Annotated in this window: 51 protein-coding genes (1 of these 51 running past the window's edge); 37 read left to right on the forward strand and 14 right to left on the reverse strand. The window is 66.3% G+C overall.

What is annotated here, in order from left to right:
• Positions 1-130: 130 nt before the first annotated feature.
• A complete protein-coding gene (locus tag E3O23_RS14235) occupies positions 131-967 on the reverse strand; it encodes an RDD family protein (RefSeq protein WP_198415191.1) in 837 nt (278 codons plus the stop codon).
• A gap of 32 nt (positions 968-999) precedes the next feature.
• On the opposite strand from E3O23_RS14235, the gene E3O23_RS14240 reads away from it, so the two are divergent.
• From E3O23_RS14240 to E3O23_RS14255, 4 genes are all read left to right on the forward strand, one after another.
• Positions 1,000-1,995, forward strand: a complete 996-nt coding sequence (locus E3O23_RS14240; RefSeq protein ID WP_134492088.1) for a stage II sporulation protein M — start codon at positions 1,000-1,002, stop codon at positions 1,993-1,995.
• Positions 1,996-2,120: 125 nt separating this feature from the next.
• Entirely contained in the window at positions 2,121-4,595 is a 2,475-nt protein-coding gene (locus E3O23_RS14245) for a putative bifunctional diguanylate cyclase/phosphodiesterase (RefSeq protein ID WP_134492090.1), read from the forward strand.
• Positions 4,596-4,696: 101 nt separating this feature from the next.
• A complete protein-coding gene (locus tag E3O23_RS14250; RefSeq protein WP_255453307.1) occupies positions 4,697-6,175 on the forward strand; it encodes a malate:quinone oxidoreductase in 1,479 nt (492 codons plus the stop codon).
• 160 nt (positions 6,176-6,335) lie between these two features.
• A complete protein-coding gene (locus tag E3O23_RS14255; RefSeq protein WP_134492092.1) occupies positions 6,336-7,766 on the forward strand; it encodes an ATP-binding protein in 1,431 nt (476 codons plus the stop codon).
• Between the two features lie 49 nt (positions 7,767-7,815).
• On the opposite strand, the gene E3O23_RS14260 is transcribed toward E3O23_RS14255, so the two are convergent.
• Positions 7,816-9,186 (reverse strand): sensor histidine kinase, encoded by a 1,371-nt coding sequence (locus E3O23_RS14260; RefSeq protein WP_134492094.1) that lies wholly within the window; start codon positions 9,184-9,186, stop codon positions 7,816-7,818.
• The gene (locus E3O23_RS14265; protein WP_134492096.1) at positions 9,183-9,860 is read right to left on the reverse strand and encodes a response regulator transcription factor; all 678 of its coding nucleotides are present in this window, start codon (positions 9,858-9,860) and stop codon (positions 9,183-9,185) included. The genes E3O23_RS14260 and E3O23_RS14265 overlap by 4 nt, the downstream gene beginning before the upstream one ends.
• A gap of 124 nt (positions 9,861-9,984) precedes the next feature.
• Between E3O23_RS14265 and E3O23_RS14270 the strand changes: the two genes are divergently transcribed.
• The 8 genes from E3O23_RS14270 to E3O23_RS14305 all read left to right on the forward strand — a co-directional run bounded on the left by E3O23_RS14270 (position 9,985) and on the right by E3O23_RS14305 (position 19,185).
• Positions 9,985-11,502 (forward strand): glycosyltransferase family 39 protein, encoded by a 1,518-nt coding sequence (locus E3O23_RS14270; protein ID WP_134492098.1) that lies wholly within the window; start codon positions 9,985-9,987, stop codon positions 11,500-11,502.
• Positions 11,503-11,528: 26 nt separating this feature from the next.
• Positions 11,529-12,731 carry a glycosyltransferase gene (locus E3O23_RS14275; protein WP_241983489.1) on the forward strand — a complete coding sequence of 401 codons (1,203 nt, stop codon included), beginning with the start codon at positions 11,529-11,531 and terminating at the stop codon, positions 12,729-12,731.
• A gap of 73 nt (positions 12,732-12,804) precedes the next feature.
• The gene (locus E3O23_RS14280; protein WP_134492102.1) at positions 12,805-14,040 is read left to right on the forward strand and encodes a sensor histidine kinase; all 1,236 of its coding nucleotides are present in this window, start codon (positions 12,805-12,807) and stop codon (positions 14,038-14,040) included.
• On the forward strand, positions 14,037-15,356 hold the full coding sequence (locus tag E3O23_RS14285) for a hypothetical protein (RefSeq protein ID WP_134492104.1): 1,320 nt from the start codon (positions 14,037-14,039) through the stop codon (positions 15,354-15,356). The genes E3O23_RS14280 and E3O23_RS14285 overlap by 4 nt, the downstream gene beginning before the upstream one ends.
• Complete coding sequence (locus tag E3O23_RS14290) at positions 15,356-16,027, forward strand: thymidine kinase (protein WP_134492106.1); 672 nt, start codon at positions 15,356-15,358, stop codon at positions 16,025-16,027. The genes E3O23_RS14285 and E3O23_RS14290 overlap by 1 nt, the downstream gene beginning before the upstream one ends.
• 175 nt (positions 16,028-16,202) lie before the next feature.
• The gene (locus E3O23_RS14295) at positions 16,203-16,856 is read left to right on the forward strand and encodes a response regulator transcription factor (RefSeq protein ID WP_134492107.1); all 654 of its coding nucleotides are present in this window, start codon (positions 16,203-16,205) and stop codon (positions 16,854-16,856) included.
• 38 nt (positions 16,857-16,894) lie between these two features.
• A complete protein-coding gene (locus E3O23_RS14300; protein ID WP_134492109.1) occupies positions 16,895-18,166 on the forward strand; it encodes a sensor histidine kinase in 1,272 nt (423 codons plus the stop codon).
• Positions 18,154-19,185: a hypothetical protein gene (locus tag E3O23_RS14305; protein ID WP_134492111.1), complete on the forward strand. Its 1,032-nt coding sequence runs from the start codon at positions 18,154-18,156 to the stop codon at positions 19,183-19,185. The genes E3O23_RS14300 and E3O23_RS14305 overlap by 13 nt, the downstream gene beginning before the upstream one ends.
• Before the next feature lie 31 nt (positions 19,186-19,216).
• Here the strand turns inward: E3O23_RS14305 and E3O23_RS14310 are convergent, their stop codons facing one another.
• Positions 19,217-20,788, reverse strand: coding sequence for an HNH endonuclease signature motif containing protein (locus E3O23_RS14310; protein ID WP_134492113.1), 1,572 nt, complete (start codon positions 20,786-20,788; stop codon positions 19,217-19,219).
• 217 nt (positions 20,789-21,005) lie between these two features.
• On the opposite strand from E3O23_RS14310, the gene E3O23_RS14315 reads away from it, so the two are divergent.
• Positions 21,006-23,120 carry a S8 family peptidase gene (locus tag E3O23_RS14315; protein WP_166790515.1) on the forward strand — a complete coding sequence of 705 codons (2,115 nt, stop codon included), beginning with the start codon at positions 21,006-21,008 and terminating at the stop codon, positions 23,118-23,120.
• A gap of 79 nt (positions 23,121-23,199) precedes the next feature.
• Here E3O23_RS14315 and E3O23_RS18705 read toward each other — a convergent pair whose 3' ends face one another.
• The gene (locus E3O23_RS18705) at positions 23,200-23,334 is read right to left on the reverse strand and encodes a hypothetical protein (protein ID WP_255453308.1); all 135 of its coding nucleotides are present in this window, start codon (positions 23,332-23,334) and stop codon (positions 23,200-23,202) included.
• A 237-nt stretch (positions 23,335-23,571) separates the two neighbouring features.
• Between E3O23_RS18705 and E3O23_RS14320 the strand changes: the two genes are divergently transcribed.
• The 12 genes from E3O23_RS14320 (at position 23,572) to E3O23_RS14375 (ending at position 35,193) form a co-directional block, all read left to right on the forward strand.
• Positions 23,572-25,014, forward strand: a complete 1,443-nt coding sequence (locus E3O23_RS14320) for a tyrosine-protein kinase domain-containing protein (RefSeq protein WP_134492117.1) — start codon at positions 23,572-23,574, stop codon at positions 25,012-25,014.
• Positions 25,014-25,619 carry an arsenate reductase/protein-tyrosine-phosphatase family protein gene (locus E3O23_RS14325; protein WP_134492119.1) on the forward strand — a complete coding sequence of 202 codons (606 nt, stop codon included), beginning with the start codon at positions 25,014-25,016 and terminating at the stop codon, positions 25,617-25,619. The genes E3O23_RS14320 and E3O23_RS14325 overlap by 1 nt, the downstream gene beginning before the upstream one ends.
• A gap of 59 nt (positions 25,620-25,678) precedes the next feature.
• Positions 25,679-26,584, forward strand: coding sequence for a hypothetical protein (locus E3O23_RS14330; protein WP_134492121.1), 906 nt, complete (start codon positions 25,679-25,681; stop codon positions 26,582-26,584).
• The gene (locus tag E3O23_RS14335; RefSeq protein ID WP_134492123.1) at positions 26,575-28,023 is read left to right on the forward strand and encodes a sugar transferase; all 1,449 of its coding nucleotides are present in this window, start codon (positions 26,575-26,577) and stop codon (positions 28,021-28,023) included. The genes E3O23_RS14330 and E3O23_RS14335 overlap by 10 nt, the downstream gene beginning before the upstream one ends.
• Before the next feature lie 84 nt (positions 28,024-28,107).
• Entirely contained in the window at positions 28,108-28,902 is a 795-nt protein-coding gene (locus E3O23_RS14340; protein ID WP_134492125.1) for a WecB/TagA/CpsF family glycosyltransferase, read from the forward strand.
• A 99-nt stretch (positions 28,903-29,001) separates the two neighbouring features.
• The gene (locus E3O23_RS18745) at positions 29,002-29,538 is read left to right on the forward strand and encodes an acyltransferase (RefSeq protein WP_166790529.1); all 537 of its coding nucleotides are present in this window, start codon (positions 29,002-29,004) and stop codon (positions 29,536-29,538) included.
• Entirely contained in the window at positions 29,535-30,662 is a 1,128-nt protein-coding gene (locus E3O23_RS14350; protein WP_134492129.1) for a glycosyltransferase family 4 protein, read from the forward strand. Before E3O23_RS18745 ends, E3O23_RS14350 begins: the two co-directional genes overlap by 4 nt.
• Positions 30,659-31,513, forward strand: a complete 855-nt coding sequence (locus E3O23_RS14355; RefSeq protein ID WP_134492131.1) for a glycosyltransferase family 2 protein — start codon at positions 30,659-30,661, stop codon at positions 31,511-31,513. Before E3O23_RS14350 ends, E3O23_RS14355 begins: the two co-directional genes overlap by 4 nt.
• Complete coding sequence (locus E3O23_RS14360) at positions 31,510-32,865, forward strand: O-antigen ligase family protein (RefSeq protein ID WP_134492133.1); 1,356 nt, start codon at positions 31,510-31,512, stop codon at positions 32,863-32,865. The genes E3O23_RS14355 and E3O23_RS14360 overlap by 4 nt, the downstream gene beginning before the upstream one ends.
• Positions 32,862-33,455, forward strand: a complete 594-nt coding sequence (locus E3O23_RS18600) for an acyltransferase (protein WP_134492135.1) — start codon at positions 32,862-32,864, stop codon at positions 33,453-33,455. Before E3O23_RS14360 ends, E3O23_RS18600 begins: the two co-directional genes overlap by 4 nt.
• 38 nt (positions 33,456-33,493) lie before the next feature.
• On the forward strand, positions 33,494-34,045 hold the full coding sequence (locus E3O23_RS18750; protein WP_206750964.1) for an acyltransferase: 552 nt from the start codon (positions 33,494-33,496) through the stop codon (positions 34,043-34,045).
• Positions 34,046-34,104: 59 nt separating this feature from the next.
• Positions 34,105-35,193: a CgeB family protein gene (locus tag E3O23_RS14375; RefSeq protein WP_134492139.1), complete on the forward strand. Its 1,089-nt coding sequence runs from the start codon at positions 34,105-34,107 to the stop codon at positions 35,191-35,193.
• A 54-nt stretch (positions 35,194-35,247) separates the two neighbouring features.
• Here the strand turns inward: E3O23_RS14375 and E3O23_RS14380 are convergent, their stop codons facing one another.
• Together E3O23_RS14380 and E3O23_RS18890 are read right to left on the reverse strand one after the other, a co-directional pair.
• Positions 35,248-36,750: an oligosaccharide flippase family protein gene (locus tag E3O23_RS14380; RefSeq protein WP_134492141.1), complete on the reverse strand. Its 1,503-nt coding sequence runs from the start codon at positions 36,748-36,750 to the stop codon at positions 35,248-35,250.
• Positions 36,729-37,538 (reverse strand): alpha-1,2-fucosyltransferase, encoded by an 810-nt coding sequence (locus E3O23_RS18890; protein WP_134492143.1) that lies wholly within the window; start codon positions 37,536-37,538, stop codon positions 36,729-36,731. Before E3O23_RS18890 ends, E3O23_RS14380 begins: the two co-directional genes overlap by 22 nt.
• Before the next feature lie 148 nt (positions 37,539-37,686).
• On the opposite strand from E3O23_RS18890, the gene E3O23_RS14390 reads away from it, so the two are divergent.
• The 4 genes from E3O23_RS14390 (at position 37,687) to E3O23_RS14405 (ending at position 42,802) form a co-directional block, all read left to right on the forward strand.
• The gene (locus tag E3O23_RS14390) at positions 37,687-38,859 is read left to right on the forward strand and encodes an acyltransferase family protein (RefSeq protein ID WP_166790517.1); all 1,173 of its coding nucleotides are present in this window, start codon (positions 37,687-37,689) and stop codon (positions 38,857-38,859) included.
• A 67-nt stretch (positions 38,860-38,926) separates the two neighbouring features.
• On the forward strand, positions 38,927-39,958 hold the full coding sequence (gmd, locus tag E3O23_RS14395; protein WP_134492147.1) for a GDP-mannose 4,6-dehydratase: 1,032 nt from the start codon (positions 38,927-38,929) through the stop codon (positions 39,956-39,958).
• 2 nt (positions 39,959-39,960) lie between these two features.
• A complete protein-coding gene (locus E3O23_RS14400) occupies positions 39,961-40,965 on the forward strand; it encodes a GDP-L-fucose synthase family protein (protein WP_134492149.1) in 1,005 nt (334 codons plus the stop codon).
• Positions 40,966-41,056: 91 nt separating this feature from the next.
• On the forward strand, positions 41,057-42,802 hold the full coding sequence (locus E3O23_RS14405) for a DUF4012 domain-containing protein (protein WP_166790518.1): 1,746 nt from the start codon (positions 41,057-41,059) through the stop codon (positions 42,800-42,802).
• Between the two features lie 7 nt (positions 42,803-42,809).
• Here E3O23_RS14405 and E3O23_RS14410 read toward each other — a convergent pair whose 3' ends face one another.
• Positions 42,810-43,286, reverse strand: coding sequence for a GtrA family protein (locus tag E3O23_RS14410; RefSeq protein ID WP_134492153.1), 477 nt, complete (start codon positions 43,284-43,286; stop codon positions 42,810-42,812).
• Positions 43,287-43,351: 65 nt separating this feature from the next.
• Here E3O23_RS14410 and E3O23_RS14415 point away from each other — a divergent pair, with 65 nt between their 5' ends.
• Together E3O23_RS14415 and E3O23_RS14420 are read left to right on the forward strand one after the other, a co-directional pair.
• Positions 43,352-44,242, forward strand: a complete 891-nt coding sequence (locus E3O23_RS14415; RefSeq protein ID WP_134492155.1) for a glycosyltransferase family 2 protein — start codon at positions 43,352-43,354, stop codon at positions 44,240-44,242.
• Positions 44,239-45,744 carry a hypothetical protein gene (locus tag E3O23_RS14420; protein WP_134492157.1) on the forward strand — a complete coding sequence of 502 codons (1,506 nt, stop codon included), beginning with the start codon at positions 44,239-44,241 and terminating at the stop codon, positions 45,742-45,744. Before E3O23_RS14415 ends, E3O23_RS14420 begins: the two co-directional genes overlap by 4 nt.
• A gap of 21 nt (positions 45,745-45,765) precedes the next feature.
• Here E3O23_RS14420 and E3O23_RS14425 read toward each other — a convergent pair whose 3' ends face one another.
• Together E3O23_RS14425 and E3O23_RS18195 are read right to left on the reverse strand one after the other, a co-directional pair.
• On the reverse strand, positions 45,766-46,446 hold the full coding sequence (locus E3O23_RS14425; protein WP_134492159.1) for a hypothetical protein: 681 nt from the start codon (positions 46,444-46,446) through the stop codon (positions 45,766-45,768).
• A gap of 14 nt (positions 46,447-46,460) precedes the next feature.
• Entirely contained in the window at positions 46,461-46,607 is a 147-nt protein-coding gene (locus E3O23_RS18195) for a hypothetical protein (protein ID WP_166790519.1), read from the reverse strand.
• A 103-nt stretch (positions 46,608-46,710) separates the two neighbouring features.
• Between E3O23_RS18195 and E3O23_RS14430 the strand changes: the two genes are divergently transcribed.
• Both E3O23_RS14430 and E3O23_RS14435 read left to right on the forward strand, forming a co-directional pair.
• On the forward strand, positions 46,711-48,024 hold the full coding sequence (locus tag E3O23_RS14430) for a UDP-glucose dehydrogenase family protein (RefSeq protein WP_134492161.1): 1,314 nt from the start codon (positions 46,711-46,713) through the stop codon (positions 48,022-48,024).
• Entirely contained in the window at positions 48,024-49,082 is a 1,059-nt protein-coding gene (locus E3O23_RS14435; RefSeq protein ID WP_134492163.1) for an LCP family protein, read from the forward strand. The genes E3O23_RS14430 and E3O23_RS14435 overlap by 1 nt, the downstream gene beginning before the upstream one ends.
• Positions 49,083-49,111: 29 nt before the next feature.
• Here the strand turns inward: E3O23_RS14435 and E3O23_RS18200 are convergent, their stop codons facing one another.
• A complete protein-coding gene (locus tag E3O23_RS18200; protein ID WP_166790520.1) occupies positions 49,112-49,276 on the reverse strand; it encodes a hypothetical protein in 165 nt (54 codons plus the stop codon).
• A gap of 139 nt (positions 49,277-49,415) precedes the next feature.
• On the opposite strand from E3O23_RS18200, the gene E3O23_RS14440 reads away from it, so the two are divergent.
• Positions 49,416-50,444 carry an LCP family protein gene (locus tag E3O23_RS14440; RefSeq protein WP_166790521.1) on the forward strand — a complete coding sequence of 343 codons (1,029 nt, stop codon included), beginning with the start codon at positions 49,416-49,418 and terminating at the stop codon, positions 50,442-50,444.
• Between the two features lie 63 nt (positions 50,445-50,507).
• The gene (locus tag E3O23_RS14445; RefSeq protein ID WP_166790522.1) at positions 50,508-51,098 is read left to right on the forward strand and encodes a DUF2510 domain-containing protein; all 591 of its coding nucleotides are present in this window, start codon (positions 50,508-50,510) and stop codon (positions 51,096-51,098) included.
• 265 nt (positions 51,099-51,363) lie between these two features.
• Here the strand turns inward: E3O23_RS14445 and E3O23_RS14450 are convergent, their stop codons facing one another.
• Positions 51,364-52,395: a zinc-dependent alcohol dehydrogenase gene (locus E3O23_RS14450; RefSeq protein WP_134492169.1), complete on the reverse strand. Its 1,032-nt coding sequence runs from the start codon at positions 52,393-52,395 to the stop codon at positions 51,364-51,366.
• An 8-nt stretch (positions 52,396-52,403) separates the two neighbouring features.
• Positions 52,404-55,289: an FAD-binding and (Fe-S)-binding domain-containing protein gene (locus E3O23_RS14455; RefSeq protein ID WP_134492214.1), complete on the reverse strand. Its 2,886-nt coding sequence runs from the start codon at positions 55,287-55,289 to the stop codon at positions 52,404-52,406.
• A 136-nt stretch (positions 55,290-55,425) separates the two neighbouring features.
• Between E3O23_RS14455 and E3O23_RS14460 the strand changes: the two genes are divergently transcribed.
• Together E3O23_RS14460 and E3O23_RS14465 are read left to right on the forward strand one after the other, a co-directional pair.
• The gene (locus E3O23_RS14460) at positions 55,426-56,232 is read left to right on the forward strand and encodes an IclR family transcriptional regulator (RefSeq protein WP_134492171.1); all 807 of its coding nucleotides are present in this window, start codon (positions 55,426-55,428) and stop codon (positions 56,230-56,232) included.
• Between the two features lie 115 nt (positions 56,233-56,347).
• The gene (locus E3O23_RS14465; RefSeq protein ID WP_134492216.1) at positions 56,348-57,211 is read left to right on the forward strand and encodes a fumarylacetoacetate hydrolase family protein; all 864 of its coding nucleotides are present in this window, start codon (positions 56,348-56,350) and stop codon (positions 57,209-57,211) included.
• 207 nt (positions 57,212-57,418) lie between these two features.
• On the opposite strand, the gene E3O23_RS14470 is transcribed toward E3O23_RS14465, so the two are convergent.
• Positions 57,419-57,671 carry the 3' end of an SDR family NAD(P)-dependent oxidoreductase gene (locus tag E3O23_RS14470; RefSeq protein WP_134492173.1) on the reverse strand. 521 nt of this gene lie beyond the right edge of the window, so the window shows 253 of its 774 coding nt (coding positions 522-774); its start codon lies off the right edge, out of view; its stop codon occupies positions 57,419-57,421.

The following is a 57,671-nucleotide window of genomic DNA, read 5'->3' on the forward strand; positions in this document are numbered from 1 at the left end:
CCGCCGGACTTAACTTAGAAATACCAGGAAAGCCACCCTTCGGGGTGGCTTTCCTGCGTTAACGGCCACCCTCCCGGGGTGGCCGTTTTCTCGTTAACGCACCCCCGGCGGTCGAGCCCGTCGAGACCCGTTAGCGCTCCGGGAACCGGTGCGGGCGCCCGGTCAGCACCGGCTTCAGCCGCTCGAGCCGCGCCCGCTGCAGCATCAGGCCCGCGTACTCACGGTCCCGGCGCACCGCGGCGACCCCGGCCAGGAACACCTCCGCCGGCGCATCCGGCACCGGCGAAACGAACACGGCGGCCTCGGCGGCCAGCGTTGCCGCCAGCCTGGCCCGGGTGGCCGGCGTCATCTTCGATGCCTGGAGCAGGAACTGCGCGACCCGGCGGGCCAGCCGGTCGGGGAGCGGGGCCACGTCGACGGTCGCGGCCCAGGCCTCGAGCCCCACCGGCATGCCGGCGGATGCCGGGGGCAGCCGAGGCACACGCTCATGCTGGCTGTACGTGCCGGCCAGGATGTCGCCGAGTCGCTTGGACCGGCCGTTCAGCAGCGCAGTCATGGCCGCCAGGCCGCCGAAGGTCAGGTAGATCTCGATCACGCCGACGAGCGCGCGGATGAAGGCGTGCCTCAGCCGGATGGCCCCGCCGTCGTCCCGCACGATCCGGGCGCCGACGGCGAGCTTGCCGAGCGACCGCCCGCCGGTCGCGGTTTCCACGACCATCGGCACGATCAGGATGGAGAACACGAGCCCGGCGATCAGGAGCGCCCGTGCGAGCGCGCTGTCAATGGTGCCCACCAGCCAGCCGACGCCGAGGGCGAAGATCAGGAAGATCCCGAGATAGGCGATCCAGTCGATGATCGTGCCGGCCCCCCGAAGGATGACGCTCGCCGGGCGCACGTCGAGGGCGACGGCCTCCCCCGTCACGAGCTCATGGTCGCCCCGGGCATCATCACCGTGGGCTACCGACATCCGCGGCTCCGCCATGAATACTATTGAAGCAGATGGACCTCGATGCCTACTCAGCCGCGCACCGCGAAGAATGGGATCGCCTTGCCGAGTTGGCGAGGCGCCGCGTGCTCACCGGTGAGCAGGCGGACGAACTCATCGAGCGCTACCAGGCCGGCGCGACCCAGCTGTCGGCGATCAAGACGGCCGCCGGGTCGACGGTCCAGGGCGACCGGTTGTCGGTGGCGCTCTCGCGCGCCCGGCTGCGGTTTACCGGCGCGGGTGCCAGCGTGCTCTCGCAACTGCCCCGGTTCTTCGTGCTCCAGCTGCCGGCCGCGTTGTACCGCCTGCGCTGGATCACCCTCGGGGTGGCGTTCGTGACCTTCCTCGTCGCCGGGCTCTACGCGGCCTGGGCGTACTCCAACCCGCAGGTCCTCGCGAACTTCGGCTCGGATGCCCAGCTGCAGAAGCTGGCGAACGAGGACTTCGTCAATTACTACTCGGAGAACCCCGCCGCATCCTTCACCGGAATGGTCTGGACGAACAACGCCTGGATCGCCGCGCAGTGCATCGCTTTTGGCATCCTCGGCGTCTATGTGCCCTCCATCATCCTGCAGAACGCCCAGAACCTGGGAGTCAACGCCGCCGTCATGTTCGCGTATGACCAGGGGGACGTCTTCTTCCTCTACATCGCCCCGCACGGGATGCTCGAGCTGACCGCGATCTTCGTGGCGGCGGCCGGCGGCCTGCGGATCTTCTGGGCCTGGATCGCGCCCGGGGTGCGCACCCGCGGCCTGGCCCTCGCCCAGGACGGCCGCGCGCTGTTCACGGTGGCGATCGGCCTGGTCTTCGTGCTCTTCGTCTCCGGCGTGATCGAAGGCTTCGTGACGCCGGCCCCGTGGCCGTGGCCGGTGAAGATCGGTATCGGCGCGGTCGGGCTGCTCGCCTTCCTCGCCTACATGCTCGTCGTCGGGCGCCGGGCGTTCCGCGCGGGCGAAACCGGCGACCTCGACGAGTTCGAGGCGGGAACCTCAAGGATCTACGCCGGCTGACGGCCGCCGCACCGCGGCCGGTAACCCGGCGACCCCAACACGGGGCGGAAAGTGCGTGGGCGCCCGGCTGGGGCGGATGTCTCGGCTAGTGTCTGATCGTGGGTGAGAAACAAAGACCAACGGGCGTGCAACGCATTGCCTTCGCCGTGTTCGCGGTCCTGGCCCTCGTCCTGGTCATCCGCTCCATCACGCTTCTCCTCCTGGGCCCGACCGAGTTCTGGGTTATCGGCCTGCTCGGGGTGTTCTGCGCCGCGGCCCTCGAGCTGACCTGGGTCAGGGTGGGCACTGTGCCGCATCGTACGCCGGTGGTCAGCCTTCCAATCCTCGCGCTGCCGGCACTGGCCCCGGCCATCCCCGCGTCCGCCGGCGGCATGGGCCTCGTCGTGCTCGGCGTTGCGCTCGCCCTTCTCGTGGAGTCTCGTCGGGTCACGGTCGCCCTCTACAGCGCCGGGCTCGTGGCCGCCGGCTGCATTGCCACCGTCCTGTTCTCCGCCGGGATGCTCGCTGTGGGGCTCCCCAAGCTCCTGGCCATCGCGATCGGGGCCGGGGGCTACGTCGTCTTCGTCGTCGCCGTCGAATCCCTCCGCCAGCGCCTCACCCGGCCCCCGGTGGACCTCGGCGGCCGACGTGCCCTGGCTCCCGTGCGTTTCATGGTCGCCATCGTCGGCTGCGGGGCGCTTGCCTCCGGGCTGGCGTACTGGAGCGACAACCACGTGCCGATCATCAACTCGGCCTCCGAGGCCACCATCGTCGTGCTGCTCGGCCTGGCCGTCGCGGCCGTCGGGGTCAAGGCGGCCAACAGCCGGTCGGCGATGCGGCGCCGGCTCCGGGGACTCGTCGCCGGGGGCACGATGCTCATCGCGGGCAACCGTGCGGCCACGGCCGCCCTGGCGGCCGCTCGGCTGCCGGGCGCCGGAGAGACCGCGCCGGATGCCGTGGACATCCCCGACATCCTCTGCCGCGCGGTCGAGGAAACGGTCGGCGTCGAATCCGTCAGCGTGCGCACCAGGCCGCCGGAGCCGGGCGAGCTCGGCGTTGCCGTGAACCTGGTGGCCGGCCAGAGCCACTTCGTCGTCGCCGTGCGCGACCCGATGGACGGGGCGTTCACCGAGGACGACCGGGTCAGCCTCGAGACGCTTGCCTTCACCGCCGAGGCGGTCGACGAGACCCGCGTCAGCATCGGCGGGCTGACCGTGCGCGCGAATACCGACCCGCTCACCGGCCTGCCCAACTACGGTGCGTTCCAGGTCGCGCTGGCCAACATCAACGACAACCGCGACTACTCCGAGGCGATCGCGGTGCTCTTCATCGACCTCGACGACTTCAAACGGATGAACGACCGGTACGGCCACCAGGTGGGCGACAGCATCCTCCGGGAAATCGGCCACCGGCTGAGCATGGTTGTGCGACCGCACGACGTCGTCGCCCGCGTCGGCGGCGACGAGTTCGTGATCATCCTGACGCACCTCAAGTCGCTGGGCGAGGCGAACATCATCGCCGAGCGGATCATGACTGCCTCCGGCGAGCCGATGACCGTCGACGGGTCCGCGGTCATCCCGGTGGTCAGCATCGGCCTGGCCTACTCGGCGCACCGCGAGACGGATGTCAACGAGTTGCTCAAGGACGCCGACCGGAGCATGCTCGCGATCAAGAAGTCGCGGCGCCGCGGCGGGCCGTCCAAGGAGAGCAGCATCAACATCTCCGGCCACCGTTCCTCCGAGATGAACGACATCGTCGCCCGGGCGATCGACGAGGACCTGCTCCAGCTCGCCTACCAGCCGATCGTCAGCCTCGTCACCGGCCAGATCTGGGCCTTCGAGGCCCTCGTGCGCTACACCCACCCCGAACTCGGCCCGCTCTCGCCGTCGTCGCTGGTCGAGAAGGCCAAGGGTCTCGGTCGCCTCGACAAGCTGACCCGGCAGGTCGCCGTCAAGGCCATGATCGCGGCCAACGAGTTCCGCCTGATCGAACCCAGGATCGGCTGCATGACCATCAACGTCGAGGCCGGCCAGATCGTGCCCAAGCGGGTCGGCGATTTCGTCGAGGAACTGGCCGAACGCTACCCCGGCATCTCCCTCTGCCTGGAGCTCAACGAGCGCTCGATGGCCCGGGTCACCCCGGCCATTCGCGCCCAGGCCGACCACCTCCGCGACATCGGCCTGCTGATCGCCCTCGACGACTACGGCTCCCAGGACTCCTCGGTGGACGCCCTCGTGCGGATGCCGATGGACATCCTGAAGATCGACCGCAGCCTGGTCGACGACCTCGACGACGTGCGCCAGCGCGAGGTGCTCACCGCGCTGCAGGGCTTCGGCGACAAGCTCGAGTATTCGATGATCGTCGAGGGCGTGGAGAGCCAGGCGATGGCCGACCACCTCGGCGCGCTCGGCATCCGCAGCGCCCAGGGCTTCCACTACGGCACCCCGCAGAGCTTCGAGAACACCGTGGCCCGGCTCGAGGAGTTCGGCGCGAATGCGGTCGTCCCGCGAGCCCCGCGTGCGGGCAGCGCGGTCAGCGAGGTCGCCGCGGCGGCGAGCACCGCGCAGGCGCTCGAGCAGGCCGGCGACAACGACGTCCTGCCCGTTCCGGCGCCGGTGTAGCCACCCGCGAGGCGCTCCGCGACGCTGCCGCGGGCCGCGGCCGGCGGTCGTCCGGTGTCACCGTGCACGGGGCATCCGGTCGCCGCCGATAGAGTGGGAGGGTGAATGCACAGGCCCCCATCGACGTCGTGCTCATTGGTGGCGGCATCATGAGTGCCACCCTTGGCACCCTCCTCAAGCAGTTGCAGCCCGACTGGAACATCCAGGTTTACGAGCGCCTCGGCGCCGTCGCCGAGGAAAGTTCCAATCCCTGGAACAACGCCGGCACCGGCCACGCGGCCCTGTGCGAGCTGAACTATATGCCCGAGGCGCCCGACGGAACCGTCACCGCCGACAAGGCCGTGGCCATCAACGAGCAGTTCCAGATCAGCCGGCAGCTGTGGGCGCACCTCGTGCAGACGGGCGCCCTGCCCGAGCCCGAGAAGTTCATCAACTCCACCCCGCACATGACCTTCGTGCACGGCAAGGCCAGTGTGGCCTACCTGCGCAAGCGGTTCGCCGCGCTGCAGGGCCAGCCGTTGTTCGCCGGAATGGAGTACAGCGAAGACCGCGAGACCATCGGCCGGTGGACCCCGCTCCTCACGAAGAAGCGCCCGACCGGCCAGAAGATCGCCGCGACCCGCATCGAGTCGGGCACCGACGTGGACTTCGGCGCCCTCACCCGCTATCTGTTCGACGACCTGGCCAAACAGGGCGTCGGCATCCACGTGAACCGCCAGGTGACCAAGCTGAAGAAGCTGCCGGATGGCACGTGGCGGCTCAACCTGCTGCGCCTGGTCGGCCGCGACAAGAGCACCGTCAACGCCCGCTTCGTCTTCGTCGGCGCCGGCGGCGGGGCCCTCGCCCTGCTCCAGAACAGCGGCATCCCCGAGGCCAGGGGCTTCGGCGGTTTCCCGATCAGCGGGCAGTTCCTGCGCACCACCAACCCGAAGGTCGTCGCCCAGCACAAGGCGAAGGTCTACGGCAAGGCCGCCGTCGGCGCCCCGCCCATGTCGGTGCCGCACCTGGACACCCGCGTCGTCGAGGGGGAGTCCTCGCTGATGTTCGGCCCCTACGCCGGGTTCACCCCGAAGTTCCTCAAGTCGAGCACCTGGCTCGACCTCCCGTTCTCGATCCGCACGCACAACCTGGTGCCGATGCTCGCCGTTGGCTGGCACAACTTCAGCCTGGTGAGCTACCTCGTCGGCGAGGTGCTCGCGACGCGCAAGAAGAAGCTCGCCGCGCTGCAGGAGTTCATGCCCACCGCGAAGATGGAGGACTGGGAGCTGATCACGGCCGGCCAGCGCGTGCAGGTGATGAAGAAGGATGTCGAGAAGGGTGGCGTGCTCCAGTTCGGCACCGAGGTCATCACCTCGGCCGACGGCAGCATCGCGGGCCTCCTCGGCGCCTCGCCCGGAGCATCCACGGCCGCGCCGATCATGGTCGACCTGCTGGGGCGCTGCTTCCCCGACCGGATCGCCGCCTGGGAACCTCAGCTGCGCCGGATGATCCCCAGCTACGGCACGAAGCTCTCCGACGACCCGGTCGCCGCCGCGGCCTCGCTCGCCGAGACCGCCGCCGCCCTGCACCTCACCGCGTAGCGCGCCAGCGCGCACGGGTGCCCGGCGTGCGTGACCGGGCCTGGGGCGGTTTGAAAATGTATCCCTCTTAGGTTGTTGCACAACAGAAGACGTATACCTTGAATGTTGTTGCACAATAGAAAATGTATACCTAGGGGTCAAAGCCCCATAGACTCGGTGCATGGCAACATCGATCGGTCTACTCGCTCAGGAGCTCAGCAATGGGAATCCGTGGTGGCGTGGTGGAACCCAATGGGTTGCGCGGGATCCGGACCTCAGTGAAGTTGCGCAGGCGCCGTTGAGCTACGAGTCGGGCTGCCTCGACGATTTGGAACCCGGGAATCTCTACATCCTGCGCGGGCCGCGCAGAGTAGGGAAAACTGTGGCCGTGAAGCAGACCATTCGGCGACTGCTTGACGACGACGTTCGGCCGACCAGAATAATCCGTGTCGCGGTGGACGGATGGGACGCGAAAGCGCTGAGGACCCTGGTAGCGAACTCCACGCTCCCGGTTCTGCGCGAGGGCGAAACGCGGTTCTGGTTCCTCGACGAGGTTTCCGCAGTGTCGGGCGACTGGGCACAGCAGTTGAAGTGGCTGCGTGACAACGATGAGCAATTCCGGAGGGACACCGTGGTCCTCACCGGCTCGAACGCACGAGCACTGACAGTAGCCGGCGGTGTCCTCGCAGGACGACGCGGACGTGGGGCGCACCTCGACCGGATTCTGCTACCCATGGGTTTCAGAACCTTTGCGTCGACGATCCTGCGCGGCGATGTGCCGCCCGGAGGGCACCTTGCCGTGGCGGCGCTGCGCACCCACGAAGCGAAAGGGCGGTACGAAGACTCGATTCCGTGGCTGGACGGGCTCACAAGGGCCTGGGAACAGTACCTGCTCTACGGAGGTTTTCCTCGCTCGGTCTCGGCTCTTCTCGACGGCCAACCGGTCCCAGAGTCCTTTGTGGACGACCTATTCGACGTTGTCTCCGCGGACGTGTTCAAAAACAGCCAGCTTCCAGCAGTTACCGAGATGGCGCTTCTTGAAAGGCTGTGGAAAAGCACTGCAACTCCAGCCAACGTGACATCCATCGGCGAAGACGTTGGCATCAGCAATCAGGTCGTCACCCGACACATCGAATATCTGCGCGATGCGTTCCTGCTGTGGGCGTGCCCGCAACGCCAGGACACCAGATGGCTTCCGAAGCCGAAATCCCAGAGCAAACTCTATGCCGTCGATCCCCTTGTCGCGCGCCTGCCGCACCTGAGGAATTCTGCGCGGCCCGACCTCGACCCGACCGTGCTAACTGAGATGCAGATCGGAATGGCCATGCGGCGCAGGGTGCTCGTCGACCGGCCGACAGCGGGCAATGACGACTTCTTGTTCTACACCCGCACTCCTGCCCGAAAGGAGATCGACTTCGTTTCCACCGACCTCGGGGGCGTGGCGATCGAAGGCAAGTACACCGATCGGGGCTCGTGGAGAAGCGAAGCCGCCACGGTGAACGCGTCGGTATGGGACGGAATCCTCGTCACAAGAAACGTACTCGACATGGCCGACGCGGAGACCGCGTGGGCGGTACCGGCAGGAATTCTTGCCTACTTTCTGGACGTGTGACCGCCCCGGTCCCGATCCGGTGGGTCGCATTGTCCATGCTGCGGCCGATTCAGGGGTTCGGCGGAGAATGTGGGATCGTCACGGTCACCGCAAAGCCGCCCTCGGGTCGGTTCGCCAGCCGTACTGTGCCGAGCGCATGCGAAACGATGGCCGAGACGATTGACAGGCCCAGACCGCTTCCGCCGTCGCTTCCGCCTCTCTGCTCGTCCGGCCGCGTGAATCGGTCGAACGCGATGCCGATGAAACCTTCGGGCATCCCGGGCCCGGAGTCCTCGACGGTGAGTCGCAGTCCGGTCGGTTCCTGGAGCAGTCGCGCTCGCACTTCTCCTGATGGCGGAACCGCGCGCAGGGCGTTGCTGATCAGGTTGTCGATGACCTGGGCCAAATGCGTGGCTGAGATCGGGTAGTCGAGGTCGTCTGCCGTGTCGTCGACGTCAAATTCCACGTGAACGGACTTGTCGAGCGCCAGCACGCGTGCTCGGTCTGATGCCGCGACGAATTCCGCGACCAGCGCCTGCCAGGGGGCGCGCTGGATGTCGTGCGTCGCGTCGAGCGTGGACAGTGCGAGGAGGTTTGTTGCCAGGCGGGACAATCGGTCGACGGATGCTTCGGCTGATGCCAGGTCTGCGGCGAGGGCAGTCGCGTCGCCCGCGCTCAGATGGGCAAGTTCGAGCTGGACCTTGAGCAGGGCAATCGGCGTTCGAAGCTCATGACTCGCGTCGGACACCATTTGCTTCTCTCGGGCTGCGGTGTCCAGGACGCTGGCAATGAAGTCGTTCAAGGTCGTGGCGAGGGCCGACAGTTCGTCGCGCGCCGGGCCCACAGGCAACAACTCCGACGACCCGCTCTCTCGCAGCGCCTCGGCGCGGCGGCGCATTCGTGCGACGGGCCGAAGCGCCGCCGTGGTCAGGAGCCAGGACGCCAGCCCAAACCCGGCCAGGAGCATCACGGCACCGACGATCAAGACATTCGTCACCTTCGTGACGACGATCGCCGTCAGGCGTTGATCCCGCGTTGCCACGACATGCCAGTCACCGTCGGCTGTCGTGACCGTCCGAACGATCACCAGGTAACTACCCTGTGATTCCGTGATGAAATGTGATCCATCGTCCAGTCGCGTGAGGCTCCCGAGCCGGTGGGACAACGCGTCCGGAAGATTGCTGACCACCACGGCTCCGCCTGGGTCCACCACCGCGACGTGCTGTTCTCCGGCCGGAGGGTCGATTTGCGTCGGATGCGTCTTGATGGCCGTCAGGTAGGGCGTGCTCGCGTCGTAGAGGAGCTTCTTGTCCGAGTTGATTTGGACCTGTTCTATCTGCGACCGGAACAGGACGGCCGCCGCCGTCAGCAAGACGGCAGCGACCAGGACGCTCCCGATGGTGATTCGCCACCGGATGGAGAGCCGGCGAAACCAGTTCACTCGTCGACCTGGGCGAGGTAGCCCACGCCGCGCACGGTGACGATGGATACGTTGCTGTCTCGTGCCGACAGTTTCTTGCGAAGCGTGCTGACGTACTGTTCGACGATGTTCGCGTCGATGTGGGTGGCCGTCCCCCAGACCGATTCGAGGATCTCCTGCCGTGTCACCGGCTCTCCCAGCTGGGTGAGCAATCCCCGGAGCAGCATGAACTCATTGGGGCTGAGCGAGAGCGAGCGTCCGCCGACCTGTCCTTTGCGCGACTGCGAATCCAGGGTCAGGTCCCCGGCGGTGACCTTGATCCACTGCTCGGCCGGGTCACGTCGGATGAGCGCCCGCAGTCTCGCCGCGAGCTCGGCGAAGCTGAACGGCTTTGTGAGGTAATCGTCGGCGCCGGCATCCAACCCGGTCACCCGGTCGTCGACCGCATCACGCGCGGTGAGCAGAAGCATGGGCATGGCGCTGCCGGTTTCCCGCACGCGCCGGCAGATTTCGAACCCGGACATGTGCGGCAGCATCACGTCGATGATGGCCACGGCGAACTGCTCATTCGCCACATTGATCAGGGCGTCAACCCCGTTGGTGACGAGCACGGTCTCGTACCCCTCCGCCTGGATGCCGCGCTCGAGCGCGAGGCCCATCTGGGGATCATCTTCGACAATCAGGATTGATTTCATTTCCACCAAGTTACTTCACGGACTCCCGGGGCTTCAGGGACTTCACTGCATTCCTGTACAGAGTTACATCTCCGGAGGCCCGGTTTAACAGCTCGGCACAATCGGCGCCGCGGAGCATTGCCCTATGACCGCCACCCTCGCCCGGAGCTCCGCCGAGACCCGTCCGGCCGGGGACCGGAGAACCACCGGCTGGCGCCTGCCCATCGGCCTGGGGCTGCTCGGTTTCGTTGCCGCGTTTGCGGGCTCGTGGGTCCCGTCCTTCTGGGGCGACGAAGCCGCGAGCGTGATGTCGGCCGAGCGCACACTGCCGTCGCTGATCGGGATGCTGAAGAACGTCGATGCCGTGCACGGCGTCTATTACCTCCTCCTGCACTTCTGGATCCAGGCGTTCGGCGCGTCTGAGTTCTCGGTGCGCCTGCCCAGCGCGATTGCCGTCGGGGTCATCGTTGCCGGGACGTTCGTGCTCGGTCGGATGCTGCTGGGCAGGAACGCGGGCATCGTGGCCGCCGTCCTCTGCGCGGTGCTCCCGCGGACGAGTTTCATGGGGGCGGATGCTCGCTCCTACGCCCTCTCGACCGCGATCGCGCTCTGGATCACGATCTTGTTCCTCGTTCTCCTGCTGCACCGCTTCAGCACGAGCACTCGCCACCGGCTCGCGTGGCTCGGTTACGCGGCCGGTATCGCCATCGGAATCTACGTCTTCCTCTATCTGGGACTGCTCCTGCTCGTGCACGGGGCCTTCCTCTTCAGCTCGCGGGCGTACCGCCGAAACCGCACATCGTGGTTGGCGGCGGCCGCCCTGGCGGTGGCACTGGCGCTTCCGATCGTGGCCGCGGGATACGGACAACGCGGGCAAATCGCGTTCCTGGCGCATCGCAGTTACGCAACGGCGAGGTCGGTGCTGGTCACCCAGTGGTTCGGGAACCCGTTCCTGGCAACCGCGGGCTGGCTCGTGATCGCGGCCGCGATCGCCGGTGCTGTCCTGGCGTGGCGTCGACGGCCGGAGGTTTCCCCGCCGGTCCTGCTCGCAATCCTCTGGGTGATTCTGCCGACGCTCGTTTTGCTCGGCCTCAACGCGGTGACTCCCGCCTACAGCTTCCGGTACGTCTCCTTCTGCGTCCCCGGGGTCGCCATCGTGCTGGCCGCCGGCATCCGCACCTTCACCGGCAGGACCGTCCGGATTGCCGCGGTCCTGCTGCTCCTCGTCCTTGCCGTTCCCACCGACGTGGGCCAGCGCGGACCATTCGCCAAGGACCGGGGGAGTGACCTGGCGGAGGTTTCCGCGCTCCTCGGCCAGGAGGCGCGGGCCGGCGACGCGGTGCTGTTCGACGAAACGACCGCCCCGCGGCAGCGTCCCCGGCTGGCGATGCACCTCTACCCCGGGGCGTTCGCGGGCCTGCGGGACGTCACCCTGAAGAGGCCATACCGGGCCCGAGGCGAGCTCTGGGATACGACATATCCGCTCGCGGATGTCGGGGCTGAGCTGGCGCCCGTGAGTCGAGTGTGGCTGATCGAGCTCACGGGGAGTCCGGACAATGTCGACGGGACCGACCTTCGCACCCTCGCCGGCGACGGCTTCGACCTGGTCTCAACCCAGATCGTCCATCGCACGATCATCTACTCGTTGGCCAGGCGCCCATGACGCTGGAGAACCGGAAGGAGACGACCGTGGACGTTTCGGTCATAGTCCCGACATTCAATGAGGCCCCCAATGTGCGGGAACTCGTCGAACGCATCCAGGCGGCGGTGCACGGTCGGCCGGCCGAAATCGTGTTCGTCGATGACTCGAACGATGACACTCCGGAGGCCATCGAGCGAGCGGCCGCGTGGTCGGAGGTGCCCGTCCGGCTGATCCGGCGGGAGCAGCCGACCGGCGGGCTGTCCGGCGCCGTGATCGCGGGCCTGGCCGCGAGCCGCGGCGACTGGTGCATCGTGATGGACGGCGATTTGCAGCATCCGCCGGAGGTGATTCCGGTGCTCCTGAGGTCGGGCGCCGAGCGCGACGTGGACGTCGTGGTCGCGTCGCGTCACGTCACCGGCGGATCGTCGGAGGGGCTGAGCGGGCGCGTGCGTCAGCTGGTTTCGGCTTCGGCGACCATTCTCACCCGGGCCATGTTCCCGTCGCGCCTTCGTCACTGTACCGACCCGATGACCGGATTCTTCGCCGTCAGACGGTCATCGATCGACCTCGACAAGCTCCGGCCCCGCGGGTTCAAGATCCTGCTCGAGATCCTGGCTCGCAACACTCTCACGGTCGCGGAAGAGCCTTTCGTCTTTGCTGAACGCAAGGCGGGTGAATCGAAGGCCGACTTCCGGCAGGGAGTTCGGTTTCTCACCCAGCTCGCCTCGCTGCGGTTCGGGCGTCTGTCCGGATTCGCGCTCATCGGAGCGTTCGGCGCGGTGGGGAACCTCGCCATCATGGCCACCCTTCAGGCGGTCGGTATGTGGTTCCTGCTGGCGGCGACCATAGCCGCGGTGGTGACAATCTTCACGAACTTCCTGCTGCAGGAGCGGTTCGTCTTCCACGACCTCCGACGGGAGGGGCGACGCTTCCGGGCGCGCCTGGCGCAGTCGCTTGCCTTCAACGGCACGGAAACGGCCCTCCGCACATTCCTCCTCTGGCTGGTGGTCGTCTCGACGTCCATCGCCAGCGTCCCGGCGCAGGCAGCCCTCCTCACGGTCGGCTTCCTGCTGCGATTCGTCTTCCACGCCCGAGTGGTCTATCGGCCACGGCGCACCCGGCTCGTGCACGTCGATCTCGACGTTGGGCCCAAGGCGCTTGAGACCGCGCCAACGCGGCCGGCAGGTCTGCCGGCCATTTTGGCCCCCCGTCAAATTCCTAACTCAAGGTCCTCCAGATTCCTAACCTGACTTGCCGCCTGCTGCGCTAACAGCGCCGACCCCACCCTCAGAATCTGGGATACTTCAAGCTGAGGGAGAATCAATGTCGCTAGGCTTACCCGGCCACCTGGTCCAGGCAACGCTCAGCCGTGCCCTCGCCCGGGCCTCGCACTGGTTCGGCCTCGTCTGCCTCACCGGCGCCCTCGCCTCGGTCGTCATCCTCAGTCTCGTGAACGAGACCACCCGGCTCGGGCTCACGCTCCTGTCCGTGCTGGCCATGGGCGCCCTGCTCGTGCTGCTCGCCCGGCACCGCACCGTGCCGATCACCATCGCCTACCTGCTGCTCGGCACCGGCTGCGTCTACCTCTACACGGTCACCCTGCTGGGCATGCCGGGCGTCTTCCCGGCCTCGAACGTGTTCCTCGTCTCGCTGCCCAAGATGGCCATGATCATGGTCGGCGGGGCCGGGTCGAGCGCGTTCGTCGGCGTGCTCTGGAGCACCCTCGGCTTCCTGCTCGCCGAGGCGACCGTGCTGCTGGCCGTGCTGCACACCCAGGTGCCGTACCGGCCCGACCTGTTCACCGTCTCCACCTACCTCGTGCTCGTCGGCGTCATGCTGCTCGACGGTTTTGCCCGGCGCACCGGCCGCACCGCCCAGCCGGCGATCCACCGGGCCGTGCGCGACGACTACGCCCGCCTGCTCCGCAACGACTTCGCCCACCGGGCCATCGCGCGCATGCACGACACCACCCTGGATCAGCTCGTCGCCCTCGCCCGTGCCCAGCCGGGCACGCTCCACTCGCCCATGCGCGCGAGCATCCGCGACACCCTGCGCACCCTCAACGATGCCAACTGGCTGGCGGATGTCGACGCCCACGCCGCCGAGCGTCCCACCGGCGAAGACGCCTGGCTGGCCAGCGCGGTCTACACCGCGATCGACGGGTGCCGCGACCGCGGGCTGATGGTCGAGGTCTCCGGGGATCGCTCCGCGCTCGGCCGGCTCGGCCCGGATGCCGACCGGGAGCTCGGCCTGGCCGTGCGGCAGTGCCTGGTCAACGTGATCCAGCACGCCGGCATCGTCGCGGCCGAGGTGATCATCGACGCCGACGACGACAGCGTGTCGGTGATGGTGCAGGATGCCGGCCGCGGCTTCACCGAGTCGGAGAGCGGCCCCGACCGGCTCGGCCTGCGCCAGTCGGTGCGCCGGCGGATCGAGCGGCTCGGCGGCTCGGTCGCCGTGCTCTCCCGGCCCGGCGCCGGCACCTCCGTGCTGCTGACCCTGCCCGCGGCGCCCCCGTCCGCCGCGGCCGCCGAGCGGGACGAGCGGGTGGCGCCGTGAAGCTGGTCACCACCCGCACCGAGCGCCAGGACCACGGTCCGTCCCGGGCCACCCAGCAGCGCCTCGATCCGCTCGGAGCCCTCGCCGCGTGGCCGCTCGCCCCGATCATGGCCGCGATCACGGTCGGCTACGCCGTGCTCGCCACCATCCTCCAGGCCGACCAGATCCAGAGCCCGCTCCTGGCCGCGCTCGCCGTCGTCGCGATGGCCGCCGCCGGCGCCGCGCTCGTGGCCGGCGCCCTCCCGGCGCGGGCGCCCTTCGAACCCGGCATGCACCTGCTCGTGGTCGGGCTGGCCCTCGCCGCGGCGCTGTTCGAACAGGCGAGCAAATGGGGGCACAACTCCCTCATCCAGGACGACTTCGGCCAACTCGGAATCGGCCTGCTGCTGCTCGCCCTCGCTCCCTACCGGCCGTGGCGCCAGATCGCGCTCTCCGGCATCATTGCCAGCCTCGTCGGCGGCGCGCTCGCGCTGTCCCAGGCCGCATACCTGAGCATCGTCGTCCCCTCCGGGGTCTACGCCGTCGTGGCGATGACCGTGGTGCTCTCCCCGGCGGCCGCCGGCGCCGCGTACTCGCGGCGCATCGTGCGCTCGATCCTGGCCTGGCAGGCGGATGCCCGCCGGGCGGGCGCGGAGCGCTCCGAGGAGACGCGCGGGCAGGTGGCCCAGGCAGTCGTCGACGAGCAGATCGCGACCCTCCGCGCCGGAGTCATCCCCTTCCTGACCGACGTGCTCGAACGCGGGGCGATCAGCCCCCGCGACATCGAACGCGCCGGGGAGCTCGCCGCCGACGTGCGCCGGGCCCTCGTCGAGCAGGTCGACAGCACCTGGCTGGACAGCGTCGTCGCGCGCGAACGCGCCACGCTCACCGAGCGCGGGCTGGCCCCGCTGCTCGTCGTCTCCGACGCCGACCGCCGTGCGACGGCGTTCGGCCCCGACCAGCGCGCGGCGACCGCCGCCCTGATCGGCGCGATCTGCGGCCTGCGCGGCTTCGACCCCGGCAGCCTGGTCGTGCAGGTCACCGGATCCGAGCGGCGCGGCCTCGGCCGCCTGCCCTACCGGGCGATCCCGGCCCGGTACAAGGAGCTGGTCGACCCGCGCCCGCGCGCCCCGCACGTCGACACCGTGACCGTGCAGGCCGGCGTCGACCTGCACGCGCGGCGGCTGCGGAGACTGCTCCGGCCCTACCTCGGCGTGCTCCGGGTGCTGTTCGTGCGCGTGCGGGTCAGCGTGCGGCATCCGCTCGTGACCGTTATCTTCGATGATGAGCGGGTTCACACCGACCCGGACCTCGCCGAGAACGGACCCCCGCAGTAATGGCCAAACTTTACTTCCGCTACGGCGCCATGAACAGCGGCAAGAGCACCTCGATGCTGCAGGCCGCGTACAACTATGAGGAGCGCGGCCACCGCGTGCTGCTCGCCAAGCCGTCGATCGACACGAAGGGCGACATGGGCATCCTGTCGCGCCTCGGCGTGGCCCGCCGGGTGGACTTCCTGCTCACCCCCAACGCGGATGCGCTCGCCCTGTTCCAGGAACACCGCGCGCAGACGATGGCCGAGTCGGGCCTCGACGTGAGCTCGCTGCTCGTGGACGAGGCGCAGTTCCTCACCGAAACGCAGGTCGACGACCTGCTCCGGATCGCGATCCTCGAAAACGTGCCCGTGCTGGCGTACGGCATCCGGACCGACTTCCAGACGGTCGCGTTCCCCGGAAGCCGGCGGCTGCTCGAGGTCGCGCACAGCCTCGAAGAGCTCAAGACGATCTGCCGGTGCGGGCGCAAGGCCGTGTTCAACGGCCGCAGTATCGACGGGGAGTTCGTGTTCAGCGGCGACCAGGTCGCCATCGACGGGGCCGAGGTCACCTACGAGTCGCTCTGCGGCTCCTGCTACCTCGAGGAAAGCGGCGGTGTGCTGAACAACCGTCGCCGCGAAACCTCGCGCCGGGCGGACCCGGCGACCCGCGGGCCGGCTGAAGCCGCCGGCTAACTGAGGAAGGGGCGCTCACCGCCGAGCCTCCGCCGGAAAGCGGTGGAGTGATGCGAGCGCCCCCGTCCCCCCAGGGTTTCCCCGCTTTTAGCCTAGGGAACCGGCCAAGTGCGCAAAAGCCGTTACTTTTGGGGGCAGGACGTAGGAGTAGTGTGCAAACAGGGGGGAAGGTCGAATGTCGCAATACCGGGTGGCCCTCATCGACGATCATGAGATCGTCGCCCACGGTTTCGCGAACCTGTTCGCGACCATCCCCGAGATCGAGGTCGTGGCGACCGTCACGACCGTGACCGACCTCCTGGCGTCGCCCGCCGCCGCCGAGTGCATCGCCCTGGTCATCCTCGACCTGCGCCTCTCCGACGGCTCCACGGTCACCGGCAACGTCGAGCGACTCCGGGCCGCCGGAGCGCAGGTGCTCGCCTTCACCGGCGGCGACGACGCCCAGCTGATGCGGTTCGCCGCCCGCAGCGGCGTGCTCGGTGTGGTGCGCAAGTCGGAGTCGGTCGGCGTGCTGCTCGACGCCGTCACCCGCGCCGCCGCGGGGGAGACGATCGCGTCGACCGAGTGGGCTGCCGCCCTCGACGGTGACCCCGACCTGTCCGACGCCGGGCTGAGCCCGCGCGAGCGGGAGGTGCTCTCGCTCTACGCCGCCGGCGCGAAGGCGCCGCTCGTTGCTTCGCACACCGGCCTGTCCGAGCTGACCGTGATCGATTACATCCGTCGCGTGCGCTCGAAGTACGAGCGGGTGGGCCGGCCCGCCAACACCAAGATCGACCTCTACATTCGCGCCCTGGAAGACGGCATCCTGCCGATCCCCGGCAAGTCGTGACCGCGCCGTCGTGATCGCTCCATCGTGACCGTGCCATCGTGACCGTGCAGACGGATCGACTCCAGCCCGCGGCGCCGGTCGGGCCGGATGCCGCGTCACGCGCGACCGCGGTCCTCGCGTCGCCGGGGACCCGGGCCCGCATCAGGCCCGCGTCGGAACGGTTGGCCCGCACGCTCTTCGCCGGCCTGGGCGTCACGGCGCTCTGCTTCGGCGCGCTCTCGGCGGACTCGTTCTTCCACCACATCTGGAGCCCGGCCCCAGAGCTGGCGACGGCGGCCTGGCTGGTCTTCTTCGCGGTTCCGATCCTCGTCGGGATTTCCTCGTTCTGGGCGCCCCTGCGGGTGCTGCGCGGCTTCGCGATCGGCCAGAGCGTCTTCTTCTTCCTGATCATCGGGTTCTGGCTGGTCTTCCGGGCCGAGCCCCTTCCCGCCGGCGCGGACATCCCCTGGGTGATCTCGTACACGGCGGGCCCGACCATGGCGATCGCCGTGATCGCGGCCGACCGGGTGGCCTGGGTTCACATGGCCGGCGTCTGCCTGGCCAGCGGTCTGCTCCGCTCCGCCACCTCGGCAGACCCGAATCCCGCACTCGTCGGAGTGCAGGACGGCCTCTACGCCCTGCTCGCCCTCACGGTCTTCGTCGGTCTGTTCACGGTGACGCGGCAGAGAGCCGCGAGCGTCGACGCGGCCGAGGTCGTCGCGAACGCGGATGTGGCCGCGGCGGCCGCGCGGGTGGCCCGCACCCGGGAGCGGCTCACCATCGACGCGCTCGTGCACGACGGTGTCATTTCGACGCTGCTGATGGCCGGGCACGGCCGGGTGCCGACCCGGGTACTGTCGAGGCACGCCGCCGACACCCTGATCCGGCTCGACGCGCTGCGGGCGCCGGTCCCGGGCCGGCCGGTGTCGGGAGCCGAGCTCGAGCATCGACTGGAACGGTTGACGGCGGAGCTGGCCCCGGACGCCACGGTCCGCTCGAACCTCGACGGAGACCTCGAGGTGCCCGCCGTCGCCGCCAACGCGCTCCTCGGCGCGGTCGGTGAAGCCCTGCGCAACTCGGAGGCCGCGGCCGACGGGGCGGGGATCGTCAGTTCCGTGGTGCGCACGGTGATCGTGCAGGCCAGGGCCGGCGGCATCCGGGTGGAAGTGCTCGACGACGGAGTGGGCTTCGACCTCAGCGCGGTCCCGCCCGAGCGGCTCGGCATCTCCGAGAGCATCATCGGGCGGATGCAGCGCGTCGCCGGCGGGTCGGCGGCCGTGCGGTCGTGGCCGGGTGCCGGAACCGAGGTGGTCGTCTCATGGACCCCGTGAGCCAGGCGGCGACAGTCGGCATTCCGCTGGAGGGCATGGCCCGCCTGCCCCGGCGCCTGGCCCTGTTCATCGTGGTGCTCTTCGTCGCCGTACACGCGCTGCTGGCCTTCGCCGGCAACGACTCCGGATTGAATGTGCTCCTGACCGCGATCAGCCTGGCGTCGGTGTCAGCCGCCGCCGTCTGGCTCGGCCTGTCCCGGCCGAACCGGCTGCCGATGCCCCGCACCGTCGGGATCTTTGCGCTGTGCGCGGTGGCCGCGATCGTGACCTCCCTGCACGTCTCGCCGTTGGCGCGGGAACCGTTCGCGCACTGGCACCTCGGCGCGATCACCTTCGTGCTCGTGGTCTTCGCCGTGCGCGGCCGCCTCGCCGCCGCGTGGCTCGGCTACTTGGTGCTCGTTGCGATCGTGGCCGCGTGGGCGATCTCGTCCGGGCTCACGGCCGGTGACGGGGTGGGGCTGGTGCTCCGGCACGCCGCCACGCTCCTGGCCGCAACGCTCTTCGCGGTGGGGCTCAAGAGATCCCACGAAGCCCTCACGGTGCTGCATCGCGAACGCACCCAGCGCGCGGTGGTCGACGCCACCGCCGTGGCCGCCATCGAGGAGCGCGAGGCCCACCTCGCCCGGGTGAACGGGCTCGCCCGGCCCACGCTCGACCTGCTCGCCCGCTCGGCCGAACTCGACGACGAACTGCGTGCCGAATGCCTGCTCGTCGAGGCGACGCTGCGCGACGCCATGCGCGGACGCGCCCTGTTCCTGGGCCCGGTGATCCGTGCGGCCCGTGCGGCGCGGATCCGCGGTGTCGAGGTGACCCTGCTCGACGACAGCGGCGACCAGCCTCCCGGCGAGCTGGCCGCGGTGGCCGCCGCAGTCGCCGGCGAATTGAGCGTGCTCAACTCCGGCCGCCTCACGGCGCGCGTGCTTCCCGCCGACCGGCCGGTGATCGCAACGATCGTCGTCGAGGCCACCGAACACCGGATTCTCATGGTCACACCGGCCGGCGACGTGGTCGAGGGCTAACACCTGCTGGCGTCGCTGCCCAGGATCGGGCTCACGAGTGGACTCCTGCAGCGGCACCGTCCGAATCGGTATCCGCCGAATTGGTGTTCGCCGAATCGATGTCGGCCGAATCGACATCCGCGGGCGGGAGGGTGACGGGTGAGCCGAGGTGGAGGGCGCTTTTGCTGTTGAGGCGGATCGGGGTTTGGTCGGGGTCGATTCCGGGTGGGGGGATGAGCCAGTAGGTCGCGGCTCCGTCTCGGGTGATTTTCCAGCCCTCGTTGTGGAGGCGGAGGTGGTCGGGTTTGCAGAGGAGGACCCCGTCGGCGATGTTGGTGAGGCCGGTCTGGGCGAGCCATTCGTTGATGTGGTGGCCTTCGGTCCAGGATGGCGGTTTGGTGCAGCCGGGCCAGAGGCAGCCGCCGTCGCGGACGGCGAGGGCGGCTTTCTGGGCTGGGGTGAAGAGGCGGTTTTCCCGGCCGAGGTCGACGGCCTGGCCCTGGTCGAAGGCGATCGCGGTGAATCCGGCGCAGAGGTGCCGGTCGATGTCGGTCAGCGGGATCGGGTCGGGATGACCCTCGATGGCACCATGCCCCTCGGTGGGGCTGTGGCCGGTGCTGCTGCGTTGGACGACGACCCTGGCGGTGGGTCGGGAGCCGGAGAACACGGTGCCGGGGTCGGCGGTGATGGCGATGTGGATGAGTTCGATGAGGGTTTCCGCGTGGATCTGGTCGGTGCTGCGGGGGTCGTCGATGATTTTCTGGGCGCGGGCCTTACGTTCCTTGTCGACGAAGCGGGGGCCGCCGCGGCGGGGTCCGGTGAGCTGGCCGAGGACTTCGAGGAGGAAGGTGCCGTTTTCGGGGTTGAGCTCGAAGTCGCCGTGGACCATCCCGTTGGGTTTGCGCCAGGTGCGGAGGTATTGCGCGGCGCGCATGGCGTCGGCGCGGGCGGCGATGCCGGTCTCGTCGATCTGGTCCCGGGCGTGCCGGGCCGCGGTGAACGCTTGCTCCGCGTTCAGGCCCTGGCTCGCGGCAATCCCGCGATCGCTGGTGCGGACATCCGCGCAGCGTTCGATCAGCGCGGTCAGGGCGTCGCGGAGCATGTCCGGGGTGACGCCGGCGGCTGGTTCGCCCAGGCCCTTGCGGAGGTAGCCGGCGGTGTCGAGGCCGATCCGGCCGGCGGTGACTGCGTCGCCGAGCGGCGCGTGCCAGGGCGTCTCGAGGGCGACGGCCGGGAGGTCCCACTCGGGGTGCTCCGCGGCCTGGTCGGCGGCGTGTTTGGCGAGCTGTTCGGCGGCTTCGGCTTCGGCCATCATCGTGCCGACGTCCACGAGCCGGCGGGAGTCGACGCGGGAGCCGCCGGAGAGGGACTGCACCATCGCTTCGGGACTCTGGTGGCCCTTGCGCCGGGCCAGGCCGGCCTGGCCGAGGGCCCAGTCGGAGCGGCGGGCGATCTCGGCCGCGGACAGGGCCGCGTATTTCGTGGTTTCGCCCACGTGCGCGGCGATGCTCTTGTGGGTGGCCTCCAGGTCGTCGTCGGTCAGGGCGGCGAACGCGGCCGCGTCCAGCCGCTCGCCGGCGAGGGAGCCGGTGAGGGAACTGAATACAGCTTCGATGCTTGCCATACTGAGATTCTCTCAGTAACCACCGACATTCGTAGCTACGTTCACCCTCCGGAGACAAGAACCTGCTGCCCCGCCCTGTGGAGGACAAGAGCCAGCCATGTCAGGACCCCCTGCAATTGGGGGCGTAACCCCGCCATATCTCCGAACGCACGCGGAATCTCGGATGGTAGCTTTCCGGTGGTGCTCGATTTCGCACCGTTCCAGACGAGGGAATCACATGGCACGCAACGGCAGCTACGGCTTCGGACGAGCCGCGTTTGCGGTCATCTCCGCGACGGTGTTGGCGCTGGGATGCGTCGGCCCCGCTCACGCAGTTACGGGACTCGCAGCGATGGCAATCACGGCACCCGCAACCACAGCAACCGAAACCGAAACCTACATCGTTGACGCCGCGACCCTCGCCGCCTTGAACTCTGCGGTCGCCCCTCTGCCCGACGCCGACGTCGAGGTTCTCCCCGAGCTGGGCAAGGCGATCGTCGACCTCACGGCAGCCCAGGCCACGCGGCTGGATGCCACCCCCGGCGTCACCGTCGCCGCGGACGAGATACTGTCCCTCGCCGACGCGCAGGACAGCGCCCCCTGGAACCTTGACCGGCTCGACCAGTCCACTCCGTCGGTCGGTGTCGGCACGCAGCTGGGACAGTACTGGTACCCGCACTCCGCCGGCTCTGGTGTGCGCATCTACATCGTCGACTCCGGCGTCTGGGCGGGCCACCCGGACTTCGCCGGCCGCATCATCGACGGGTACGACGCGATCGGGCAACTCGAAGGCCCGACCAGCGACTGCAACGGCCACGGCACCGCCGTCGCATCTGCGGCCGCCGGCACGGTGAACGGCGCAGCCAAGCTCGCGACGATTGTCCCCGTCAAGGTGGCTGATTGCCTGGGCCACGCCAGCACGTCCGCGGTCATCGACGGCCTCAACTGGATCGCCGCCTCGAACCCCGCGGACACACCCGCCGCGATCAACATCAGCCTCGGCGCCCTGGACAAAGACGGCAGCGCGGGCTACGCGCTGATGGAGGATGCCGTCGCCACCATCGTCGCCCAGGGATTCTTCGTCTCCATCGCCGCCGGCAATGAGGGCTTCGGAGACGCGGTTCCTGAAGCCTGCCAGTTCAGCCCGGCCCGCACGCCCACGGCCTTCACCGCCGGTGCCGCCGACGCCTGGCTGGACGAAGCCGGGGTGGAGGGACGCGCGTGGTTCTCCAACGCCGGCTCCTGCGTCGACGCCTTCGCGCCCGGCGTGAACATCATGACCGCTAGTCTGAACGGCGCACCAGACGCCCCACGCGACGGCACGAGCTTCGGGGCGCCCATGGTTACCGGTCTCGCCGCCCTCCACCTCGCCGACCATGCCTCCGACACCCCGCAGCAGACGACGGATGCCCTCCTCGCCTCCGCGCAGACGGGCGCGCTTGCCGACACACCCGCCCGGCGGCTCGACTCCACCATCCACTACGACAGTTCGACCTCAGCCTCGACGGTCGTCACCCCGAGCCCGAATCTTCTGGTCCGCACGCCGGCGCCGGTTCCCCCGACCCCCGGCGCGGTCGCCAACTTCCGCAGTTCGGCGCGCACCGCCACGTCGCTCACGTTCGCCTGGGACGAGCCGACCGACGTGCGCCTGACGATCGAGGGAGGAGGCCGGGCGGCCGCCTTCGTCAACGTCGCCGGCACGGAGCACACGTTCACCGGCCTCACCGGAACGACAACGTACACGGTCACCGCGACGGCACTCTCCGACGGCCTGCTCGGGGCGACCTCGACCACATTGGCCGCAATCACCAGCGTCGGCATCCTCGCCACAGCGACGCCGACGATCAGCGGAACGATGAAGGTCGGCTACGTACTCACGGCTACCGCCGGGGTCTGGGGCCCACCGACGGTGACCCTGCGCGCCCAGTGGTACCGCTCGGGCGTCGCAATCGCCGGGGCAACGGCAAGGACGTACAAGGTGGGGCCGGCCGACGTCGGCAAGGCAATATCCGTGAGGGTGACCGGGTCCAGGGCCGGGTACACCACCGCGACAAGCGCGTCGTCGGCCCGTACCGTCGTCGTCCTCGGCTCCCTGGTCGCCCCGACGCCCACGATCAGCGGCACCAGGAGGTCCGGATACACCCTGACGGCGAACGGCATCTGGGGCCCGGGCGCGGTAGCCCTGACCTACCGCTGGTACCGATCCGGCGTGCCGATCAAGTGGGCGACGGCGAAGACGTACCGGCTCACCTACGCCGACCGCTTCGACACGATCCGAGTTCGGGTGACCGGCATCAAGACCGGGTACACGGGGGTCGGCCGGTACTCCGCGCCCACCGTCAGGATTCCCTAAAGGCCGGACGCACGAACGGATGCCGCGAGAAGGGAACCCGCCGGCGCCGACGGACTCCCTGCTTGGCGCGCAACACTCGCTAGTGCTTCTTCAGGTGTGAAACCGGATCCGCTGCGGTCTCCGTCATGCCCTTGGAACGCTTCGCGGCGCGCTTTTCCTTGATGGATTTGCCCGGCTTCTTCGTGTCGTGCCGGTGCGGTGATTTGTCAGGCATTTCATGCTCCCTAGCTAGAGGGCCAGGGCTGAGTTCGCGATGACCCTCAGGGAAACGGTACGCCGATTCGCCGCGATTGTAATCGGTTGGTCAGGCTTGTTTTTTTCAGGGGCACCCAAACAGGCCGCGAGTCTACCCCCGCCAAAGGGGTGGTCGACGCGCGGCGTGTGCGACTATAGAAAAGAGAAATTCCCGCTTACGGCAGTTTCCATGAGTTCTATCCCTGGAGGCTGTCGCGTGGAGTTGAAAGACTACGTCAGGATCTTTCACAAGAGCTGGATCGTGATTGTGGCGTTTGTGCTGTTCGGGATCGCTGGCGCGGCCGCATACTCCATCACGGTGACACCCAAGTACATTGCCAGTACTCAGCTCTACGTTTCGGTGCAGGCGGCCGCGGGCTCTGGAACCACAGACCTGGTGCAAGGGACGAGTTTTGCCCGCCAGGCGGTGAGCTCGTACGTGGACATTGTCAACAGCGCCATTGTGCTTGACGATGTGATCAAGGAGTTGAGGCTAGACCTCACTGCGGGGCAGCTTGCACCGATGGTCTCGTCGTCGACCCCATTGAACACCGTGCTGATCGACATCTCGGTAACCAACAGCGACCCGGTGCTCGCAGCCAAGATTGCGAATTCTGTGGGGACGAACTTTGGCCGCATTGTCGTGGACCAGTTGGAGAAGCCTGACGGCGACGCTGTGAGTCCCGTGAAAATCGAAACGATCCAACCTGCTCTGGTGCCGGGCAAGCCAGCAAGCCCGAACACCCCAATGAATATTGTCCTGGGGCTGCTCGTCGGTCTGGCCATAGGCGTTGCCTTCGCCGTCCTGCGCAGCGTCCTCGACACGCGTGTCCATAGCCTCCGCGACATCGAACTCGTGACGGACACCCCGATGCTCGGCGGAATCACCTTCGACCCCGAGGCGAAGAAGCGGCCCCTGGTCGTGCACGCGGACCCCAAGAACCCGCGAGCCGAATCCTTCCGCAGCCTGCGCACCAACCTCCAGTTCGTCAACGTCGAGGGCGGTCCGCGCAGCTTCGTCGTCACCAGTTCTGTGCCCGGTGAGGGCAAGAGCACGACCACCGCCAACCTGGCCATCGCGCTGGCCGAAACCGGCGCACGCGTTGCCCTCATCGACGGCGACCTGCGGCTTCCCCGCCTGGCCGACTACCTCGGCATCGAGGGTGGCGTGGGGCTTACCGACGTATTGATCGGCCGTGCCGAACTCGCCGATGTGCTGCAGAAGTGGGGCCGGGGCAAGCTCTTCGTTCTGCCCAGCGGTCGCGTTCCCCCGAACCCCAGCGAGCTCCTTGGCTCGGCGGCCATGGCTCGCCTGCTCGCCTCACTGACCGAGCAGTTCGACATCGTCATCATCGACGCACCGCCGCTTCTGCTGGTGACGGATGCCGCCGTGCTGAGCAAGCTCTGCGGTGGCGCCCTCATGGTGGTCGCCTCGGGCCGCACCAAGCGCAACGAACTCGCCGGTGCCGTCAAGGCGCTCGAACGGGTCGGCAGTCGGCTGGTCGGCGTGATCATCACGATGCTTCCCACGAAGGGGCCGGACTCCTACGGCTACGGGCAGTACAGCTACGGAACCGTGCACGAAGACGACGCTCCCGCGGAAACGCCCGCCGAAGGCCGCGCCGCGCGCAAGCAGCGTCGCAGGGTAAAGACCGCCTAATGGGGAACTTCTCGATCCTCACAGTCTGCTCAGGAAACATCTGCCGTTCGCCGCTGGCCGAACGGCTGCTCGTAGCAGGGCTGGCTCAGTGGCCCCAGGTCTCGGTTTCCAGCGCCGGCACCATCGGCATGACCGGGCACCCAATGACCGACCAGGCCGCCGCCCTCGCGCGGCAGTTCGGCGGGGACCCGACGGGCCACGCAGCCCGGGAACTCACCGCGCAACAGCTCACCGACGCCGACCTCGTCTTCGCCATGTCCCGTGAGCACCGCCGTGCAATCGCCGAGCTCGCGCCGCGCGCCATCCGATACACGTTCACCATTCGCGAGTTCGCCCGTCTGATCAGCGGGGTGACCGACCTGGATCTGGACGACACGGCCGGCTTGCCCGCCGACGACATCGCAGGAAGGTTTGCCTCCCTGCTTGAGGTGGCCGCCTCCCAGCGCGGGATCGTCGCACCCGCCCTGTCTGCCGATGACGATGACGTTGTCGACCCGTACCGCCGAAGCGACGAGACCTATGCCGAGTCCGCTCGGCAGCTGGTTCCCGCCGTCGATGCTGTCGTGTCGCTGTTCCAGCGTGCCGCGACGGTGACCCGCAGCTAGGCGACGCCATGGGGCCGTTTAGGAAGAGGGGTCGCAACAGCCGTAACCGCCGTGCTCTCATGCTGGTCGGGCTCGTTGTTTTCGTCCTTTTCGACATCGCCCTGGTCGCCTTCGCGCTGGGAGGCCCGCTCAAGCCTGCCTCGGTCGACGCCAACCCGACGGCGGTCGAGAATGTCGAGACCACGCCCACGCCACCCCCGGCGGTCGAGCCTGTCGAGACCCCCGTCGCCGCCGCAGTGCCCCCCACCCGCATCCTCTCCGCCCTCGACGGGACAACCGCCTGGCGGGCCAGCACCGCATCGTGCCCCAGGTCGCAGGCCAACCCCGAGCTGACCACCGACTCCGGGGCCACCTGGGAGAGGTCCAACGCGTCGATCAACACCGGCGCCTCGTCCATCCTTTCGATCAACGCCATCAGCGACTCACAGGCGTCAATGGTGACCCTGGCAGCAGACGGTTGTGCGCCTCAGCTCATCGGTACTTTCGTAGCCGGCGCCGAATGGGCGGACTTTCCTGACCGCCTCAGCGGCAACTGGTACGTCGACCCGTCCGACCGCGCCACCGTGCACAGTCCCGCCGGTTCCTTCAAGGCGCCCTGCGCGTCGGTCATCGCGCTCGCGCCCCGGACCGACGCCGACGCCGGCGTACTCTGCGCCGACGGCACAATCGCACGCACGAGCGACGGCGCAGCGGGCTGGGGCAAGTCGATTTCGCTTCCTGGCGCCGTCAATCTGGCTGTCTCGGGTGACGGGTACATCGTCGCAGCGGCGGGCCAGAAGGGATGCGCGGGCGTTCAGGTGCTGTCCACCTCGGAGGCCCTGGACGGATCGCTGACCGCGGACGGGTGCCGCGAAGTGACGTTCAAGCCGGGAGCAGTCGCGCTGTCCAGCGCTGAGGGGGTCGTGTGGCTCTGGGCGGGGGATACGTTCGCGCAATCCTCCGATGGGGGCGCCACATGGGGCTAGACGGTAACGTTCCCTCTTGGCAGCGTGATTACGCCCGCCGACTCTTCTTCGCCGACTTCGCAGCCGTTGCGGCTGCCATTTTCGGCAGCCAGATCCTGTGGTTCGGGTCTCGCCGAGCCGACTTGCGCGTTCCAATCGAGCGTGTCGCAGACTTCACCGTGGAATATACCTTGGTGTCAGCGGCCCTCGTCGTGCTCTGGATGCTTGCGTTGGGATTTTACGCAACGCGGGACCGTAAGATCATCGGGTCCGGCAGCATTGAGTACCGCCGCATCGTGGACGCAACTATGCGGTTGTTTGGGATGGCCGCCATCATGGTATTCGTTTTCAAGCTCGACCTGGCTCGCGGATACTTCTTGACCGCGCTCCCTGCCGGTTTGCTCCTTATCCTGGTAGGTCGGTGGCTGTGCCGTCAGTGGCTCATCGGGCGCCGCGCCCAAGGGCAATACGTGCACCGTGCCCTTGTGGTGGGGGAGAGGGTCAAGAGCACGCATGTTGCCGAGAGCATCCAGCGCGACCCAGCCGCTGGTCTCTACGTCGTGGGGGCGCTCACCGAAAACGGCACCATCAAGCATGACCTCATAGAGAGGGTTCCCGTGCTTGGCGATTTCACCGAAGTCCTTGCTGCTATCGAGCAGCTTCAGGTCGACACGGTTATCTTCACGGGCGCCGATAATTTTGGGCCGCGGCGGATGAGGGAACTGGGCTGGGAGCTCGAGTCGCGAAAGATTGACCTGATCATGGCCCCGGCCCTCACGGATATCGCCGGCCCGCGTATCCATGCCCGTCCGGTGGCAGGGCTGCCACTCATCCAGGTAGAGTTTCCGACGTTTGAGGGAGCCAAACACGGGGCAAAGCGAGCCTTCGACGTGATCGCCTCTGGCATGGGCCTCGTTCTTCTGAGCCCAGTTCTCCTGGGGATCGTCATTGCCATCCGGCGCGACAGTGACGGCCCCGCCCTATTCCGCCAGGACCGGGTCGGTCTCAATGGCGAGGGCTTCCGCATGATCAAGTTCCGCTCGATGGTCGCGGATGCCGAGGCGCAACTCCCCAGTCTGCTCGACCAGTCCGACGGAAACGGCATGCTCTTCAAACTGAAGGCGGACCCAAGAGTGACGAAGGTCGGCAGTGTCCTGCGCCGGTACAGTCTTGACGAACTTCCTCAATTGGTGAATGTCTTTCTTGGCGATATGGCTCTCGTGGGCCCTCGCCCGCCTCTCGTCAGCGAGGTTGAGGAATACGACGGCTGGGCGCAGCGCCGCCTCCTGGTGAAGCCGGGAATCACGGGCCTTTGGCAAGTAAGCGGGAGATCTGACCTCTCCTGGGAGGACAGTATCCGGCTCGACCTGTACTACGTCGAAAATTGGTCGCCGACCGGTGACGTGATCATTCTCTATCGGACGATTCGCGCTATCCTGCGGCCCGCAGGCGCGTATTGAAGGACACGCCCAACCCTCGTGGATGTCAAGGGGATGGACGAAAGATAGACTTGGTGTCTATTGGCGCGATGCGCCTGCAATTAAGTGGGTGCTGAGTTGAATTCGGGGATCAAGGAACTAGACCAGCGCGCCCAGCTTTCGCAATGGGTGGGTCCCGTTCAGTTCAGTTCGAGCAGCCCACAGGGAGCATGCGACCAGATCATTGCTCTGGCGCATGCGGGGCGTGGGCGTCACGTGCATCTGGCTAACGCCTACACCGTGGCTCTCGCCGATCAATCCGTGGACTATTGCGACATTCTTGCGGCGCCGGCAGTCAACTTCCCTGATGGCAAGCCAATTGGATGGATCTCGGCGCTCCGGCGACATGCCCCTAGGCTGCAACAAGTCCGTGGTCCGCAGCTCTTTCTCGACGTCTTCGATCAGGGCCGCGCGTCGGGCGTCAGGCACTTTCTCTTGGGATCAACACCGGAAGTATTAGCCGCGCTCGATCGCCAACTGAGGACGTTATTCCCGGGGATCGAGATTGCGGGCATAGAGAGTCCGCCCTTTCGTGCCCTGGCGAAAGCGGAATACTTGGATCAGGACGCTCGTATTCTAGCCAGTGGAGCCAACATAGTCTGGGTGGGGCTCGGGACGCCGAAACAGGATTTCGAGGCTGAGCGCCTCTCTCGCCAACTCCCGATTGTAGCCGTTGCCATAGGCGCGGCTTTTGACTTCGCCGCCGGCACGACCCGTCAGGCTCCCGCGTGGATGACTCGAGTGGGCCTTGAGTGGTTTTTCCGACTGATGAGTGATCCGCGGCGCCTGTGGAAGCGATATTTCTTCGGGAATGCAAGATTCTTGAAAGCAGTGCTGTCGGCGCCTGCCGCGACGGACTAGTTGACATGCGGCATCAAGGTGAGGCGCCCACTGTTGACCTCACCCTCGTCTATTGCGACGAAGGGGAGGTGGTTTGAAGTGTTGCGGCATTTAGGGAACATGGTTTTGCGGCGCCTCGCCGTTCGGGAAAACGTCGCAATTGGGTCCGGATTTCACGTGGGTCCTGGCTCCGTCGTGTGGGCGCCCCGGTCTCTGACGATCGGGAACGATGTGTACCTCGGCAAGAACGTGACCATTGAAATCGACGGGGAAATCGGTGACGGGGTCCTGGTTGCAAACCTTGTGGGGATTGTGGGCCGCACAGACCACGATCAGCTCGACCTTGGAGTAAGCATCCGACGGAGTAGATGGGTGGGTGACCACCCCGGTGAACTGAGCCAGCGAACGATCATCGGGTCCGATGTATGGATCGGATATGGCGCAATCATATTATCCGGGGTCACGATTGGTGACAGCTCAATCGTCGGATCCGGCGCCGTCGTTATCGGAGACATCCCAGCCAACTCTGTGGCCGTGGGCAATCCGGCGAGAGTGATAGGGCAGAGATTCGATCCCGACGAGCTCGCTCGACACTGGGACCAGCTGCGGGCGAGTGGTCACCGCCTTCTTAGCGGCCGACACGGGGCCGCGCATTGAGAGTTGCGATTATCCACCCATGGTTTCCGCAATACCGTGTGGCGTTCTTCGAACTCCTCGTGCGGCAGGCGGCGGCAGAAGGCATCGAAGTCCACATCTACCACGGTGAAACCCCCCGCGAATGGCGAGCCCGCCGGGACTCGAGCTCGTCGCCCCTGTTTCACCAGCTCGCGACGAGATTCCTCTCCATCCGCGGACGCGACTTGTCCCTCAAGAACCTCTCTCCTCTCTACGCACGGGGGCCATACGACCTGATCATTGTTGAACAAGCCGTCAGGAATATCGAAACCTATGGAATCGTCGCCAGACGCTTCAGGACTCCGGTCGCATTTTGGGGGCATGGACGCACCTACACAGCACGTGTCGGGAGGGCTCAGGAAGCCGCCAAACAGTGGCTAACCCGCCGAGGAGTGTGGTTCTTTGCATACACAGAGGGCGGCGCGGACGCAGTCGAGGCCCAGGGCTTCCCGCGAACTCGAACAACGATTGTCCAGAATTCCATCGACACAACGGCCCTGAAACAGCAGATCGCGAATGTCGAGGCGCCTGAACTTGACGCCTTTATTGCGCAGCACGACCTCAAAGGGAAGACGGCTATTTTCGTGGGCGGATTGGACGAATCAAAGCGAATTCCGTTTCTTCTGAGTGCAGCAGGGATCGCTCATTCACAAGACGAGGACTTCCGTCTTTTGATCGCTGGCAGCGGTGCACATAGCGCATTGGTGGAACAGGCTGCCAGCGATCACAGCTGGGTTAGGTATCTCGGTCCAGCCTTTGGGCTTGAGAAGGCGCAAGCCATGGCAGCGTCGCAGATTATCGCGATGCCCGGGCGCGTGGGCCTCATTACGGTGGACGGATTCGCCGCTGGCTTGCCCGTCGTGACGACTGATTGGCCGTGGCATGCCCCGGAATTTGAATACCTTGTGCACGGGGAGAATGCCGTAATCTCTGGCAACAGCATAGAAGGATTTGCTGCTGACCTGATTGCAGTGCTGAACGATGATGAGCGACTCCGGGAGATGCGCGCCTCCTGCCTTCTGGCGAGTGAGCGTTTCACCGTAAGAGCAATGGTGCAGAACTTCGTCCGCGGATTACACCTTGCACTTGAGCGGAGCAGCGCATGAGATTTGAAGTTATCGTCGCATGCCACAACAGGAGAGAGCTCACCCTTCATGCCTTCGAGCGTGCGCAGATCGCAGCGAGTGAGGCGAAGATTGAGGTCGCATTCACCTTGTATGACGATGGGTCTGTCGACGGGACCTCGGATGCCGTATCGGCTTCGCCACACGCGGTCCGAATCCTGCATGGTGATGGCACCGCCTTTTGGGCTCAGAGCATGGCTCTCGCAGAGGCTGCGGTGCTCGCGTCAAGCCCGTCGCAGCCAGGGACTTACCTCATTTGGCTCAACGACGACGTCATCCTGGATGGGAATGCATTTAGGACGCTGAGCCTTGCCATCGACGAGCACCCAAGCGCCGTGATTGTTGGTGCCATGCGCGATCTGTCCACTGGCGAAGTCACCTACTCTGGCATGCGCAGAAAGGGACGCCATCCACTCAGTTTTGAATTGGTGAAACCGAGTTCATTTTCGCAGCCCGTCGAGACGTTCAATGGGAATCTCGTGGCAGTGCCGTTGGGAATTGCTCGCACGGTAGGGGGAATAGACGGCGGCTTTTCACACGCGCTCGCGGACATCGACTACGGGTTGAGATGCGGCCGGGCCGGCGTGCCAGTCCTCCTGGCCCCGGGAACCTTGGGGACCTGTTCTCGCAATGCCACGTCTCCGCGTGCCTCGGCCCTCGTCGAATGGCGCGCATTCACGGGGCCGAAAGGCGGCGGCAACTTCTCGTCCCAGAGGCGGATCCTTCGAAAGAGCAACCGGCGCACCTGGCTCGTCGTTGTCGCGATCAGTTACGGACTCTGGTGGGTCCGGAGGCTCTCCTCCGTCCGGCCCGTGTCGAGGCTTACGTCGTGAGTTCTCTGTGGGACGGCATGCTCGGTGTTGGCGCCCTGGCCGGTTTGATTCTCTTCGTGGTTGCCGTGCGGCGTTGGCCGGTTGTCGGCGCGGTCGTCCTCGCGATCAATGTCTTGCTCGCTTGGGAATTTCCAAACGCGACCGCCTTAGCGGTAGTGGAGGGCAGGAGCATTTATTTCCTTGACGTTCTGGGGCTGGCTCTCCTTCTCGTAGGGCTTGCCGGCGTCAAGCAGTTGTTCAGGAACCTCGGATCTGTCGCCTGGCTGTGGCTAGCCTTTGGTCTGGTGCTCCTCGTATCACTAGCTCGTGGGCTGACGCAACTTGACCCGGGGGTGGCGGTAACCGAATTCAGATCCTTCTTTTACAACTTCGCCACGATCACCTGGGCAATGACGCTCGCGTGGAACCCGGCTCGAACACGCGTGCTTGTCGAGAAGTTTGCGCTGGCCCTGGGCTGGGGGCTGGTGGTCGTCGGCGGCTATCACTTGGCTCGATACGGACTCGGCTCTGCGTCCGCCTTTGTCGATGCGAGTACCGGTCTGAACCAGACTTCACGCCCGCTGGTCTCAGGGCAGGCGCTGATCCTGCTTATCTGCGCGGTTGTCAGTCTGTGGCTCTGGGGGCGCGATCGGAGGAAATCGGTTCTGCTTAGTTCGATCGTGTTCCTTGCTGTGGTGGTGGTTGTCCAACAGCGCACCGTGTGGGGGGTGGCTATCGCCGTGGCAGCCGTGATTTTCGTCGTCAGCAAGTCGAACACCAAGAGTGCAATGGTCGTTTTCGGGATCGTCGCGGCGTGGGGTGTCGGACTTGTCCTGGCCACTGGCGCGGCGGGCGATCTCCTGGCCCAGCTTGAGGATTCTGCCACAAATTTCGCCACGTATGACGCGCGCCTGACCAGCTGGGCCGACCTGATTGACCGCTCGATCTCGCACGGCTTCGAGCACGTCGCGTTCGGGGCGCCATTTGGGAGCGGCTATGGCCGCTTCGAGGGGGCCGGTCGTTGGGTGGAGTTCGCCCCACACAACTGGTACTTAACTGTATATCTGCGAGCCGGACTTCTGGGGTTCGCCCTGTTCGCGCTCTTCCTCATTCTCGTGCTGGTTAGGGCTCTGCGCACACGCGGGAACTCCGCAGCCATCGCGATCCTCGTCGCTTGCCTCGTCTACGGGTGGAGTTACTCGTGGTTGTGGTACACGGGAGGCCTACTGGGCTGGGCAATATCGCGTTCAACTGGCAGAGGCGAGCTGCCTCCCCGTAGTCGACCGACTCGACCGGCCGACCTGGTCCGACCGCCCCAGGGGCTTCCCCATAGGTACGAGCCACCGGGGTCAGTGCATGAAGGAGTACGATGAGGCGTTTGAAGACGGTCCTGCGCCGTATGGCGATGCTTCCCAGGCTGATCATTTTGCGGACGTCGGGCGTAAGCGTGGGCACAAATGTGCGCGTCTACGGGCGGGTGCGCATCCATCGAGCGGAGGGCAGCACGATATCGCTGGCCAGCAATGTTGTCCTGAACGCGGACGCGCGTCGCAACACATTGGAATCGAGAGGCCCAGTCATTCTGAAAACGCTGAGCCCCCATGCGCTGCTCAGCATCGGGAAGGACTCCGGTATGACGAGTGCCACCATAAGCTCGGCCAGTGAAATTTCAATTGGCGACCGGGTACTCATCGGCGCCGGCGTATTGATTACGGATTCCGATCATCACGTCGTTCGACCGCCAACGGGCATGCACCGGAGATATCTGGGCTTCCCGCCCGTACGCGCTGGAGATCGCGTGCGAATCGCAGACGATGTGTTCATCGGGGCGCGTTCTATCGTTCTCAAGGGAGTGAGTATCGGCGCGCGGTCCGTGATCGGCGCAGGTTCTGTTGTCGTGAACGACATCCCGCCGGACGTGATCGCCGCCGGCAATCCATGCCGAGTCTTAGGGACCCTCTGAGCCACTGCCAGGGGGACGATGAGTATGCAACCAAGGAGATGAAAGCCGCCATGCTAAAGAAGCTGAAGGTCGCGTATTGGAGACGGCGCACGATTCGACAGAATGTAACTGTTGGCGACAGGTTTGTCTTTGGCACTGACTCAGTCGTGTGGGCTCCGCGTAGTCTCGATATCGGAAACAACGTGAGTCTGGGATCGAATGTTCGCATCGAGGTTGATGGCAAGATCGGCGATGACGTCTTGATCGCGAATGGCGTCGGGATCGTAGGGCGGGAGGACCATGACATGGGTCAAGTCGGGGTTTCCATTCGCGACTCACGGTGGGTCGGGCGTCACGCGGATGACATGAGCCATGAGACGATCGTAGGCTCGGATGTCTGGATCGGATACGCCGCGACTGTACTTTCGGGCGTAACGATCGGGGACAGCAGCATCGTAGGTGCGGGCTCGGTTGTCACTAAGGACATCCCGGCAAACTCGATAGCGGTCGGCAACCCGGCACGCGTCATTGGCGCACGATTCGACCAGGAATCCTTCACACGACACTGGGCCGCGCTTCACCAAGCCGGGATTGCTCGAATGACGCCCTGACCTGTCGTAGCCCCCAGTCTCACCTCGAGAATCTCGAACAGAAAGCTGAATCACGCTTCATGGATCCGCTGCGAATTCTTTACGTCCCGAACGAAGCGGGCTCCTTCAGACAACTTGGCTTCAGGCGGCCGTTCGCCAACCTGCGGGGCGCAAACTTGATCGATGACGTCAGCGTGTTCAGTCTGCAATGGCGTATTCAGAACGGGGGGGATCCTGAAGGACACCGCCAGGACCTCATCGCACGGGTGGGCGCGTTCAGGCCGAACGTCGTTTTGATGCAGCACCTGGGGTCGACCGGTTTAAAGGACAGGCACTTCGAAGCTATGCGCGCGGCCTCAGATTTCGAGCTGGTGTACCACGAGGCGGATCCCTACAGCCGATTCCTGCATCCACTCCCTGTCGCCGCGAGGGCAGCCGGACGTGCGGCCAACGTCGTTTTCACAGTCGGGACGGGGACGTTTGCAGAGAACTTTCGTCGTACGGGTTCAACCGACGTGCGATGGGCCTCCCACGTGTTTGAGGCCGAGCGCTTCCGGCGCTCCCCTGTTAGCCAGGTGCCCTCGCGCGAGCACGACGTCGTCATCGTCGCCAACAGGAACACTCCTCGTTTTAGAGGGCACCCGAATTGGAAGGACAGAATCAGGTTTGTTTCCTACCTTCAGGAGCGATTCGGCGATCGGTTGGCCATCTACGGGAATGGCTGGACGGGCGTGGGCGCAATGGGCCCGATCAGTTTTTCGAGTCAGAGCGACGCTATTCGGTCCGCATGGGTCAGTGCGAACTGGGATCACTACGCCGCCGAGCCCAGCTATTTCTCCAATCGGCTGCCGATATCGCTCTCGGTTGGGTCCATCCACGCCACGACCTCTCACAAACTGTACGAGAACATTTTTCCGGAATTCACCAAGCGTTTTCTCATCTTCGGTCAGACTCACGAGCACCTGGCTGACTCAATCGAGCGGGTCCTTGCGGAAACCACACCTGCGGAGCGGATTCTTGCAGGCGAGAGCGCACAGGACTTCGCGTACGAGCACTACCGGCAGGACAACCAGTTGGTGGAGTTCCTCAATTATCGCGCTCGTCGGGTGAGCCCCGAGGCCGCAGCGGCTGCGTGGGACATCGACGCAACACCCCTCGAGGAACTCTAGGACCTGATTCCCTGGCGGGTCTCCGCGCGCGTCATGTTGACTCTCCGCGAGCGCTCAAGCGCGAAAGAGACTGTACCTGCGCATGATCTTCACGGGGGGCAACCGATCCCGCCACCTCCAGGCACAAGAGAGGACCAGGCCCACGGCGACCGCGTAGGGTATCCACAACCATGCAAGTGACGGGGCTAGATATGCGATGCGCGCGCCGGTCAGTGCAATCCCACCGATGATAATCGCACCAGCCGCTATTGCGGCGTAGTGGAGAAGCAGCCTGCGTATTGACAGGTAACCGGCAGCGCCGCAGAGCCAAATGTGCACCGCGTGCGTTGCGACCAGTCCGATGATCATCCCGATGAAGATCGGGGTCCAGTTATGGATGGCAATCGAGAGCAAGGCCGAGAGGCTGCTGACGACGACCATGGCCACCTGGCCCGCCCAAATCCAACGAAACCGGCCAAGCGCCTCCACTGCGCTCCACAGCATCATGACAAGTGCTTGCAGCCCTCCAATTATGGCTAGCGGAGCGGAGAGGGCCGCCGCGGTGCCCCACCCCGGCCCGAACAGGATCGGCACGACGTGTGGAAGGACGGCGGCCGCTGCTGCGCTCGCCGGAATCGATATCCATCCGACAAGCGCGAGTAGATCCGGCCATGCCGAATTGGCTCGCTTTGGATTTGCGATATCGTGACGGAATTCCGGGTATACGGCCTGAACCATGGCCGTCTGCACTTGCTGAAAAGGAACCGACGTGACAACAGCGGCACGGTTCCACTGTCCCAATTGAGCGGCGCCGAACGCGGTGGCCACTGTCCACGGACCGATGTTTCCGCTGAAGTACGAGAGCATGGATGCGACGGTAAGTTTCGAACTGAAACCGATCGACTCCCTGGCCCCGCGAAGTCGGGTGAGTCCAAGTAGCAGACCGTCGGACAGTATGAAGCCAGCGACGACCACCGTGATCTGAGAAGCGATAGGGGAGACGAGCAGGGAACTGGGCGTGCCCCAAGCAATGACCGCCACGGAACCTATTGCCATGCCGCCGAGGTTGGCGGCGACAGTCACTTCGGCGAGGCGACGGAACCTCCCGAGTCGGCGCATGAGCCCGCTCGCGAGCCCCATGCTCGGCGCAAGCAGGGCAGAAATGCTGAGCCATCGGATCGGATCAGTCGCTGCCGGAACCCCCCAGAGGGCGGCCCACAGCGGCGCAGTCAGGTACAAAGTGATACCACCTACCACCCCGAGGAGCACTGCGTAGGTCACCAACGCGCGCAGAGTCGTCGCCTCAAGGACGGCCATCCGTCCGACAGCCTGGCCAAGGCCACCATTCGCCAAAAGCATCACAAGGGCCGATACCGTCAACGCAACGCCATAGGCTCCGAAGCCCTCGGGCCCAACGAGGCGTGACGTGACTGCCGCGTAGGCGAATTGGGCCAGAATCGTGATGAGTTGGGCGCCGTAGGTCCAGGCAGCGGCGGACAGGAGGCGTCTGGAGCTATTCAAGTCGCCACGGGCACAGGTGCGGGCGAAGCGGATGCTTAGCGGGCAACAGTGAGCCATCCCGGCATGTCAAGGGGCGGAACGGCACCAGGCGTGAACGCCGCTGGGGCGATCACAGTGGGAGCCTCACGCTCCTGGAGGTTCGCGGCCCACCACGAAAAGGTGCTCCCCGAGAGAACGAGGAACTCGTGTCGCGACAGCGAGAGGAGATCATGCGCCGCACTCTGAGCCGGAGCATATTGTGCGCGAATCTCGAGATTCTCCCTGCACCAGGCGGGGTCGTCGGAAAAGACCGTAACGCCCTCAGCGGAAGGGAGCGCATTGGCACGAATGAGTCTATCGAGGGCGACTCGATAATACCTGGCGTCCAGGCTCGACTGCTGGCCCACCATGTCTCCCCGGCGCACATGCATGGCTATTCGAGTCGACGGCGCCGAAGATTCCATAATCGCCGGCAAGCTTTCACTTCGAAGTGCGCCAATGGTCTCTGCGACGGCAGACGGTGCCTGCCAGTATCCGTAATACCAGGCCGGCGTCTTGAGCTGAAGAGGGGTTGGGAGGCCGCCTAGATCAACCTCGCGCCACAACGTGCTGGGCCCAGCAAGCGTGCGCAGAACCCGTGCGGTGCGGGGGTATCGGCCTCCCGGGTATGGAAGTCGATTCAGCCAATCGGCGGTCTCGCCCAGAGACAGACCGAGCGCGGCCACCCCAAGATAATCCGGTCTGCTGCGGAACGCCGACAGATCGAATTTTGTGGGGTGTCCGGACTGGAGTTCGAGCCACTTCCCGAAGGAGTACTGGAACAGTTGGTTGCCGAGGCCACCGAGAAGCCCCACAACATTTTTCACTGTATTCGCTCCCGGATTTCACATGTGGATAGTCATGCGACCAAGGTCAGCCTAGCGTTGGCTACATTCGGCGAGGAGCGCCCCGCGCCCGGGGGCGGAAACCGTCGCTAAACTGAACGATCACATAAGAGAAACAAACGGAACACCCTTGGCCGATCTGAAAGTCACAGCTGAAAGCGCGGCGGGAGTGTCCAGACTGGACAGTCTCACGGGACTGCGTTTCTATGCCGCTCTTGTCGTCGTCATACTGCACGTAACCCGCGAATATGCGCCTGTGCCGCTCATTCGGGAGTTGTTTGCTCCGGGCGGGGTTGGCGTTAGCTTCTTCTTCATCTTGTCGGGGTTCGTGCTCATGTGGTCTATGCGTCCGAACTTGCCGAAGCGCGACTTCTATCGAAACCGGTTCGCCAGGGTCTATCCACTGCACTTGGTCACATGGGCGATGGCTGGCGTCGTCATTCTTGTCGGGGGGCTGTTCGTCGACCCGTGGGTCGCTCTTGCGTCCCTGGCTCTGGTTCAGTCATGGATTCCCCTGGAAGCTGTCTATTTTTCGATGAACGGTCCGAGCTGGTCACTTTCCGCAGAAGCGTTCTTCTACGCCGTCTTCCCCTGGGTCGCCCGGCCAATCCGGCGAGCCAGCACTCTTGGCCTGGCTCGAGGCATGTTTGGTCTCTATGCCGTGATTGTCGTAGTGACAATTGCCGGCCACATATTGCTCCGCGGAGGGCCAACCGTCGCTTTCTTTTACGTGAACCCGCTCTACCGCCTCTGGGAATTCCTCATCGGAATGTCCATTGCGGTTTTCGTGCAGAGGGGCTGGCGAACAAGGATTGGACTGCCCATCTCCCTTTCCCTCGTGTCGATGGTCTTTGTCGCCGTCGCGGGGCTTAATTTCCTAATCGAAAATGGTATCGGTCCAGTGAGCGTGCTCGGTATGCGCAGCCTGCCGAATGACATTACTTCCCTAATAATGGTGCCGTTCTTCGTCCTTCTAATAGGAAGTGCCGCAAGCTCTGACCTCCGCGGGAAGAGGTCGCACCTGCGGTCGCCGCTCTTGATGAGCCTCGGTAAGTGGTCGTTCGCGCTGTATTTGACGCATCTCCTGCTGGTCAGCCTTCTCTCAATGGTCGTACCTCGCGGAATGCCATGGCAGCTCTCAACGATCGTTGCGGTCCTCACTGTGCTGTCCGCCATCGGCATCTCAGCGCTCTTCTACAGGCATGTGGAGCACCCGCTCGAGGCCCGACTTCGTGCACCGCGTAAGAGAGCGCAAGAGGTCGCGGCCGTCGGCGAGGAAGAGCCTCACTATGCTGGAAACTGACAGACTTGGCAGCGAAGTGCGGTCGTTAGCTCGGCTATATATGTTGCAGAACACTAAAGGGGAACAAGTGGCACGGCGCGCGCTCATTACAGGAATCACCGGACAGGACGGTTCTTACCTTGCCGAATTATTGCTCGCGAAAGGGTACGAGGTCCATGGACTGATTCGCCGGGCATCGACATTTAATACCCACCGCATCGACCACTTGTATGTGGATCCCCACGATCCTTCGGCGAAGCTTTTTCTGCACTACGGAGACCTGAGCGATGGCGCACGTCTCGTGACCCTGCTGGCGGAAATCAAACCGGACGAGGTCTATAACCTGGCCGCTCAGTCCCACGTGCGCGTGTCTTTCGATGAGCCCGAGCACACCGGCGATACCACCGGCATGGGAACCATTCGGTTACTTGAAGCAGTTCGCATGTCGGGCATCGAGACGCGCTTTTACCAGGCTTCGTCGTCCGAGATGTTCGGCGCGACTCCGCCCCCGCAGAACGAGGACACTCCCTTCTACCCGCGCTCGCCGTACGGCGCCGCGAAGGTTTACAGCTACTGGGTGACCAAGAATTACCGCGAAGCGTATGGCATGTTCGCCGTGAACGGCATCCTGTTCAACCACGAATCGCCGCGCCGCGGAGAGACGTTCGTCACGCGCAAGATCACCCGTGCCGTGGCCGCCATCAAGGCCGGCAAACAGGACCACGTGTACCTCGGTAACCTGGATTCCATTCGCGACTGGGGCTACGCCGCAGAGTACGTCGAGGGCATGTGGCGCATGCTGCAGGTCGACGAACCGGAGGACTTCGTCCTGGCCACCGGCGGCAACTTCACCGTGCGCGACTTCGTTGAGACCTCCTTCAGGCACGCGGGCCTCAACTGGGAAGACCACGTCAAGTTCGACGAGCGTTACCTGCGACCCACCGAGGTCGACGCCCTCGTCGGCGACGCGTCCAAGGCGCGCGAGAAGCTCGGCTGGGTGCCGGCCGTCGACACCGCCGAGCTAGCGCGCATCATGGTCGACGCCGACATCACGGCCCTCGAACACTCCGGCCGACACTGGATCGACGAAGTCAAGCTCGCGAGCTGGGGGACCAAGTAGCCATGGGCGAGGCGCCCCAGAACGTCGTCGACGACCGCGATCAGGTTGTGTTCGAGCCCGGCCCGCTGGACCGGTCGTCTCGGTTCTACGTCGCCGGTCACCGCGGGCTCGTCGGGTCCGCGATCTGGCGGCGGCTCGAAGCCGAGGGCTTCACCGATCTCGTCGGCCGGTCATCGGCGGAACTCGACCTGAAGGACCGGGACGCGGTCTTCGCTTTCTTCGCGGAAACGAAGCCACGCTACGTCGTACTGGCCGCGGCGAAGGTGGGTGGCATCCTCGCCAACAACACCTACCCGGTCGACTTTCTCAGCGATAACCTGCGGATCCAGGTGAACGTGCTCGACGCTGCGGTCAAACACGGCGTCGAGCGACTGCTCTTCCTCGGGTCGTCCTGCATTTACCCGCGGCTTGCGCCGCAGCCGATCAAGGAGGAGTCGCTCCTCACCGGCCACCTCGAGCCGACGAACGACGCCTACGCGATCGCGAAGATCGCGGGCATCCTGCACATCCAGGCGATCCGGCGCCAGTACGGCCTGCCCTGGATCTCCGCCATGCCGACAAACCTCTACGGCCCCGGCGACAACTTCTCGACGACCGGCTCGCACGTGCTGCCGGCCCTGATCCGCCGGTACGACGAGGCGGCCAGATCGGGCGCCGCCAGTGTGACGAACTGGGGCACCGGAACCCCACGCCGCGAGTTCCTGCACGTGGACGACTTGGCCGAGGCGTGCCTCCACCTCCTCGAGCACTACGATGGTCCCGCCCAGGTCAATGTGGGCACGGGAACCGATGTGACCATTCGGGAGATCGCGGAAACCGTTGCCCGGGTCGTCGGGTTCGCCGGCGAAACGCAGTGGGACACAACCAAGCCCGACGGCACGCCGCAGAAGCTGCTGGACGTTTCCAAGCTCGCCGATGCCGGCTGGACCGCGCAGATCGGGCTCGAAGACGGTCTGCGCTCGACCGTGCAGTGGTACCGTGCTCACGCGGACTCGATTCGCCAGTAGGAGGCGCCGGCGGCAGCGCGAAAGCACATCGGCCTGCGGCTAGGGTGGAACGGCAATGGGAAAACGGGCGCAAGAGACGAAGAGACCACTGGTGCGAAGCTTCCGGCTCTGGGTTCCCGTGGGCCTCGGTGTGGTGCTGCTCGCACTCGGCGGTATCGCGTTCAAGGTCTCGTCGGATGTGCTCGAGGCGAAAGCTCAGCTCGAGGCGGCAATCCCGTTGGCGTCCACTGTGCAGAAGCAGCTGATGGCGGGCGACACCAAGGCGGCTTCCCGAACTGCAGGAGAACTCGAGCAGCGCACCGCGCAGGCACACGCGGCCTCGAGCGGGCGCCTTTGGCGCGGGCTGGAGTGGGTGCCGGTTGCAGGCCCGAACCTCGAGGCGGTACGCGTGGCCTCGACAGTGGTCAACGACCTCGCCGTCAATGCCATCGTCCCCGCGTCGTCGCTGAGCGTGGATCAACTGAAGCCGGTCGATGGCCGCATCAACCTCGAGGCCCTCGCTTCCATGGCCGGGACGGTTGAGGAAGCGCGTGCATCCGTCGATCGATCCGCGGCCCAACTCAAGAAACTCGACAGGAAACCGCTCCTGGGCCCCGTCGACTCGGGCATCGCCCGGCTCGATGCGTCCCTGGCCAAGATGGGCGGACTGCTCGAAGGCGTCGACAACGCGGTGCGGCTGCTGCCCCAGGCGCTCGGCGCGAATGGCCCGAAGAACTACCTCACGTTGTTCCAGAACAATGCGGAGTCCCGCGGCACCGGGGGGAACCCAGCCGCCGTCGTCATGCTGACCGCTGACCACGGGAAGATCGACATCACGCAACAGTCCTCCAGCACGGATTTTGTCAACGGCAAGCCCGAACCGATCATCCCGCTCGATCCGGCGACCGAAGCGCTCTATGGCGACAAGATCGGCCGTTACATCCAGGACATCACGCTCACACCGGATTTCCCCTACACGGCCGAACTCGCGAAGGCCTTCTGGGCTAAGACTTTCGATTCCAGGGTGGACGGCGTAGTCTCCTTCGACCCGGTCGCCCTGAGCTACCTGCTCAAGGCCACAGGCCCAGTCACGCTCCCCACCGGTGACACACTCACTGACGCGAACGCTGTGTCGCTGCTCCTCAATGAGGTCTACGGCCGCTACACGGATCCCCGTGATCAGGACGCCTTCTTTGCCGCAGCTGCCGGCTCCATCTTCGGGGCCGTCACCTCGGGCACAGGCGACACAGCCGCGCTCCTCACGCAGCTCTCGCGCGCGACCGACGAGGGCCGGCTGATGTACTGGAGCGGTGACGAGGCGCAGCGTGAAATCCTGGCCGACAGCCGCCTCTCGGGCACCCTTCCGGTGGACAATGCGAAGATTACGGTCGTGGGCGCGTACATCAACGACAACACCTCCTCGAAGATGGACTACTACCTCGATGTCGTCAATGATGTCGCCTCGACGCAGTGCCAGCCCGGTGCGCCCACGTTCACCGGGAGTGTCACGCTCACCTCGACGGTTGACCCGGCGAAGGCGTCCAGCCTGCCCGGCTACATCACCGGCAACATCTTCCGTCCCGGTGACATCAGCACCGACGTCGTGGTCTACGGCCCCGTCGGGGCAACCATCGACCGGGTCACCGTGAACGGCAAGAAGGTGAAGCCCTCCTACAGCGGGCAGCACCTGGGCCGCCCCGCGGTCAAGGTCCGGGTCTTCAACGTGCCCGGCGCGGTGCGGAAGATCGGCTACTCCATGACGGGCGCGGCGGGCACCTACGGCCCGCTCGAGGTCCGCGGCACCCCGATGGTGCGGCCGACCCCGGTCACGCTGTCCACGCCGGGGTGCAAGAAGTAGCGAGGCCTCAGGCGGCGGAGGCGGGGCCCGGCGTGACGGGCGCCGCGTCCCGTTCGCCGCGGAACACGATCAAGTGGTACAGCAGGAAGCGCACGAGCACGACGACGACAATGCTGGCCAGGTTGATCACATTCACCAGGATCGGCCCCGGCGACATGACCAGCCAGTTCTCCGCCATCCAGACACCGGCGGCGACAAGGAGCGCCCCGAGGCCGGTGCACACCGCGTTGACGCCGAGGAAGAGCATCGCTTCCAGAGAGCGGGTGTGCCGGCCGCGGTCCCGGAAGGTCCAGTCCCGATTGCCGAAGTACGCGTTGACCAGGGCCACGAGCGACGCGGCCACCTTCGCCCACACGACGTCCCAGCCGAACGCGAGGTAGAGCAGGTTGAACACGCCCACTTCGATGAGCGTGCTGAGCCCGCCGACGATAAGGAACCGGGCGCCCAGCCCGGCCAGGCGTCTCATCCGGGTTCGACTCATCATGGCTGCACTACGCTACTACGAGAGCCCGAGAATCACGCTTCGGGCAGCAATCCCAGGGAGACCACGTGCTGTTGCATCATCTTGCCGTGGTCATGCCCGCCCACAACGAGGCCGAAGGGCTCCCGGGGTTCCTCGCCGAGATCCGCGAACACGTGGCCCCGCTCGCCGACCGGGTGAGCGTCATCGTCGTCGACGACCTCTCCACGGACGACACGGTCGAGGTGCTGGCCGCGATCGGGCTCGACTGGCCCGGGCTGAGCGTGATCCCCTCCCCGGTCAACCGAGGCCACGGCCCCACCGCGCTGGCCGCCTACCGGGCCGCCCTGGCCCTCGGCCCCGACGTCATCGTGCATGTCGACGGCGACGGCCAGTTCGAGGGCAAGGACTTCCCCCCGCTCATCCGCGCCCTCGACGACGCCGACGTCGTACACGGCGTTCGGCAACATCGCACCGACCCCTGGTTCCGGCGCGTGCTCACGGCCTGTGTCGGTCTCGTCATCGCCCTCGCAACCGGCCGGCGCATCCCGGACGTGAACACGCCTCTGCGGGCCTACCGCCCGGCCGCGATCGCCCAACTGGTCGAGCTCGTGCCCGCAGGCGCCCTCGTGCCGCACGTGCACTTCTCCCTGGCGGAGAGCCGGCTCGGTCTCCGGGTGCGGTACGTGCGCGTGCGCAGCATCCCGCGCCGCGGCAGCGTGGCCAACGGCACGATGTGGGGCGACCAGCCGAAGCAGCCGATGCTTCCGCCTGCGCGGCTGCGGGACTTCAGCCGCCGGGCCGCCGTCGAACTCTGGCAGTACTCGTTGCGGCCGGGTCTCGACAAGCTCGACCACCGGGGAGTGCTGGACCACCGGGGCAAGCTCGAGCACCGGGGCAAGCTCGACGGCCGGGGCACGGTCGAGCACCGGGGCGAGCGGGCGGAGACCGACGCCGCCTCGGGTGCGCCTAGGCCGTGACGCGCTTACGCGGGGCGCTGTTTTCGCTGGCCCTGGCGCTGGTCGTGCTCGCCCACCTGCTCGTCGCCGCGCCGAGCCTGCTGGAGCTGCGCCTGTGGGAAGACGAGGCGTTCAACCTAACCGTGCCGCTGAACCTGCTCCGCGGACTCGGCTACACGAGCGACGGCACCCTCTCGGGCAGCCAGCTGACCCCGTTCGATGCGCGCATTTCCACCGGCCCGGTCGTGCTGCTGCCCGTCACGGCGGCGCTGGCGACCGGCGCGGACCTGGTCCTGGCCGGGCGGGCCGTAATGCTCGTCTTCTACGCGGCGCTGCTCGCCGGGCTGTGGATCGTCGGTCGACGCGTCGGCGGCCGTTGGGCCGGCCTGGCCGCCGTCTCGGTGCCGTTGGCGCTCAACACGAACGGCTCTGCGTCGCCGCTGCAGGGTCCGGCCGACATCCTCGGGGAGATTCCGGCGGCTGCACTGATCGTTTTCGCCCTCGCCACCTTCCGTTCGCGCCCGTGGCTCGCCGGCCTGCTGCTGGGCCTGGCCGTGCAGTGCAAGACGATCGCGCTGCTCGCCTTTCCCGCGCTCCTGCTCGCCGTGTTCTTCACGGAACCGGGCCAGACGGTCCGGCAACGGCTTCGACGGACGCTGCCGATGATCGGGATGGCGGTCGTTCCCACGGCGCTCTTCGAACTGTGGCAGCTGGTCGCGCTCGGTCCGGCCGGGTTCGCCCTGGCGACCCGGAACTTCATCGGGTTCCTCGTCAAGGGCGGCCAGACGGGCTATTTCCCGCCCCTGGACAAGCTCGTGGCGCTGTTGTCGGCCTGGCGGTTGCCCTTGGTGGTCGTGGTCCTCGTGGTCATCGGCGCGATCGCCCTCGGCGTCTACATCGTGCGGCTCGCTCGCCGAGGGGCGATCTGCCTGCCGGCCGGCGCAGGCGAGGACGCTTCCCCGCGGGAGCTCATCGTGTTGCTGGGCGCCGCGGCGTTCGGGGTGCTGACCTGGGCGGCGTGGTGGATCGCCTCCGCGCACACGCCGGTCTGGATCCGGCATCCGTCGCCCGGGCTGTTCGCGTTCCTGCCGGTGCTCGCGGCTTATGTCGTTCTCGCCCTCCGGGTGCTCCTCGGGGCGCCGCAGGCGCGCCCGCGTATCGTCGCGGCGGTGGGCGCCGTTGCGCTCGCCGCGGTCCTGGTGCTGCCCGCCGCGGTCCACGCCTCCGATGCGCGCGCTGGCCGGCATGAAACGCTGGGCGATCAGCGCGCGGCAGCCGCGGGGATCGCCGCCGTCCACCAGCCGTGGCTGGCCGGCGCCTGGGGCGGTTCCGTGAGCGTGACGGTGATGTCCGGTGCTCACGCCGCGCTCACCGATGCGCCCCAAGTCGGTGACACAACGCGCATCTGGTCGGTCCGAGACCACCCGAACCGTGCGGCGTTCGACGAATGGCTGGGCGTACACTGCGGGCGGGAACTGCTCGCCACGCATGGCTACGTCGTCTGTGCGGCGCCGCCGGGCTGACGTCCGGCTGAGCCGACGGAGTCAGCGGCGGCGGAACGGGCCTGCGGACACTCGATTCGCCCAGCGCGTGCGGTGCAACCAGGTTCCCATGCCGAGCAACGCGGCGACAGCGAGGCTGCCGCCGAGGGCAATCACCGCGAGCGTGGGGGTGCCCGAACCGGCGATGGGGCTGGTGTAGTCCACGTTCCAGGCCGCGACGACCGGGGCGGGAGCTTCGGTTGGGGCCGGCGTCGGGACGAGCGCGGACGGGCGGTTCGGCTTCACCGCGGGCTTGGCGACACTCGGCATGCTCTCTTGCGGGTCTCCAACGGTGGGCTCTTCGGAGAAGCTGGAGAAGCCGCCGGCAGGACCGGGCATCCACTCGGACGGCTGCGGAGCCGGGTCCCCGGGAGTGCTGGGCCGCGGGCGTGACGGCGTGGGGGTCACCGCTTCAGGAGCCGGCGGCAAGTCGACGGCAGGCTCTTCGCTCGGCGGGAGCACCGTACCGGGGGAGACCGTGTCGTCGGCGGGATCTGGCACGACCTCTACCGGTGGCGTCACCGGGTCGGGCGTCACCGGGTCGGGCGCGGGTGGCGCCGGCTCTGTGGTCGGCAGGGGCGGTGCGACCTCGGCCCACGCCGTGAGCGCAGGCGAACCGAGCGCGAGCGCGATCGCGAGTGCGACAGCGGCGAACGCAGGCCCCCCGCCTGCTGATCTGGTCATCTGCGCGGCCGGACCTACAGGTCCATGGTCAGCGCGGCCCAGCCGACGACGCCCGCGGACGCGGCGGCGGCGAGCAGGAAGGAGTACTGCAGCCACTTCCGGCTGCGGCCCCGTCGCAACAGGGCCTGGTGGCCCCTTTGCTCGGGGCGGATTTTCGTCACGCCCGAGCTTATGGGAGGAGAGATCGCCGCAGCCAGCCCGGGCCACCCCCAGAAAGGGGAGGCGGTTGGCACCGGATAGGCTCGACTCTATGGGGAATTTCGCATGAGAATGTCCGTCATCGGCTGTGGCTACCTGGGTGCGGTGCACGCGTCGGCGATGGCCGAGCTGGGGCATGACGTGATCGGGATCGACGTCGACCCCGACAAGATCGCCCACCTGGCCCAGGGCCGGCCGCCGTTCTTCGAGCCGGGGCTGTCCGAGGTGCTGACCTCGGCCATGAACTCCGGGCGACTCCGATTCAGCACGGACATCGCCGATGCCGCCGGCGCCCAGGTGCACTTCGTCGCCGTCGGAACCCCGCAGAAGCAAGGCAGCCACGCCGCAGACCTCCGCTACGTCGACGCCGCGATCAAGTCACTGCTGCCGCACCTCGCCGCCGGCGACCTGGTCGTGGGCAAGAGCACCGTTCCGGTCGGCACCGCGGCCCGCCTCGCCGAGATGATCGCCGCCTCCGGCACGGGGGCCTCGCTGGCCTGGAACCCCGAGTTCCTGCGCGAGGGTTTCGCCGTGCAGGACACGGTCAGCCCCGACCGCCTCGTCTACGGCGTGCCCGGCGGCGACGCGGGGGAGCACGCCACGGCCGTGCTGAACGAGGTCTACGCGTCCGCGATCGCCGCCGACACCCCGCTCGTGGTCACCGACTATGCCACGGCCGAGCTCGTCAAGGTCGCCGCGAACGCGTTCCTCGCCACCAAGATCAGCTTCATCAACGCGATGGCCGAGATCGCCGAGGTTTCCGGCGCCGACGTCACCCAACTCGCGGATGCCATCGGGTTCGACAATCGCATCGGCCGCCGCTTCCTGAACGCCGGCGTCGGCTTCGGCGGCGGCTGCCTGCCCAAGGACATCCGCGCCTTCACCGCCCGCGCCGAGGAGCTCGGCCGGGGCGAATCGGTCGCCTTCCTCAAGGAGGTCGACGCGATCAACCTGCGCCGGCGCCAGCGGGTCGTCGACCTCGCGGTCTCCGCGCTCGGCCGGCCGGTGCACACCGCCAAGGTCGCCGTGCTCGGGCTGAGCTTCAAGCCGCATTCCGACGACGTGCGCGACTCCCCGGCGCTCGACGTGGCCGTGCAGCTGCGCGGTCTCGGCGCCGACGTCGTCGCCACCGACCCGCAGGCCATCGAGAACTCGCGGGCGCGGCATCCGCAGCTGAGCTATTCGACCGACCTCGAGGAGACCCTGCGCGGCGCGGATGCCGTTGTCCTGGTCACCGAGTGGCCCGAGTTCCGGGAGCTGGACCCGGTGTGGGCAGCGACGCTCGTGCGCACCCCGACCATCATTGACGGACGCAACACGCTCAACGCGGCCGCCTGGCGCGCCGCGGGTTGGACCTACCTGGGATTGGGACGACCCTGATGACTGACATCTTCTCCGGCCCGGCTTACGAGCCCCAGCCCAAGACCAGGCCGCAGCCCTCGCGCAAGAAGAAGGGCTGGATCATCGCCCTCGTTGCCGCAGGGGCCGTCGTGCTCCTGGTCGCCGGAGGGGCCGGCGTCTACGCCTGGACGCTCAGCAGCACCTTCGACAACAAGACCGAGAAGATCGCCGACGCCTTCCCGAAGGACGATGCCGCGCGCCCGCCCGTGCTGGAGGGAGTTGCGTCGAAGGCGCAGAACATCCTGCTCCTGGGCTCCGACACCCGGGGGTCGATCGGCACGTCGCTCGCCGAGGCCGGCGGGGCGCGCACCGACACGATCATGGTGGCCCACATCCCGGCCGACCGGAAGAACATCTACGTGATGTCGATCATGCGCGACAGCTGGCTGGAGATCCCCGGGCACGGCAAGGCGAAGGTCAACGCCGCCATGGCGTTCGGGGGAGTGCCGCTTGCCGTCGAGACCATCGAGAGCTTGCTCGGCGCGCGGATCGACCACGTGGCCATCGTCGACTTCACCGGGTTCAAGGGCGTGACGAACGCGCTCGGCGGCGTCGATGTGGACAACCAGGTCGCCTTCAACTCCTCGCACATGAAGGGCCACTACTTCGCGCAGGGCCCAAACCACCTGAACGGAACGGAGGCGCTCGCCTTCGTGCGGGAGCGCTATGGGTTCCGCGACGGCGACTTCCAGCGCGCGCGCAACCAGCAGGCCTTCATCAAGGCCGTGCTGAAGACCACCCTGAGCGCTGAGACCCTGACCGATCCGGGCAAGATCAGCGGGCTGGTCGGCGCCGTGGCGCCCTTCCTCGCGGTCGACGAAGGACTGAACTCCGCCTACGTCGCCGGCCTCGGGGTGGAGATGCGCGACGTCCGCGTCGGCAACGTCACGTTCTTCACCATGCCGACCAAGGGCACGGGCACCGAGGGCGGCCAGTCGGTCGTGAACATCGACTGGGACAAGCTCGCGCTCGTGCAGAAGGCCTTCCAGACCGACACCCTCGACCTGTATCAGCCCGAGGTGCAGACGATCGGTTAAGCCGCGCGCTCAGAGCGGCGACCTGCAAGCTACATAACCATGTGGCGGTGCCATTCCGCCTTGTGATCGCGGGAGCAGAATCCGTAGGTGCCGTAGCTGGGAACGGGCCCGGCCGACGCTCCTCCGCAGAGGGCGCAGGACCGCATCAAGAGGCCCCTCATGCGCAGGACGAAGAGGTGGAGTCGGGTGCGCATGAGACCCACTCTAGGTGCGACGGGGCGGCGAACATGAATCCGACTCGACACTTCATTGACAGGCTGGGCGGGCGGAATACTCTGAATGAGACTGCTGACGAGCCGTCGGGTGGGCTCACAACGGATTGTGGGGTGCCCTGTGACGCACGCGATGTCTCCGCGCGAGGCGGCTGCCGGGCCCGCCCGCAAGCGCAGAACCTGGCGGGTCGCGCTCATCGGCGTCGGTGCGCTGCTTCTCGCCGGCGGCATCCTCGGCGCCTATGCGTGGTTCCTCAGCAGTACCTTCGACACGCAAACGGAGAAGATCTCGGAGGCCTTTCCCCGCCCCTATTCGCTCCGCCCTCCCGTGCTCGAGGGCGAGGCGGCCAAGGCGCAGAACATCCTGCTGCTCGGCTCCGACACCGGCAGGCCGAGCGGCGGCTCGGTCGCAGCCCTCGGTGCCCGGCACTCCGACTCGGTCATCGTCGTGCACATCCCGGCCGACCGGGCGCACATTTACGTGCTGTCGATCCTGCGGGACAGCTGGGTCGACGTCCCCGGGCACGGCCAGGCGCGGATCAACGCCGCACTGTCCCTCGGCGGCGTGCCGACCGCGGTCGCAACGATCGAGGGCCTGCTGGGCGCACGGATGGACCATGTGGCCATCGTCGACTTCACCGGCTTCCGGGGGGTCACGGATGCGCTCGGCGGCGTCGACATCGACAACCCGGTGGCGTTCAGCTCGAGCCGCCTCGAGGGCCGCTACTTCAAGCGGGGAACCCTCCATGTGAACGGAACGGAAGCCCTCGCCTTCGTGCGTGAGAGGCACGCGTTCCGGGACGGCGATTTCCAGCGCACCCGAAACCAGCAGGCGTTCATGAAGGCCCTGATGACCGAGGTGCTGAGCGCGGGAACCCTCACCGACCCCGGCAAGGTCAGCGGCCTGGTCGGCGCCGTCGCGCCCTTCCTCGCGGTCGATCCCGGTCTCAACTCCGCCTACCTGGCCGGACTCGCGCTCGAGTTGCGCGAGACGCGAGCGGACGACGTCACGTTCTTCACCGCGCCGGCCAAGGGCACAGCCATCGTGGGCGAGCACCCCATCGTGAAAATAGACCCGGTCAAGTTCGCGGCGCTGCGGGAGGCTTTCACGGAGGACACCCTCGACGCCTATCTGTCAGCCCCCCAATAGGGGGCTGAAACGCACCGCCACGCGCCCCCTATGCTGGCCGCACCCGACCATCAAGGAGTCCTCGTGAGCGACCCGACCGGAACAATCTCCACGCAGCAAGGCTGGTACCCGGACCCCTCCGGGGCGGGCCGACTGCGTTGGTGGGACGGCGCCAGGTGGACCCAGCACGTGCACGATCCCTCTGCGGCGAACCCCCCGGTCGCCCGCGTGTCGCTCCGCGACCCGGCGATGCCCGTCTACAGCGCCTCCATCTGGATGATCGTCGCGCTGCCGCTGCTCTCCGTGTTCGCGCTGGCAACGTTCGACCTCACCGGGTTCCTGATCGGTGTCACGTCGGGCCTGGCCTTCCTCGACCCGGGCTACCTCTTCCTCTCTGTGCTCGGCTCGGCCATCTCGGTCGCCTCGATCATTTTCGCGTTCGTCGACTGGCGGGGGCTCGAGGCGGACGGCTTCGAGCGTCCGCTCCACTGGGCCTGGGCCTTCCTGTCGATGGGGCTCTACGTGATCGGGCGGTCCGTCGTCGTTTACCGCCAGGCGGGCCGCGGGCTCCTGCCGATCGGCGCCCTCGTTCTTCTCGTCATCGTGTCCACCGGCGTGCTCGTGCTCAAGTACATCGACGCGATGCCGGCCATGTCGATGTCGCTCGGAGGCTAGGCCGGCAGCATGCCGGGCGGCGGACGCCCGTCCCATCGACCCCGTGCGGGAGAATGGGACGATGTTCGATCGGATGACTGAGTTGCTCGCGGGCGTGCCCCTGATCGACGGCCACAACGACCTGCCCGACTCCCTGCGGGTGAGCGCCGGCTACTCGGTGGCGGGCCTCGAGTCGGTGAGAGGTCCTTCAGCGAAAACGAATCTTCACAGGTCAGGAGTCAACCAAACCGGGGTCAGTCCCGTCCCAGTGCGGCGTGCTCTTAGTTCACTTGTCGAGGCGCACCAGCACCTTCCCAGGCGTCCCATCCATGCGGGCCAGGCCAGCGAAGGCCTCATGGGCGCCCTCGAGACCAACCTCGCGGGTGATTAGCTCTCCGAGTTCTTTCGGGGCCCGGGCTACCCATTCGGCCGCGTCGAGGAATTCCTGTACGGAATACGAGAAACTCCCGACTAACGTGCGTTCCTCGGTGCTGACACGGAATGCATCGAGATCCAGCCTCTGATTACCCATACCGACCAGACAGACTGTGCCACCGAACGTCGTCGAGACCAGCGCATCGTTGACAGTGGATGTGAGCCCCACGGCGTCCAGCGCAACGTCAGCAAGCCGCCCGAGCGCGGCGCGAACCTGCTCCGCGAGTGGAGCAACCCTCGGATCGATTGTCCTGGCCCCGAGACGTTCGCACAGCGACCGGCGCTCCGGATCCACCTCGCTGACGAGAACAGCAGCGGCGCCCGCTCGCAGGGCAGCAAGGACAATGGATTGGCCGATGGGGCCCCCACCGATTACGAGCACCCCGTCTCCTGTCCTCACCCCGGCGCGATTTACCGCATGGATTGCGACGGCGATCGGTTCGATGAGGGCGCCGTAGGCGATGGGCATGCTGTCTGGCAGGGGAACGATGTTCCGCATCGGCACGAGCACCTGTTGCGCGAACGCAGAAACGATGTCGGCGGCAACACCGATGACACGCTTATTAGGGGAATGCTGCTCCCGGCCGGCGAAGGTCTTCAGATCCTCTTCTGGCAGGATGAGCGGGTTGAACGTCGCGACCTGGCCGATCCTCAGGCCCGAGGTTTCCGTTCCTTCGCCGAGGGCGACAATTCGCCCAACGGACTCGTGCCCCATGATCTGGCCGGCGACCCTCCGCCCGTTCTTCCCCGTGAAGCCGTGAATGTCGGAGCCGCAGATGCCAGTGGCCACGATGGCGAGCTGCACCTCTCCGTGGCCGGGGGTTGGATCGGGGCGTTCTTCAACGACCAGATGTCCGAATTCCTTGAGGACGAGTGCGCGCATGTGATGTCTCAGCTTTCCTTGGGGAGTGGCGGGAGCCGGTTTGGAATTGTTTTGGGGCCTTGCGGTCGGGTAACTTGCTCGAGTACTTCGAGAACGTGTTGGTAGGAGTGGCCGGTAGCACGGGTCATGCCCATTTCACAGGTGCGGTTCGTGGAGGCGTAGGCGCTGAAGTCGCGTTCTGCGACCGCCGCCGCCTCACGCCAGGTTGCGGATGCCGTCAACTCCGGGTGCAACATGCCGCGATCGCCGGCGAACCCGCAGCAGCCCCATCCGTCTGGGACGATGACCTCGTCAGCGACCGCACTCCCGATTCGCTGGAGAGCCTCGTTGGTGCCGAGGTGCGTAGAGGAGCAGGTGGGATGCAATGCCAGAGAATCCAGTCGGCTGTCGACGCTGAGCAGGGGCAGGATGTGGTCGTCGACGAAGGTCACGGCATCGATGATCCGAAGTCCGGGGTACCGGTCGTCGACGTCTCCAATCATGCGCGCCAGTCCCTCGGTGCAGGAGGCGGCGTCGCAGACGACGGGGAGCCGTCCCTGGTCGCTCGCCTCCCAGATGATCGGCAGCACATGGTCTTTCATCTCGCGGTAACCGTCGGTTAGCCCCTTTGATTTCCACGGCGTGCCGCAGCACATACTCCCGATCCCCTCCGGCACGGTCACGTCCATCCCCGCCCGCTCGCAGAGCTTGAGGAGGGCGGAGCTCACCCCGGGCGCTCCATCGGCCGGCCCGAACATGGCGCCGATGCAGGCGGGGAAGAAGACGGCCTGTGGGTTCTCAGCGGCTCGGGCTAGGCGTGGGGTGCCCCCACCGGGGAGATCCTTCTCCCAGAGCGGCACAGTTTCGGCACCGATAACCGCCCTGGCGGCGGCGGCGGCCGCCGTCACGAGGGGTGCGGGTAGCTTCTGGGCTGTGGTGAGCGCGAGGGCACCGACTCGACTGACCGCGTCCCAGTGCAGCGCCGCCTGCTTCCCGGCGCCCTGTTCGAGGCCTGTGCGTTGTTCGGTGCGGAGTCGGCGGACAAGGTCGCCTGTGTCGATGAGAACCGGACATGCTGTCTGGCACATGCCGTCGACCGCGCAGGTGTCGACGGCATCGTACTGATAGTCATCCTCGAGCTGCTTGAGCAGGGCGGTGTCTCCCGCCGCCTCGGCGTTGGCGATCTCGCGCCGGAGCACGATGCGCTGACGGGGGGTGAGAGTGAGATCTTTGCTCGGGCAGACGGGCTCGCAGTAGCCGCACTCGACGCAGCGGTCGACTTCCTTTTCCACAGTCGGGGTGGTCTTGAGGTTCGATACGTGCGATCGGGGGTCTTCGTTCAGAAGGACACCCGGGTTGAGCAGTCCACGCGGATCGAAGAGCCTCTTAATTTCCTGCATCACCCCATAGAGTTCGTCGCCGTATTGGCGCCGCACGTAGGGGGCCATGATGCGTCCCGTGCCGTGTTCGGCCTTGAGCGTGCCGTCCTGGGCGAGAACGAGCCGCACCATGTCCTCGGTGAACGCGATGTAGCGGTCGAGATGCTCGGCGCGGTCGAAGCGTTCGTTGAGCAGGAAGTGAATGTTGCCGTCTTTGGCGTGACCGAAGATGACGCTCTCCTCGTAGCCGTGGCGGTCGAAGAGCCGCGTGAGCTCGGCGCAGGTCTCCAGGAGGGAGGCCACAGGAACGGCGATGTCCTCGAGCAGGGCAGTCGTGCCAGAGGGTCGATTCCCCGCGACCGTCGCGTACAGGCCCTTGCGGATGTGCCAAAGAGCGGCGCGGGACTTGGCGTCGCCGGTCAGAGCTGCTGGGACGGAGAGCGGTAGCTCGTCAAGCATCCGTTGCCCTGCGCTGAGGCGGTCGACGAGCGCATCAGCGGACGCTTCCTGATATTCCACGAGTAGGGCTGCGTGGTTGCGCACGACGATGGAAGTGAGCAGATCACCCGCCTGAGGGTCCCGCTGAGCGACTCGCAGGCTCGTGGCGTCGAGGAGTTCGATCGTCGCCAGCCCGGCCGCGACGAGTTGGGTGAGCGAACCGGTGGCGTCCCGGAGATCGTCGAAGAGTAGGAGGCCGGTGGCGAGGTGTGTCTTGACGGGCACCGTTCGGAAGGTGGCCTCTGCAACAAAGGCAAGGGTACCTTCGCTCCCGATAACCAGGTGGGTAAGAATGTCGATCGGCAGTTCGTGATCGACGAAGGAATTCAGCCCGTAGCCCATTGTGTTCTTGATCGAATACAACTTCGCGATCGTGCGCAATGATTCGGGGTTGCCGCGCACTCGGTCGCGCAGCCGCAAGAGTCCCTCGTGCAGCTCGGGCGCCAGGGCACGCAGCCGGTTGTCGGCGTCGGGCAAGGCCGTGTTAATGACCGCTCCGCTAGCGAGCACAAGAATCGTGGACTGCAGGGTCTGGTAGGCGTTGTACTCAGTGCCGCAGGCCATCCCGCTCGAGTTGTTGGCGACGACGCCGCCGATGGTGCAGGCCGATTCGCTGGCCGGGTCGGGGCCGAGCTTACGCCTGTAAGGCGCCAGGCGAGCATTCACCTGACGCACCGTGGCACCCGGTTGCACGCGTACGAGCGCGCCGTCTTCGAGGACTTCAATTTCGCGGAAGTTGCGCCGCGTATCGACCAGCACTCCATCGGAGGAGGCCTGGCCGCTGAGACTCGTTCCGCCTGAGCGAAACGTGAGCGGAACGCCGTGAGCCGCGCTAACGCCAAGCAACGCTGACACCTGGCCGGCGCCCATAGGGGTCACGACAGCCTGCGGGGCGAGCAGGTAGTGGGAAGCATCGTGAGCGTACGCAAGCCGGTCGGATGCCCGGGAACGCACGGCGCCCGGCGCAGCCCCTTCAAGGGCACGAAGCAGACCTCGATCGACCGAGCCGACCTTGCTCGGGCGGGCCGAGGAATGCATCTCATTGATCACGGCTGGCTCGTTCCCGTTCGTTCGGTTTCTCGGCAGCATCTCCCAGTCCTGACTGGGACTGTGATGCTTCACATGAATCGTCAGATTCCATTTTTTGGAATGACGGTCTAACATTTGGAATACCATGCAGACTACTCGAAGAGACGACGCCGCGGAACACGTTCCCGAAGAGCGGCTGGTCGGTTCAGATCGTGTCCTGGCCGTTCTCACTGAACTGGCCGGACACCCGGACGGAATTGGACTCGACGACATCGCGCGCGCCATGAAGAGCCCAAAACCAACCGTGCACCGTGCGCTCGCCGCGCTCAGGCGAGCGGGGTTCGCGAACCAGGATGGGCGAGGACATTACGTGCTCGGCGACGAATTCCTGCGCATGGCCTTCGCACACCACGAGGCGAGACCGGACCACTTGCGCGTACAACCGATTCTCGAGTTGCTCTCGCAAAAGCACGGGGAGACCGTGCACTATGCCGTCCTCGAGGGAAGGTCCGTGGTTTACCGGGCCAAGGTCGACCCGCCGGCTGGGGCCATCAAGCTCAGTTCAACGATCGGCGGCCGCAATCCCGCCCACGCGACCGGTGTCGGCAAGCTCTTGCTGTCCTACGAACTTCTTGACAAGGAAGCGGTGCGCGCCTGGGTGGGCGACAGCCCACTCGAGCGGAAGACCGAGCGAACTATATCTACGGTCGAAGATCTCCATGCGGAACTATGCAGGATCCGGTCTCGTGGCTACAGCGTCGACGACCAGGAGAGCGAACCCGGCGTGAACTGCATCGCCCTCCCCGCGTTCCTAACTTCGCCGAGGATTCCGAGCGGGGCGATCAGCGTCAGCGCTCTCGCGTATCGAACGCCACTTCAGACCCTCATCGATGACCTTCCCGCCATCCGCGCGGCCGTTGCCGGCCACTCGACGGAGGAGTCGACCCACTGACTATGTGCAATTCCCGCCCCTTTTACAAGTGCGATCGTTCTGAGCGCAGGTCAGCTCGCGCTCTCAAAACCAGTCCGCATCCAGCTTGCCTTCCGCCAACCATTGGAGATCATTCATGTACCTCATGAGAATTGGAGCCGCCGGCTCCGAGAAGCCCGTCGTTCGCGTCAGCGATGAGAGCTACGTCGATGTTTCTGACTTGGTCAGCGACTTCGATGAATCCTTCTTCAGCCGAGGGGGCCTAGAGGCTCTTCGAGGACCCGTGGCCGAACGGATCGCCTCGAACGCCGTTTCCCCGTTCGCTGGCGAGCGGGTGGGAGCGCCCATCGCGAGGCCTCACCAGATCCTCTGCATCGGTCTCAATTACAGCGACCACGCCGCCGAGACCGGCCAGGCGGTTCCCGCCGAGCCCATCCTTTTCACGAAATCTCCAAACACGCTGGTCGGACCAAACGACGATGTGCGCATCCCTCGAGGCTCGACCAAGCCGGATTGGGAGGTCGAACTCGGCATCGTTATCGGCAAGCGCACGAGTTACCTGGACAGCGTGGACGATGCCCGTGATGCGATTGCCGGGTTCGTGGTCGTCAACGACGTGAGCGAGCGCGCTTTCCAAATCGAGCGAGGCGGCCAATGGTCGAAGGGGAAGTCCGCTGAGACCTTCAACCCCGCGGGCCCGTGGCTGGTTACGCCGGATGAAATCGACGATGTCCTCAGCCTGGGGATGTGGCTGGATGTCAACGGCGTTCGACGCCAGACCGGTTCAACCTCGACCATGATCTTCGATCCCTACTTCATCGTGCACTACCTCAGCCAGTTCCTTGTGCTGGAGCCCGGAGACCTCATCAACACGGGAACCCCGCCCGGGGTAGGCATGGGATTCAAGCCGCCCATCTGGCTGCAGGCCGGCGATGTGATTGAACTCGGCATCGACGGTCTGGGCGTGCAACGTCAGACAGTCATCGCGCCTCGTCCTTAGCCCAGGACGCGAACACAACGGCCACAGGCTCGTGGTCGTTCCCACCAGCCGTATGACCCGGCGCTTCTTGAGCACGAGGAGCGCCGGCCGGCCTCGCGCAGCAGTCTCTGCTCCAGCCTCGCCTGGCGAGGACCTCCGGGCTCGATCGCGCGCATCGTCGCGAATGCGCGAAAAACGACCGAGTCTTACGTCGTGATTCCGGAGCTGTCAGAACGTCGCTGTGAGCCCCCCGTCGACTGCTAGAACTTGCCCGGTCACATAGGTGTTCGCCGCGGAGCAGAAGAAAACGGCCGCCTCGGCCACCTCGCTCGCGGCCGCCGGGCGGCGCAGTGGAATCCGGCCTCCTTCGACATAGATGTCGCGGAACCAATCAGTGTCGTACTCGGTGCTGCCATCCGCAAAACGCGCCATGGGGGTATCGACGAAACCCGGCGCGAGCGCGTTGACGAGGACATTGTCG

The sequence above is a fragment of the Cryobacterium tagatosivorans genome (genome assembly GCF_004402215.1).
Lineage (GTDB): Bacteria > Actinomycetota > Actinomycetes > Actinomycetales > Microbacteriaceae > Cryobacterium > Cryobacterium tagatosivorans.

What these genes read in the sequence shown, in the direction of transcription:
- E3O23_RS14305 (WP_134492111.1), top strand. Translation starts at nt 18,154, where the DNA reads ATGGACCCCGTGAGCCAGGCGGCGACAGTCGGCATTCCGCTGGAGGGC.
- E3O23_RS14280 (WP_134492102.1), top strand. Translation starts at nt 12,805, where the DNA reads ATGTCGCTAGGCTTACCCGGCCACCTGGTCCAGGCAACGCTCAGCCGT.
- E3O23_RS14455 (WP_134492214.1), bottom strand. Translation starts at nt 55,289, where the DNA reads ATGCATTCCTCGGCCCGCCCGAGCAAGGTCGGCTCGGTCGATCGAGGT.
- E3O23_RS14290 (WP_134492106.1), top strand. Translation starts at nt 15,356, where the DNA reads ATGGCCAAACTTTACTTCCGCTACGGCGCCATGAACAGCGGCAAGAGC.
- E3O23_RS14240 (WP_134492088.1), top strand. Translation starts at nt 1,000, where the DNA reads ATGGACCTCGATGCCTACTCAGCCGCGCACCGCGAAGAATGGGATCGC.
- E3O23_RS18600 (WP_134492135.1), top strand. Translation starts at nt 32,862, where the DNA reads ATGAGGCGTTTGAAGACGGTCCTGCGCCGTATGGCGATGCTTCCCAGG.
- E3O23_RS14270 (WP_134492098.1), top strand. Translation starts at nt 9,985, where the DNA reads ATGACCGCCACCCTCGCCCGGAGCTCCGCCGAGACCCGTCCGGCCGGG.
- E3O23_RS14265 (WP_134492096.1), bottom strand. Translation starts at nt 9,860, where the DNA reads ATGAAATCAATCCTGATTGTCGAAGATGATCCCCAGATGGGCCTCGCG.
- E3O23_RS14255 (WP_134492092.1), top strand. Translation starts at nt 6,336, where the DNA reads ATGGCAACATCGATCGGTCTACTCGCTCAGGAGCTCAGCAATGGGAAT.
- E3O23_RS14325 (WP_134492119.1), top strand. Translation starts at nt 25,014, where the DNA reads ATGGGGAACTTCTCGATCCTCACAGTCTGCTCAGGAAACATCTGCCGT.
- E3O23_RS18200 (WP_166790520.1), bottom strand. Translation starts at nt 49,276, where the DNA reads ATGCGCACCCGACTCCACCTCTTCGTCCTGCGCATGAGGGGCCTCTTG.
- E3O23_RS14335 (WP_134492123.1), top strand. Translation starts at nt 26,575, where the DNA reads ATGGGGCTAGACGGTAACGTTCCCTCTTGGCAGCGTGATTACGCCCGC.
- E3O23_RS14295 (WP_134492107.1), top strand. Translation starts at nt 16,203, where the DNA reads ATGTCGCAATACCGGGTGGCCCTCATCGACGATCATGAGATCGTCGCC.
- E3O23_RS14450 (WP_134492169.1), bottom strand. Translation starts at nt 52,395, where the DNA reads ATGCGCGCACTCGTCCTCAAGGAATTCGGACATCTGGTCGTTGAAGAA.
- E3O23_RS14235 (WP_198415191.1), bottom strand. Translation starts at nt 967, where the DNA reads ATGTCGGTAGCCCACGGTGATGATGCCCGGGGCGACCATGAGCTCGTG.
- E3O23_RS14400 (WP_134492149.1), top strand. Translation starts at nt 39,961, where the DNA reads ATGGGCGAGGCGCCCCAGAACGTCGTCGACGACCGCGATCAGGTTGTG.
- E3O23_RS14425 (WP_134492159.1), bottom strand. Translation starts at nt 46,446, where the DNA reads ATGACCAGATCAGCAGGCGGGGGGCCTGCGTTCGCCGCTGTCGCACTC.
- E3O23_RS14375 (WP_134492139.1), top strand. Translation starts at nt 34,105, where the DNA reads ATGGATCCGCTGCGAATTCTTTACGTCCCGAACGAAGCGGGCTCCTTC.
- E3O23_RS14315 (WP_166790515.1), top strand. Translation starts at nt 21,006, where the DNA reads ATGGCACGCAACGGCAGCTACGGCTTCGGACGAGCCGCGTTTGCGGTC.
- E3O23_RS14460 (WP_134492171.1), top strand. Translation starts at nt 55,426, where the DNA reads ATGCAGACTACTCGAAGAGACGACGCCGCGGAACACGTTCCCGAAGAG.
- E3O23_RS18745 (WP_166790529.1), top strand. Translation starts at nt 29,002, where the DNA reads ATGGTTTTGCGGCGCCTCGCCGTTCGGGAAAACGTCGCAATTGGGTCC.
- E3O23_RS14355 (WP_134492131.1), top strand. Translation starts at nt 30,659, where the DNA reads ATGAGATTTGAAGTTATCGTCGCATGCCACAACAGGAGAGAGCTCACC.
- E3O23_RS14435 (WP_134492163.1), top strand. Translation starts at nt 48,024, where the DNA reads ATGACTGACATCTTCTCCGGCCCGGCTTACGAGCCCCAGCCCAAGACC.
- E3O23_RS14330 (WP_134492121.1), top strand. Translation starts at nt 25,679, where the DNA reads ATGCTGGTCGGGCTCGTTGTTTTCGTCCTTTTCGACATCGCCCTGGTC.
- E3O23_RS18750 (WP_206750964.1), top strand. Translation starts at nt 33,494, where the DNA reads ATGAAAGCCGCCATGCTAAAGAAGCTGAAGGTCGCGTATTGGAGACGG.
- E3O23_RS18705 (WP_255453308.1), bottom strand. Translation starts at nt 23,334, where the DNA reads ATGCCTGACAAATCACCGCACCGGCACGACACGAAGAAGCCGGGCAAA.
- E3O23_RS14380 (WP_134492141.1), bottom strand. Translation starts at nt 36,750, where the DNA reads ATGGCTCACTGTTGCCCGCTAAGCATCCGCTTCGCCCGCACCTGTGCC.
- E3O23_RS14430 (WP_134492161.1), top strand. Translation starts at nt 46,711, where the DNA reads ATGAGAATGTCCGTCATCGGCTGTGGCTACCTGGGTGCGGTGCACGCG.
- E3O23_RS14465 (WP_134492216.1), top strand. Translation starts at nt 56,348, where the DNA reads ATGTACCTCATGAGAATTGGAGCCGCCGGCTCCGAGAAGCCCGTCGTT.
- E3O23_RS14310 (WP_134492113.1), bottom strand. Translation starts at nt 20,788, where the DNA reads ATGGCAAGCATCGAAGCTGTATTCAGTTCCCTCACCGGCTCCCTCGCC.
- E3O23_RS14410 (WP_134492153.1), bottom strand. Translation starts at nt 43,286, where the DNA reads ATGATGAGTCGAACCCGGATGAGACGCCTGGCCGGGCTGGGCGCCCGG.